Here is a 41482-nt window from a genome sequence, read left to right as displayed (position 1 = left end):
CCGGATCCGACTGGCAGGCGTGGAGGTCGACCACGGAAGAATCTCAGAGTGTCACCGAAGTCCTGAGACATGAACTGTCACCGATGTCCTGATACAGAACTGTCACCGATGTCTCGAGACATCACAGCTGAACCACGAAACCCCAGCTTTCATCAGAACGCACACCAAAGAAGGTGGTTGGTCTGATGAAAGGTGGGGTTTCGTACTTGCAAGGACCGGGCGCCGATCAGGCGATATCGGCAACGCTGACGTCGCCGCGGATATAGCCGCCCAGTTCGTCGCTCACACGTTCGGCGGCATCCCAGGAGATCTCACCGGCAGCCGCGGCGGCTGTGAGCTCCGCGCGCACCCCGGCCACGCGGTCTTCGCGCTCGTCCGCCTCTGCATCCGCCTCGCCATCCGTTCCGGCGCCCTCCGTGGCGATCGACTGCGGTGCGGCCGCGCCGACCTCTGCTTGGGTGTCCCGGACGACGGTCTGACCCAGAGCGGCGGCACCGACGGTCGAGCCGACCGCGAGTGCCGCAGACAGGAGAAGACGGGTCCCGATGTTCATGACCCAAGCTTCCCACGCGAATCTGAAGCCCCGGCAGTATCCGGCTGTGCGACAGCTGAGGATGTGACGCGGAAAGTCACTCGGACGCTGTGGGACCATCCTTCAGCAGCGCCACGAACTGCTCCTCGTCCAGCACCGCGACTCCCAACGACTCCGCCTTCGTGAGCTTCGACCCGGCGTTCGCACCGGCCACCAGGTAGTCGGTCTTCTTCGACACCGATCCGGACGACTTTCCTCCGGCCGCACGGATCGCCTCGGCGATGCCGTCGCGGGTGAAGAGTTCCAGCGATCCGGTCGCGACGATCGTGAGCCCGGCGAGGGTCTGCGCCTGCGCAGCCTCGCTGACCTCGTCCGCGACCTCGGGTTCGATTCCCTCCGCCGAGGCCCCCGCAGCTCCCGCTGCCGCCCCACCGGACGCAGCACCGGACGCCCCACCGGCCGCCGCACCCGTCACCGCGTCATCCATGACGACGCCCGCGGCCAGCCACCGATCGACGATCTCCACATGCCAGTCGACGTCGAACCACTCGTGCAGGCTCTGTGCGATCACCTCGCCCACGCCTTCGATCGCGGCGAGCTCGTCCACCGGTGCGGACCGGACCGCCTCCATCGATCCGAATGCCGCTGCGATCTCCCGCGCCGCCGCAGGACCCACGTGCCGGATCGACAGGGCGACGAGGATCCGCCACAGGGGTGACTGCTTCGCCCGCTCCAACTCCGCGAACAGCGTCTCCGTGTTCTTGCGCAGGCGTGAGGGGAACCTCACCTCACCCTTCTTCGCCTTCGTCTTGTACAGCTCCGGTCGAGTCCAGAAGTAGGGCACGAGCTCGATCCGCTTGTCCCCGTCCGCCCGCACCGTCTGCCACGTCTTCAGGCTGTCCAGGTCCTCCGGCGTCAGGTCGAAGAGGAACGCCTCGGAGGTGAGCGGTGCACGCATCTCGTCGCCCGTCCTCTGCGCGAGACCCGTGTCGGTGTCCCAGTCGAAGTTCCGCACGCCGTCGTACTCGCCGGGAGCCGTCAGGGCGTAGGCCGCCTTCTCCCCCAGCGCCTCGATGTCGAGTGCGGACCGCGACGCGAGGTAGATCACGCGGTTGACCAGCTGGTCGGGGCACGACCGCGCGTTGGGGCAGCGCCTGTCCTTGTCGCCGGCCTTCTGCTCATACAGCGTGGCGCCGCACGCCGGGCACTCCGTGGGCATGACGAAGGCGCGCTCGCTCCCGTCACGCTGGTCGACGACCGGCCCCAGCACCTCGGGGATCACATCTCCGGCCTTCCGGATGACGACGAGGTCTCCGATCAGCACGCCCTTGCGCTCGACCTCGTACCCGTTGTGGAGGGTAGCGCGCTCGACGGTGGAGCCCGCGACCAGCACCGGTTCCATCACCGCGAACGGGGTGACCCGCCCGGTGCGTCCCACCTGCACCTGGATGTCGAGCAGACGGGTTGTGACCTCTTCCGGCGGGTACTTGTATGCGATCGCCCAGCGCGGCGCCCGCGACGTGTACCCCAGCTGCTCCTGTGCGGCGATGTCGTCGACCTTGATGACGACGCCGTCGATCTCGTGCGAGACGGAGTGGCGGTTCTCCCCGTAGTACTCGATGAACTCCTCGACTTCTGCAGCGGACTCGCAGACCCGGTAGTACTCGCTGATCGGCAGGCCCCAGTCGCGCAGCGTCTCGTAGACCTCCGACTGGGCGGCTGGCTCCGGATGCGAATCGTCTGCGGGCGTCCACGCCGCGATGCCGTGGACCAGCATCCGCAGCGGTCTGCGCGCCGTCACGCGCGAGTCCTTCTGCCGCAGGGAGCCCGCCGCCGCGTTCCGCGGATTCGCGAACGGCTTCTGGCCGGATTCGACGAGTCCGGCGTTCAATTCCGCGAACCGCTCGATCGGGAAGAACACCTCGCCGCGGATCTCGACCTCCTGCGGCGGATGCTCCGTCGCGAGCTGCTGCGGCACATCCTCCAGGGTGCGCACGTTCGGGGTGATGTCCTCACCCGTCGTCCCGTCGCCGCGGGTCGCAGCGCGCACCAGGTGCCCATCGCGGTAGAGGAGGTTGACCGCCAGCCCGTCGATCTTGAGCTCCGTGAGCCAGCGCGTGCCTTCCGGCACAGCGTGCCTCTCCCGTGAGAACCACGTGCGCAGCTCGTCGATCGAGAACACGTTGTCCAGCGAGTACATCCGCACCAGGTGCTCGACCGCGTCAAATGTCGTCGTATCGACGGCCCCGCCCACGTGCTGCGTGGGCGAGTCCTCCTTCGCGAGCTCCGGATGGGCCTGCTCGATCTCCTCGAGCTCCGCCACCATCGCGTCGTAGTCCGCGTCCGGGACGGGAGAGGCGTTCTGCTGGTAGTACTGCTCCCGCAGCTCCTCGATGCGCGCAGTGAGCTCGTGGACGCGCTTCGCGAGGCCCGCGGTCTCCGTCACATCAGCCTCGGTGACCTGGTCCGCCACAGGGCCGGCCATCGCCGGCTCAGCCGCCGTGGCATCGGTGTTCGTCGACTCCGTGGTCATCGGTTCGTCTCCTCGCGCTGGGTCACTCCACCTGGTCCGCGAACGCCCGGGCGAGCGCTGCGGCCATCTGCACGTGCGTGCGGCTGCGCGCGGGACCGGCGATCTCCGGCAGCAGCGGGTAGGCGCCGATGGGCAGCTCCTCCCCCGTGAGGATACCGAAGCCGGCGAGCCCTGATCGGCCCATGCCGACCGCCGTCCACGGACGGGCGACAGTCTCGACCCAGCTGCTGACGGCCTCCGGCGCCGAGGCCGCAGTCTCCGGCACCCGCAGCCAGAGTCCCCTGCCCGCCTCGGTCCACTCGGCCAGCCGCTCCCAGCGATTCAGCTGTGCGGCTGCGGCCTCCGTCGCACGGGGCGCCGGGATCGCGAGGTGGTCGATGCCGGCATCGACGGCGAGCTGCGTGTGCGCCACGTCCTTGCCGCTGATCGTCACGGTGTCGGCATCCGGCAGCGACAGGATGGTGCCGGGGCCGGTGCGGGCGACCACGGAGCGCAGAGCGGCGAGGACGTGGGTGTCCGGCACGGCCGGCAGGGTGCGGAACCCGGACACCGTCGGGACGGTGCCGGTGAGGATCGCGTCAAGGTCGTCCTCGACCAGCCGGATCCGGATCCGGTCGAGCGGAGCAGCGCCCGCGGCCTCGGTCTCAGCCGGGACCTCGGGTGCGGCTGCTCCTCCGACGATGCGGTGGATGCGCTCGCGCAGGTCCAGCAGGCCCTGCGCGTACGACTGCACGACGTCCCTGCGGGCGCCCGCATCGCGCAGGACCGGGGACTCGTCGGGCAGGCCCAGGCGGCGCACCAGCGTCCAGGGACCCGGCACGGACACGAGCACGGGCAGGGCGGAGGCCTCCGCGTACTCGCCCAGGGCGTCGAGCGCACGACCGATCCGCGACTGCTCCCGACGAGCGTCCAGGGTGCTGGCCGCGGTGGCCGCGCGACCACCCAGCAGCCGCCATCCCGCCGGTCCGATGTCGACCGGGAGCTCCGGCAGCAGCTGCGCGGCCAGTCCCAGCGCGTCGGCGGCCCAGCGGGTGCCGCCCGCCGCCGGAGCGCTCATGAGAGGGAACGGCAGCAGGCCGGGAGCCTCCGCCGCGAGCGTCGCTCCGCGCGAGACCGCCTCCCGCGGATCCACGTCCGCCCAGACCCCCGTCGTCGCTGCGCGGGGGATCGATGCGCCATCAGTCATGTCGTCCTCTTCATCGTCACTGGAACGTCGTCGGGCGGGTGCGTCAACGGCCGCGCCCCTGCAGACGTGTCGACGGCAGTCCGTGGGGCGTGAAGCCCATGATCTTCGCATAGAAGCCGAACTCCGTGACGAGGGTGTCCGCGATGACCTCGTGCGTCGTGAACCCGTGTCCCTCGTCCTCGTAGAACCGTGCCGCGTAGGGTGTGCCGTTCTCTTCGAGCGCGTCGATGACCCGCTGGGTCTGGGAGGGGAGGACGACCGTGTCGCACTGACCTTGGAAGAGGGCCAGCGGCACGGTCAGCCGGTCCGCTCGGCTGAGCGGCGAGCGCTGATGGTGGAGGTCCTCCGACCCGGGCAGCGGTCCGATGAGGCTCTGGCTGTAGTGCGCCTCGAACCGTGCGGTCCCGCGTGCGAAGTCCAGGGCGTCTGCCACGCCGTAGCGGCTCACGCCGCATGCGAACACGTCCGAGGCCGTCACCGCACCCAGCACGGTCCAGCCTCCCGCAGAGCTACCGCTCACCGCGATCCGGTCACGGTCGGCGAGGCCGGCAGCAGCGAGACCGCGGGCGACCGTCACGACATCGTCGACGTCGTCGATGCCCCACCGGCCGTGGAGCGCGGACCTGTGGTGGCGGCCGAAGCCGGTCGATCCGGTGTGGTTGACGAGTGCGACGCCGATCCCGCGGGAGGTGAAGAACGCCCCGAACGACTGGGCCGACGGCATCGCCTGATCCGTGGGCCCGCCGTGGACGAAGACGACGTACGGCGGACGCTCGTCGTCCGGACCTTCCGTCTGCGGGTTGAACGGCGGATAGACGACCGTGTGGACGGCGTCGAACGACCACAGCTGCGGAGTGGAGAACCAGGGGCTGGTGTCCGTGACGTCGGCCTCGAGTGCGACGGGATGCAGCTCACCGGACGCCACATGGAACGTGTAGAGGCCGGTGACGCGGTCACCGGCGCCTCCGACCAGCAGGGCCGTCGCCGAGTCGTCATCGAAGTCCTGGATGCGCAGCCAGTCCAGGGGGCAACCGAGCTCGTGCTCGGCACCGGTGCGCGGGTCGGCCCACAGCAGCGTCGTACCCGCCGAGCGGCTCTCCGCCAGGATCCGCGTGCCGCGGGAGACGGGCAGGTACCACTGCGACCCCAGCTTCCACAGCGGTCCGCCGATCTCCCCTGTCAGCGTCACGGACTCTCCCATGACCGATGCCGGCGGATCGCTCACGAACTGCGTCTCGCGGAACTCGCGGACGGCGGGCCGCACGCGCACGGTGGACTCTGCAGGTGGGACGCCGGGCTCACCGCACGCGCGCCGATAGGCGGACGGCGCATCGACCGTCACGACGGTCCAGTGCCCTGACGAGTCCTCGCTGAAGGCCAGGTCTTTCCCGGACAGCCATTCGGGCTGCAGCACGGAGACCTCCGGGCCGTGCCAGATCCGGTGGGCGTCGCCGACCGGCTCGAGGGTCCCCGGGTCCAGGGCGGTTGCGAAGAGGCCGGTCTCGCCCCAGGGCATGTGGGGGCTGTCCCAGCCCACCCAGGCGAGCAGGGTCCGATCCGGCGAGAGCCTCGGCCATGCGAGGAAGTCGGCCGGAGCCTCGGCGAGGATCTGTGGTGCTGGGAGCGTGTCTGAGAGCGGGGCGTCGTCTGCCGCACCGGATTCGTCGTCCTCATCGCGGGCGAGGACGACGAGCGCCTGGGTCACGCGATCGTGCTGGGTCACGCGATCGTGCTGGGTCACGCGATCGCCCGGGGTCTCTGGAGAGTGGGGCTCCGGCTTGTGGGGCTCCGTCGTCTGGGGCTCTTGAGTCTGGGGCACCGGAGTGTGGGTCTCCTGCACCGCGAGGACGACGCCCTGGGACACCGTGAGGTCTCCGTATCTGACAGCACCGTCGGTGTCGGGTGTCAGGTGGATGCGGTCGAAGATCGGCCCGCGGGCGCCGGCCGATCGCACAGCGTCGAGCCCTCGGCCGCCGGCGCGGACGATCTGTGCGATCTGGTCCGCCGACAGGGTGCAGATGCGCTGGCTGTCGTTCTCGACGAAGACGAGCCTGCCCGACGTCGGCAGGATCGCCCACGCCCCACCGCCGTATTCGTTCACCCGCGAGGTGACGCTGATATCCAGGCCGGTGATCTGCACGCGTGCAGCGGTGTCGTCCCGCGGAGCCCAGAAGAGCGCCGGTGCACCGTACTGTTCGGGCACGGCCTGGGTGAACCACACGCCGGGCCTGCCGTCGACGGCGCCGAACCGGCCCCGGCCGATCGGCCGCTCGTCCACCGCAGCGGCGACGTCGATCGGTGAGTCCCAGGTGCCGTAGGGGGCCAAGCGCTTCATGTCCCAGTCATACTCGCGATCCGACGTCCTCGTGGAGGTCCGCTCACGCCCGTGCCCGGCTGCGGGCGCGATCGATCGTCGCCTGCCCCAGCACTCGCGACCCTCGGTAGACCACCATCGTCTGGCCAGGAGCGACCCCTTGCAGCGGCTCCTTCACCAGCACCCGCAGCACCTGGCCGGCCGGACGCGGTCGGGGTACGACCGGACCCAGCGGGTCGGCTTCCGCGGCGGGAGCATCCGTGCGCAGCTCGCCCAGCCAGACGCGTGCGGGCACAGGGTCCGCGTGCGCGCGGATCTGCACCTCGCAGTCGATGCCCGAGTCCTCTGTAGCGCCCATGTCCGATGGAGCAGGCCCCGCCCAGGAGGTGCGGATGCCCTCCATCTCGTCGACGGCGAGTGCCTCCCGGGGTCCCACGGTCACGGTGTTGCGTGCGGCGTCGACGCCCAGGACGTAGCGCGGCTGGCCGTCCGCAGCGGGCCGTTCGATGCCCAGCCCCTTGCGCTGGCCGACCGTGTAGGTCGTCGCGCCGTCGTGGTCGCCCAGCACATCGCCGGATTCGTCCTCGATGAGCCCCGGGCGCATCGGGATCTTGTCCGTGAGCCACGCCTTCGTGTCCCCGTCGGGGATGAAGCAGATGTCGTAGGAGTCCGGCTTGTTCGCGACGGGGAACCCGCGCTGCTCGGCCTCCGCCCGCACATCGGCCTTGGACGCGGAGGCGCCGATCGGGAACAGGCAGTGCTCCAGCTGTTCGGGGGTCAGGACACCCAGGACGTAGCTCTGGTCCTTGTTGAGGTCCACGCCGCGGTGCAGCTCCGTGGTGCCGTCGTCTGCCCGGCGGATCTCCGCATAGTGTCCGGTGGCGACTGCGTCGAAGCCCAGGGCGAGCGCGCGGTCCAGCAGTGCGGCGAACTTGATCCGCTCGTTGCAGCGCATGCAGGGGTTCGGTGTGCGGCCGTTCGCGTACTCGGCGATGAAGTCGTCGACGACGTCTTCCTTGAAGCGCTCGGAGAAGTCCCACACGTAGTACGGGATGTCGAGCATGCCCGCGACGATGTGGGCGTCGCGGGAGTCCTCGATGGTGCAGCAGCCCCGCGAACCGGTCCTCAGCGTGCCCGGCATCCGCGAGAGCGCGAGGTGGACGCCCACCACGTCGTGGCCGGCGTCGACGGCACGTGCGGCGGCGACCGCAGAGTCCACTCCTCCGGACATGGCAGCCAGAACCTTCACTGTGCACCTCCCGAATCAGCCCAGCGCGGCGATGCGGACACCATACCCGCCCGGCGTGAACGGTCCACAATCTCGGGCAGTGCGCGCAGGAGTGCGTCGACCTGTTCGCGGGTGGTGTCCGGTCCCAGCGAGAAGCGCTGGGTGGAGCGTGCCTGGTCCTCGTCGAAACCGCACGCCATGAGGACGTGGGACGGGCGTGAGACTCCCGCCTGGCAGGCGGACCCCGTCGAGGTCGCGAAGCCGGCGACGTCGAGCAGGAAGAGGAGCGAGTCTCCCTCGCACCCGGGGAAGACGACATGGAGGTTCGCCGGCAGGCGGCTGGGGCGGGGGTCCTCGTCGCCGGACCGGTCATCGTCGCCGGGGCGGTCATCGTCGCCGGGGCGGGAGTCGTCTCCCTCGAGTCCTGCGCCTGTGAGGATCGCATCGGGGATCTGCTCGCGGATGCCGTCGGCCAGTCTGTCCCTCAGGTCAGCGGTGCGGGAGACCGTGCCGTCCGTGACATGGGAGGCGGCGATCTCTGCGGCGGTCGCGAACGCCGTCGCACCGGCGACGTCGAGCGTGCCGGAGCGGACGCTGCGCTCCTGTCCGCCGCCGTGCAGGATCGGCACGGGCGAGATGCCGCGGGAGAGCACGAGCGCGCCCACCCCCACCGGACCCGCCACCTTGTGCGCGGAGAGGCTCATCGCGTCGACGCCCAATGCGGCGAAGTCCAGGGGGATCTGACCCAATGCCTGCACCGCGTCGGTGTGGACGGGTACCCCGTGCGGATGCGCGAGCGCGACGATCTCCTCGATCGGCTGCACCGTCCCGATCTCGTTGTTCGCGAGCATGACGGAGATCAGGCTCACCGATTCCGGGTCCTCGTCGATCGCCGCCCTCAGTGCCTCGAGATCGACGCGCCCCTGGCGGTCGACCGGCAGCCAGACCACGTCGACGCCGTGGGACTCGAGGTGCTCAGCGGGTTCGAGGATCGCGTGGTGCTCGATCGTGGAGACCAGCAGTCGAGGCCGGTGGGCCCCACCCGCGTTCCGTGCGGCGTGGATGCCCTTGAGCGCGAGGTTGTCCGCCTCCGTCCCCCCGGAGGTGAGGACCACCTCTGCGGGTTCTGCACCGACGGCTGCGGCGATGCGCGCCCGGGCGGACTCCATCCGCATGCGCGCAGACTGACCCTCCGCGTGCAGTGAGGACGGGTTTCCCACGGCACGCAGCTCCCGTGTGTATGCCGCGAGGACCTCCTCATCCAGTGGGGAGGTCGCGGCGAAATCGAAATAGGCTCGCACTGCACAGGAGTGTAACGAAAACGCCTGTGTGCCGGACCCAGTGCCGCCGGGCGGTGGTCGGGACCGGTGGCCGAGGGGCGAGGGCCGCGACCCCGGGCGGCCGCCGTAGAATGTTCGCGTGATTCCGGAACTCACGTACTTCCTCATCGGCTACTCGCTGCTGCTCGCAGTCGTGTCGCTGATCCTCGCCCTGCGCAATCGCGCCGCCGGGCGGTGGACCCTCGTCGGCACAGCACTGCTCCTGGCGATGCTCCTCATCCAGACCGTCGTATCGGTGCTGATGTGGGGACAGTCGCCCAGCACGGACGGGATCCTGTTCTTCGGCTATCTGCTCACGGCGCTGCTGCTCGTCCCACTCGCGGGGGCATGGGCGTACGCGGAGCTCACACGCTGGGGCCCTGCGGTGCTCGCCGCTGCCGGAGGTACGGTCGCGGTCATGATCGAGCGGATGAACCAGATCTGGATGTGAGCCTCGGCGCACATCCGCACGAGGAAGGCCCACGCCATTCGGGCCGGGACACAGAGCGCACGACACAGAGTGCAGCGCCACGACACAGAGTGCAGGGCACAGGACGCGGAGGACTGACAGGATGCACATGACGGACGGGCGGGACGCGGAGCACGAGGCCCCGCGCTCAGCACGAGAGGCACGAGCCGCCGAACGTGCCGACCGCCGTGCCGCCCGCGCCGCGCGATCGCCGTACTCCGCGATCCACACCGGCCCCGGCCGATTCCTCACCGCGGTCTACGGGATACTCGCCTTCGCCGCGATCGGCCGCGTCTCCTACCAGCTGCTGCTGAAGTTCGACGAGGCACCGTTCGCGTACACGCTGTCCGCGCTGTCCGCCGCCGTCTACATCCTCGCCACCGTCTGCCTGGTCATCGGCAGCCGCGCGTCGCACCACATCGCCGTCGCCGCCTGCGTCTTCGAGGGCATCGGCGTCCTGGTCATCGGAACGCTGAGCTTCACGCACCCCGAATACTTCGCACACGACAGCGTGTGGTCCGCATTCGGCGTGGGCTACGGGTTCGTTCCGCTCGTCCTGCCCTTCATCGGCCTGTGGTGGCTGCGACGGGTCCAGCGCAGCGTCGAGGCCCAGAGGGGCTGACGACGGGGCTGCTCACTCCGATGATTGCGCTGAGGTCGTTCCCATCCGTGAGTCACAGTCGATCCCGACCGTGAGCCACGGCCTGCCACGTCCAAGAGCCGCGCTCACTCCGCGGCGTCGTCCCCGCCTTCGTCGCTTCCTGCCTCGTCGTCTCCGCCACCGCCGGAAGTCTCCGACGAGAGCATGTACCAGCCGGGTGAGTAGACCGATGCGGTGTCGCCCTCAGTGGTGATGAGCATCGGCTGGGCGACATCGATCGTGATGACGTCGCCTTCCGAATCACTCGTCATGACGGCTTCGATCTCATCGCCCAGGTCGACGAAGTAGGACTCCGGAACGTTCACCGTGATCGTGCAGCGGGACTCCGCGAAGCTCACTCCGCCGCCCTCCGTCGCGAGTGCGTAGTCCTCCAGCGGCAGGTCCTCGTACGGCGCGCACTCGACGCCCACATCGGAGAAGCCGGTGTCCTCAGCGCCCAGCTCCCCCACGTAGTCGCGGAAGTCCTTGAAGCCGGCTTCCTCGAAGTTCGGTGCCCCCTCAGGGACATCGCCCGTCGTCAGGTACTCGCTCGCCTGGGTGACGACTGCGTCCGCCGCCTCCATGTGCGCATCCGGTGCGAGCTCGACTGCTCCCTGCTGATCGGCGAGGATCGTCGGCTGCGCCTCTGCGGGGACGAACACCGACTCCGCGACCTTCCAGTCCGCGTCGGCCGAATCCCGCGTCGCGAGCATCGCCTCGACGTCATCGGACTCCTCGCCCTCAGGAGTCGCGAACGCCATGAACCACATGGGGTACTCACCGAACATGGGCCCACCCGCGACCACGTCCGTGTAGCTCGATGCGCCGAGCGTCGTGCCGGTCTGCTCGGCGATGAGCATCTCCGCCCGCGTCCTCTCGAGCAGCGGTCCTGTCTGCAGCGGCTCCAGCGCGCCCGGCTCCTCGCCCAGCGCCTGGTCCAGGCTCTCCGCATAGTTCGTGAGGAAGCTGCCGGCGTCGCCGGAGCGCACGGCGGGGCGCTCGTACGGGGTCAGCTCCGGACGTGAGGGCTGAGGGATGTCCGCGCAGGCGCTCAGTGCCAGACCGGTCACCAGGCCACCGGCGACGACGGTCGCCATCCGCCTCACTCCGCGCCGACGCAGGAATCGGCCCACGGAACGTGATCCGGCCATGTCGCGCTCAGTCACACCGCACCTCCAGTCGTACCGCGAGCCGCAGAGCCCGTACCGGGACCGGCGCTCGGAACCGCGGCAGTACCCGCGCGCTCGGCCTTCGTCCCAGCACGGCCCGGACGCTGTCCGGATCGTGCACCGGAACGCGGCCTGGGTCGCGGCCGGAAGCGGCCGAACCACCAGCGCAGCAGGTAGAACGCGCCGACTCCCAGGAGGGCGACCGCGCCGGCGAAGCCTGCGATCGAGAGTCCGAGTACCTCGTGCACATCCATCGACAATGTCACCTGGGCGTCCGCGAGGCTCCCGTCCTCTGCAGCGGGAGTGACGACGATCACCTGCGGTGCGGCCTCGAGATCGAAGGTGTGGCTCACGGTCGTGCCGGTGTCCGTGTGCGTCCACCAATCGCGGGAGTCCGGTGGATTGACGGGTGCCGGATCCCCGGCCACGGTCCGGTGGATCGCGGTCTCAGGGAATTCGACGTCCGTGATCTCCTCATGGGCGACGCCCGTGAGGTAGTCATCGGCGTCCACACCGTTCGCAGTGCCGATGAACAGCTCCTGGTCCGATTCGACCGTGAGCGTCGCATCGGTCTTGTCGAACGGCACGATCGCCTGGTCGAGCACGAGTGCATACGCTTCGTCCCCCACTGCGAAGGGTTCCGTCTCAGTCACTTCGCCCGTGCCGACGACGGACAGCGCGGATGCGGACAGCGCCCCGACGACGAGTCCGCCCGCAGTGCAGAGCAGGCCGATGGCCACACGGATCATCGCAGACGCCTCAGAACAGTGCCCGCATCAGCCGGCCACGGGCCTTGACGACCCGGGAGTCCTCAGCGCCCACCACCTCGAACAGATCGAGCAGGCGCAGGCGCAGGCGCTCCTTGTCATCGGGAGCGGCTGTCGGCAGCAGGCCCAGCAGACGGGAGAACGCCGCCTCCGGGTCACCCTGGGCCACTTCGACGTCGGCCGCCTGCAGCGCGGCATCGATGTCCTTGGGAGCGTCGGACGCCGCCGCGAGGACAGTGGCGGGGTCCAGGTCCTTCGTCCGCTTGAGCATCGCCACGCGCACCAGGCCGAGCTTGGCCTCCGCGTCCGCCGGTGCCTCTGCGAGCGCAGCGCGGTAGATCGCCTCCGCACCGTCGAAGTCGCCGGATTCGAGCGCGGAGAGTGCTTCGGGGTGTGCAGGGCCCGGTTCCGGCGCTTCAGCACCGTCGAGCGGGACAGCCGTCTTCGTCATGCCCTGCTGGCCCGCGACCTCGATGACCTGGTCGAACACCTGACGGATCTGCTGCTCCGGCTGGGCGCCCTGGAACAGCGGCGCGGGCTGGCCCTTGAGGAGCGCGACGACCGTGGGGATCGACTGCACCTGGAAGGCCTGCTGGATGCGCGGGTTCGCGTCGACGTCGATCTTCGCGAGCACCACCTGGCCGCCGTACGATTCGACGACGCGTTCGAGGATGGGGCTCAGCTGCTTGCACGGTTCGCACCATTCGGCCCAGAGGTCGATGATGACCGGCACCTCGTTCGACAGTGCGACGAGATCCTCGAACTGCGCTTCGTCGATGTCGAAGACGAGCCCCGGCACTCCCACTGCGTTCGGTGGAAGCGACCCGCCTGCAGGCGCTGCGCCTGCTCCGGCGGCCGGATCCCCGGAAGGTGCGTTCCGCGACCGGACAGCCGAGAGGTCGAGGCCCTGCTGGCCCGGCTGACTCTGCTGGCCCGAGTGTTCCGGGTGTCCTGCGTGTGCAGTGTTGTCGTGCGGTGACTGTGTCACGTGTGTCTCTCCTCTGAGCTGGTCGTGAGGTGGACGTGTCGTCGTGCGGCTGCTGGTCGTGCGGCTGCTGGTCTGCGGCGTTCCCGCCGTCAGTCGCTGCCCACCGTCGCACCGGTGAAGACCTCGTTCACGCCCACCAGTCGGATCGGATCCTCTTCGCCGGCGGGGACCACCCATGTCGCGACGACCATACTGGTCTGCGTGAGGTCCTCGGTCGTCTCCGTCGCACCGATCACGTCCGCGGCGGGCGAGGGGATGGTGAGCGTGCCGGTGGTCGATTCGGTGCTGTCCGGCGAGATCGTGGATTCGGCTTCGACCACTCCGGTGACCACGGCGCTGCCATCCGCCGCCTCCATCGCGGTGAGCTGCGAATCGTCACCGGCATAGGAGAAGGAGACGTCCGCGCCTCCGGACTCCAGCTCCTCCCTCTGCGACGCCTGATTCGAGCGCACCCGGCTTGAGAATGCGTCTTCCTCGAACGCCTCAGCGTTCTCCGCGTCCTCGCCCTGCGACAGGAGGTCGGCGTAGGCCGCCGGCACTTCGTTCGGGGGCAGTCGGTGGCCGCCCGCCTCCGGGTCGAGGAGTGCGGAGCCTTCACGGGGGTCCGCGATCTCCGGGATCTCCGCACCCGGCTGGAGCACCGTCTGCGACCACACCGTGTAATCGGCGCGGGCATCGGACTGGGTCAGGACCAGAAGCTGCGTCTGCTCGATCTCCGTGTCCTGGACGATCGCGGACGTGGCGCGGGGCCACGCATCGGTCGCCGCTGTGAAGTTGATGACCACTTCGCCATCCGCGATGCCCGGGGGCAGTTCGAAGTCCTCGGAGGCGTCCTTGACGTCGTACGCGGCGGTCCGCTGCTCGAGGAACGGCCCTGATGCGCGCTCTTCGAGTGCCTCCGCATCCAGCTCCTCATCCGCTCCGGACACTGTGGTCCGCGCATCGTCGAGGATGGAGGCGATCTGGTCGTCCGTCACCGCGGGTCCCGCTTCGGTGGGTGCCGGTTCCGGGTCCGGCTGCGGCAGTTCCGCGGGACCGCAGCCTGCCAGTGCGATGACGGGGACGATCGCGAAGGCGGAGCCCGTCTCCGCGAGCTTGCGGCGACGCTGCTGTCGCGCAGTCCGACGCTCCTTGTCGCGCTTGGCGCTGCGGAGTGACATGAAGCCCACCCCCAGGCCGATCAGCACGATCACGCCGCCGCCGATCATGAGGGGGACGGCCCACGGGGTCGCCGTGTCGTTCGGCCACGTGATCGAGACCTCTGCGGCAGCGGGCTGCTCTCCGTCCGTGCCGATGACGAATGCCGTGCGGCCGGCGTCCTCGTCGAAGTCCCAGGACACAGTGCCCTCGCCTGATTCCGTGGCCTCCCACAGGTCCGCACCGCCCGGGGCGGGGACCGTGGCGAGCTCTTCGGGGTCCGGTTCTGCGGCCTCGTCAGCGGCGGCCTCGTCAGCGGGAGCATCGGTCGGGCCGGCCTCGGGAGCGCCTTCGCCGCCGGTCAGGGTGCGCGCCTCGAGCGAGTTCTCCTCCGCCAGCCCCACGATCCGCGTGACGTCCGATGCGCCCACCCAGAAGTCCGCGTTCTCCTTCGTGGTCCGGGAGATCGTGATCTCCTGGTCCGGTTCGGTCGCGGTCGCGGTGAGCGTCGCGGGGGTGTCATAGAGGTTGAGCACGCCGGGTTCGACTACGGCGACGGGACCGGGCCCGTCGAGCTGCACGGAGGCAGTCCTCGTGTCGTCGGGTGCCCACACCGTCTTCTGCAGGACACCGAATGTCCCCGTGATCAGCCCGATCACGATGATCACGGCAGGCAGCACGTAGCGCACGCTGGTCCCTTCGTCGGCGGCGGAAGCTCGGTCAGAGTCTTCCCTGAAACATACCGAGTCTAGCGAACCGCATGGACGCGGGATTCGAACCGTGCGGTCAGGAACCTTTCGCGGTCCGATCAGGACGTGGCGTCGACCACGGTCTCGCGCTGAGCACCTGCGGCAACGGCTTAGGATCAGAGCATGGCTGCAGAGAGAATCGTCTGGATCGACTGCGAGATGACCGGTCTGGACCTGGACGTCGACGAACTCGTCGAAGTCGCCGTGATCATCACGGACTTCGACCTCAACCCACTGGACGACGGCATCGACATCGTCATCCGCCCCTCCGAGCGGGCGCTTGAGAACATGGGCGACTTCGTCACGAAGATGCACACGACCTCGGGGCTCATCACGGAGCTGGACGGCGGCACGACGGTGGAGGACGCGCAGGCGCAGGTGCTCGCCTACATCCGCACGCACGTCCCGACTGCCGGGAAGGCGCCGCTGGGCGGCAACTCCGTCGGCACAGACAAGGCGTTCCTGGTCAAGCAGATGCCGGAGGTCGTCGACCACCTGCACTACCGGATCCTCGACGTCTCCTCCATCAAGGAGCTGGCCCGCCGGTGGCACCCCCGCGCGTACTTCCAGTCGCCGGAGAAGACGGGCGGCCACCGCGCGCTGGGCGACATCCAGGACTCGATCCGGGAGCTCGCCTACTACAGGCGAGCGGTCTTCCGGGAGAAGGAGCCGACGTCCGCCGAGGCCCGGGCCATCGCCGCCGAGGTCGTCGCCGCCTATGCGCCCGACACGGGTGACGCTGGCAATCCGGGCGACACCGGTGACGCGGCAGAGAAGGACTGACCCACTCGCGGAGGGTTGAGCCGCTCGAGCCGTCAGCTCTTCGCGTCGCTCCCGTGGCCGAACAGCTTGGACGGGAGGACGCCGGAGCCCAGCACGAGCTTCACGACGACCTTCGCGTCATCCGCGAGCGCGGACAGCGCGTCGTCGGTGAGCACATCCCAGGCAGAGGCGACAGCAGCGTCCGTGCGCGTCTCGGCGTCCTCCTTGAGGGCTGCGCCGGCGTCCGTCAGGTGAGCATCGTCACCGGAGGAGGTGAGCAGTCCGCGCGTCTGCAGGGCTTCCGCCGTCTCGCGCCATTCCTCCTCCGACCATCCTCGGGTCTTCCGCATGGACCAGGGGTAGAAGGAGCGGCCTGTCGCGCTGTCGAGCACGATCGCCTCGAGGCCGCTGAGACCGACCGTCACGAGTGCCGCGATGTGCGCATCGCCCCGGTGCTCCCGCAGGAGGGTGATCGCCGCCCACAGGTCGACTGCGGACTGCAGGGTCGGATCCGCGGCACGGGCGCCTGTGAGTGCAGGGACGTGAGCCGCGAAGAGTGGCCGTCCGCTCAGCGACTGCGCGTCCAGGACGGGCCGCAGGCGCTCGAGGATCTTCGTCGCCAGCGAGTCGAAGCCCGCGCGGTCCATGCCAGAGGCGGTGGCGGCGTCGGATGCGAGGATCTGGGCGCTCATCGCCTCGACGCCGGCGATCCGAGCTGCGGTGATGTCCGCGGGCCGGAGGGATTCCCACACGGCGGGGACGTGGGTGCTGACGTAGGCCGGGGCGTAGTTGAAGAACGTCGCGACGACCAGTTCCGCTGAAGGAGTGCCGAGAGATGCGGATCTCTGTGCGAGGTAGTGTGCCTCGGCGGGGACGCCCGCACTCGTGAGCGCCTCCGTCATGGTGGGTGCGAAGTACGAGGCGGAGTGGAGCGTGTCCAGGCGCTTCGTGGCTGAACGGATGAGTGAGGTGCGTGTCATGATTCGACCCTAGCGGCACCGTGTGACCCACGTCATGCGCTGACCGCTTGCTGGACAGGTGCATCACCCGCCGGCCGCGCAGCAGGACAGCGGCCACGCAGCAGATCAGCAGGACAGAATCCACCCGACCCGGCGCGGACCACCCGCCCGAGCAGGAGCACCACAGCATGCAGAGAGCCACGATCTCCGTCTCCGAGGGACGCTTCCCCGAAGCTCGTTTCGGCAGCCGCCGCATCATGGAGCCGTCCATCGGTTACGCGATCGCCCGTCTCAGGGCACAGGCACGGGAGCTCGGCACCGGGATCCTCGTCGAGGTCGACGACAGGGGCACGCGCCTCTCCCTCACGATCGACGCGGAGGGGCGACTGCACACACCGTCCGAAGAGTGGGCGCAGGCAGGCGCACCGGCGGAGGAGCGGTCGGATGCGTCTGCCTCCACGCAGGCCCTCCCCGATGCGCCGGACGCACACGCCGCAGCCCGGCGGCCAGGTCCCTCGTCACGTCTCGCGTCGGGTGCCACGTCACGTTCCGCGTCAGCACCCGCGTCGGGCGTCGCATCAGATGTCGCGTCGGGGCCGGCCCCGGGTGTCGCGCGCGAAAGGATCGGCCACGGGGATGCACCCCAGGATCAGCGCCGGACGTTCACCCAGGACTGGCGCCCCGCACCGGCGATGACAGCCACGGAAGACCGAGGGCGACCCGGCATCCGGGACCCGCGCAGCGGCTCGCACGGAGCCAGCCGGCCCGAAAGCGCAACATCCGAACAGGATCCGCATGGATTCCGTTCGACTCTTGAGCACTCGAACCACGCACTCGCTCTCGCACCACACCCCGCGCCGAATCCCACACAGACCACGAATCCCACTCAGACACGGTCCGGCACGGAGGCGCCCACACGGTCCAGCTCAGCGACATCGATGCAGCCGAGCTCCGAGACCGTCGCTCAGCCCAGCTCGGAGACGCCGGCGCAGCCCGGTGCGCAGACACCGGTGGAGCCCGGTGCGCAGCCGCGGCTCGCCTGCACAGGAATCATCGCGACGCTCGTCGTGGCGGCACTCGCACTCTGCGGCGCGGGCCTCTTCCTCTTCTGATCGCGTTCACCCGGCCTGCGCAGTCGCGAAGTCGGCCCCCTGCCCAGCTGCAGACCCAGCTCAACCGCAGGTCCAGCCCCGTCGCCGCCGCAGCATCGGCCCCTCCACTACTGCAGGGCCAGCCCAACCGCAGGTCCAGCTCCGCATCCCCCGCTGCATCAACCCCGTCAACGATGCAAAGCAGGCCACCCGCCCTTGCGCCTCACTCAGAGCGCCGAATGAGTGCAAACCGGCCCACGAAGTGCTCAGATTGGGCCGGTTTGCACTCATTCGAGGGGCGTGCGGACATGCGGGAGCGGGGAGAGGATGAAAAGCGGACATGCGGGAGCGGGGAGGGAGGGAAATGAAAGTACGGTCACGCGACCCCCAATAACCCGACACACGACCCTCCAGACAACAAAAATGTCGGGACATCGAATGAACGATGTCCCGACACTTCACAATGGGGTCACTGCGTAGCACGTTCAGCAACTTTCCCCGTCGGACGACAACGCTGGTTGAGCGCTGGAATCGGGGAGTCTACGGAGGTGCGAGGCGGGCATCGACGCTGCCAGTGCAGACGGATCGAGGGCCGCTGGTGCGGAGGATCGGGTCGGCTCAAACTTTTCTGACTCCTGCCGAGGTCGATCGACTCGTCGCGGACTACGACGCAGGTCTGAGCGTTCGTGGATTGGCGAAGAAGTACGGCATTCATCGAGGCACTGTGTCCGCGCACCTGCGGCGACGTAACGTTGCGCTGCATCGTCCGGGACTCGGTGTGGACGACCGGGCCGAAGCTGTTCGTCTGTTCCGGGCTGGGGTATCGATGCGGGCGATCGCTCGAAGGCTCGGGGTGGGCCGGAGCCCGGTTCGGGCGGCTCTGGACGAGGCAGGCGTGCTCGTGAGCGAGCAGCACACGTCCGAGGCCGTCAGCGAACCGGGCGGTCAAGATGCTGGCCTGGAGGCTGTCTCATAGCGTCCAGGTGCCCTTCACCTGTCCTGGTCACACGAATTCGCCCCCGCCATCTGAGGCGGGGGCGAAATCTTATGATCGGCCGGTTTGTCAGTCCTGCTGTGTGTCATCGCAGCCCAGACGCTGGGCGTCTACGGTTGCGAACTCGTACATCATGTCTCTGATGCAGTCATCAAGGACGGGGCCGCTGAGGATGCCGCTCGCGACGTGGATGGTGACTCCGGCTTGGTCGAGCGCGTCGAAGGTGCGCATGTTGGCCAGGGGTGTGCGGCCCAGGCGCGAGAGGTCGGAGACGACCACGTCGGTGACCTCGCCGTTGGCGGCCGCGTCGAGCAGTTTCGCGAGGCCGGGTCCTGGGTGGCCGGTGTCGGTGATGACGCCGGACTCGGTCAGGTCTCGTTCACGCAGGTACTCGCGGCAGTCGGCTTCCTGCCAGGTGGTCTGCTCACGGTTGCCGCTCGCGCTGCGCAGGTAGATGACGGCGCTCATGATGCACCTCCGGCCATCACCGGGGCCGACGCAAAGACCTGCGTCTGCTCTTCCTTGGCCTGGCGGCGCACGGCGCGGCGCTCGGCGTGCTCATGGATGCGAACGCGGGCGAGCAGGATGAGGCTGATGGGGCCGATCCAGAGCATCTTCAATGCCGACCAGAACGCGACGAGCATGAAGATGTTGAGCCATCCGGGGCCGCCGTCGCGGACGATGATGGCCAGCAGGCTCGCCAGGTAGAGGTACGGGATCGCCAGCAGCATCGCCGGCACACCCCACTTGAGCCCGTTCCTCGTGCGCACTCTGTCGAGCACCAGGTTGGTGGGCATCCATCGGCGCATGAAGTAGCGGATGTGGATGCTGGCGATCCAGATGAGTCGGAACATGACGGCCTCCAAGCACGTGACTGTGGTGAGGCAGTACGTGTGGAGTGTCCCGAAGGACGGCCCGCGAAGGGCCTACATGATGAGGGGCTTCTGCCTCCGTACCCCTATTTTACGGCGAACCTGCGACAGACGGAACCCCTTGCCTGGCTGTGGGGCGTGCACCTTGCCGGTGACCGTTTCGGAGAAAGGGGCAGGGATCATGGCGAGGCTTGTGGAGAAGATGACCGGTGAGCGGCAGGCACGGATGGCGTTGTCGATGATCGCCGAGCCGAACGACCCGGCCACCGGGCGGGTGCTGAACCAGGTCGGCGGCATCGAGACCCTGCGCATGATCGAGGACGACCAGGCGACGGTGCCGGGCATGAACCGCGCCGACGCGATCGCCTGGCGCGAGCGCATGCAGGCCGGCATCGCGCCCGGCCTGGCCCGACGGGTGGCGCAGCTTCAGGGCGGCAGTATCGGCACCCTGATCCCCTCCGATGCGCACTGGCCGGTGAGCCTGAACGATCTGGGCGACCGGACCCCGTATCTGTTCTGGACCCGCGGTTCAACCTCGTTCCTGGGCGGCGCGGTCGAGGATCGAGTCGCCATCTCCGGTGCCAGAGCAGCCTCCCCCTACGGCACGACCGTCGCGGCGGAACTGGCTGGGGAGCTGGCGAACCAGGAGCGGGTGATCGTCGCCGGCGGCTCCTACGGCATCGAGGGCGCCGCACACCAGGCTGCCCTTGCGGCAGGTGGCAGCACGGTCGCGGTGCTGGCTAGTGGGCTGGATCGCCCGTATCCGGCCGGGCACGCCGAGATGCTGGACCGTATCGGCGATCTCGGTCTCCTCGTCAGCGAGGTGCCGCCGGGGGAGGTACCGACCCGGTACCGGTTCATGGCGCGCATTCGTCTGCTCGCTGCACTCTCGGGCACGACGGTCATTCCCGAAGCGGGGCCTCGTTCGATGTCGCTGCTCGTCCCGACCGAGGCACGCGACCTCGGCCGCGCCGTCGGCGCCGTGCCCGGCCCAGTCACCAGCGCTGCCAGCGCCGGAACGAACGGGCTGATCAAACGCGGGGTCGCCGACGTGGTGACCAACGCGCAGGAAGTGACCGCGCTGCTCGACAAGCCCGAAGGCCCCGGCCGGCACCGCCCCGACATTGGGCACCAGCTCGATACTCCGGCACCCGCCACGTCCGCACCTGCGGGGCCTCACCTGTAGCCCGCCTCACGATGCGGACGGGCCCCTGGCCCAGCTCAGATGGAGACGGCTCGATGAAGGCTGGTCTGCACCGTGCAGATGGGAAGGAATCAGTCTGATGAGCAACACCGATGGGGAACGTCCCGAGTGGCTGGACGAGCCGTGCCCGGCCTGGTGTCACGGCGATCACTCCGGCCAGGAGTTCCAAACGGATCGCAAGCACCTGAGCGACCAGGTGCTCATGCCGGTCATCACGCAAGGACGCGCCCCCAGTTGGCGGCATATCCCCGGTGATGTCGTCGTGGCAGACGATCTGACGATCGCGATCTACCAGCGCGTCGGCGACCGCGAGACCTGGCTGGTGATCGCGAACGACACCCAGAACGTCGAGGTCTCGTTGGAGAGCGCCGCCCGCCTCAGCGCAGAGCTCGCTGCACTCCTCGACGAGGTGACCGCGACACCGGCCTAACACCGCGACCGCACCAGAGGGCTCTGTGCCACCCGTTCATCGGGCAGCACGGAGCCCTCGCCGTACCTTCGTCACCGTAAGCACCGGTCCGCGGCCTGTTGCGCCGTCTACCGTCGAGGCTGTGGCGCTTACTACGCTTGGGGCATGAACTTCACACCGCTGCATCGCGCGCTCGGATTGCCGCCGTGTCCTCTGACGGACGAGATCCTGAGCGATGCGGTGACGTCGGGAGTGACGGAGACTGACGACCTGGATTGGAAGTCCGAGCTCCCTCCTATCAAAGGGCTTTCCCAGACGGACGTGCCCAAAGACATCGCGGCGATGGCGAACAGCGGCGGCGGGATGATCGTCTACGGTGTCGAGGAACACGGGAAGGCGGCGACCGGCCGCAGTGATGCGGGCGAGTTCACTGAGGGGCACGAGCGCGCCTATCGGAGCGTCGCCGTTACCGCGATCTCTCCGCCCGTGTTCGGCTTGGAGGTACATCGGCTCGGCACCGAGTGCCGGGCCGTCGCTGTGGTCATCCCGGCAAGCGTCGACGGGCCGCACCTGATCTACAAGAACGACTTCTTCGGTGCTCCTATCCGTAACGATGCCGACACCGCATGGATGAAGGAACGGCAGATCGAGGCCATGTATCGAGCGCGGTTCAATGAACGACGCCGGGCCACCGAGGCCGTGGACTCGCTATTCGCCGAGGCTGCGGAAGGTCGAGATACGGTGGAGCGTGCCTGGCTGATCGCGGTCGCTCATCCGCGCGTTCCTGGAGCTCTCACACGTTTGACCCGTGACGAGGCACGCGAAGTGTTCAACGACGCCCGGACGATCACACTGTCGTTCTCGAAGAACACCGGCATCCACCCTCTGGACAACGTCGAATATCTTAACCCGCGTCCTGGGTTGCGCCGATGGGTCGCCCCGAACGTCGCGACCGGCGATCGGTCGATCTGGAAAGAATCCTGGGTCAGTGTCCATCACGACGGGTCCGTGTCTCTGGCAACCGCCGTCGGCGGCCATCGCATGAGCTCCGACGAGTACTGGGAAGGCTGGCAGGTTGAGGGGCGTGGCGTCGAGTGCGCGGTGGCCGACTTCATGGCCCTCATCCGCGCAGCAGCCCGGTCCTTGCATCTCGACGAATACGACGTGCGGGTCGGCGTCGAGTGGAGCGGCGAACAGCCGTTGAGCATCCTGACTGTCGACGGCTCCGGTTTCCCCTACGACGGAGTCTCAACCCCGCTTCGGGCGTTCACGTCGGCGCGCTCGACCGTGACGGCATCGGCCTCTGATGCCGAGTTCCACCGCCAGACACGTGAGTTGGCAGAGGACTGCGTGAACCAAGGCGGCATCACCTATCTCCACGTCATCGAGCCACTGCCAGAGGACGAGAACTAGAGCGAAGGCCCTTGCCGGTCGAGACCGACCGGGGAACGGCGAGCGGGGTCTTGCGCCTCCTCACGTGGCGGGGCGAGGCGACGCAGAGCCGCGGCGGCGCGGGAACGGTCGATCTTCTGCGACGCAGCCTCCGGCACCGGCCCCAGCGGGGCGTCGTCGCTGATGTTGTAGCGGTCGCGGTAGGCCGCCACCGTGCGAGCCAGACGCCGCCACCGTGCCGCGCCGCGCTCATCCGCCGGCGTTTTACCCAGTGCGTTGGTCCAGGGGTCCTTCTCGTGGAGGGCGGTGTCGAGGATCGCATCGGCACGCGCCTCGATCAGCTCCCGGCGTTCGGCCAGAGCTTGGCGCATCTCGCTGGTCATCGGGCCGGTGGCGTGCGGGATGAGCCCGACGATCAGCCTGGGGGCCTTCCGGGTGCGCCCCGACCCTGCCGGCTGGGCGGTGGCGCGGGCGAGACGGTAGTGCATGACCTTGGCGACATCCTCGGCGTCGTCGAACCCGCGGGCGGCGACTAGGCGCGGGAACAGGGTGTCGAGGTCGTGGTGGTTGGCCTCGGCTCGGCGCAGCTCGGCGGTTAGCGCTCCGAACGCCTCCGACCCCAGCGCGGCCTCGGCCTGGTCGTCGGTGAGGCCGCTGATGCAGATGAGGGTGGCCCAGCGGTCGTGCTGGGCGGCCGCGGCGATGGTCTCGTACTCCGCGGCGAGCTGCGCGATCGAACCCCACTGGTCCTGCTCCGCGGTGATGGTCTCGTGCGCGGAGACCTCGGCGCCGGAGTGCTGCAACACCCCGAACAACACCGACCGGCCCGTCGCCTCCTCGTTGTCCGCCGGATGCGGAGCCGAATGGGTCGGGTCGGGCCGGTCAAGAACCACATAGGCCCGGTTCGAGGCCTTGCCGCGGGTCATGGCGACGTAGAAGTTCTCCCGCGTCGTAGTCGGCTCCACCAGCACATGCGCGGTATCGACGGTGATGCCCTGGGCACGGTGCGCGGTGACCGCGTAGCCGAGGTGCCTCATACACACCTACCGCTCAACGAGAGTAGGAAGGTGGGGCCGGACGATGGGCCACGACAAGCAAGCACAGGAGGGGCCGCAGGCGGCGGAACCGCGACGGGCGGTGGTGTACGTCCGCATCAGTGACGACCCCGAGGGCACCGAACGCGGGGTCGAGCGGCAGGAAGCGGATTGCCGGGCTTATGCGGCTTCCCGGGGTTCGGTGGTGGTGGCGGTGTTCCGGGAGAATGACACGTCGGCGTTCAAGCAGCGCACGATCACTCTGCCTTCGGGTGAGCGGGTGCGGCGGGTGATCCGTCCGGAGTTCCGCGCGATGCTGAAGTATCTGCATGAGGGGCGGGCGCAGGTGATGGTCGCGTACGACCTGGACCGTGCGGTGCGCGACCCGCGCGACCTGGAAGACCTGATCGATGCGAAGGTGCTCGGCGGGTTCACCGTCCGCTCGGTGACGGGCTCACTGAGGTTGGATACCGATTCCGATGTCGCGATGGCGCGGGTGTTGGTGGCGATGGCGAACAAGTCGTCGTCCGACACGGCCCGCCGGGTCGCACGGGCGGCGAAGCAGCAAGCCGCCGAGGGCGCGTGGCATGGTGGGCGGGTGCCGTTCGGCTACCGCGCCGAGGAGGGCGCGTTGGTGATCGACCCGGTGACCGGGCCGATGGTGGTCGAGGCGATGCAGCGGATTTTGGCCGGTGAGTCGCTGTACCGGATTCGTAAGGACTGGAACCAGCGCGGCGTGCTGACCACGCACGGGTGCGCCTGGTCGGATCGGACGTTGAAGCTGATGTTGCGCAACCCCGCGACCAAGGGCATCCGCGAGTACCGGCCGATGCTCCCGGACGGTTCCCGCGTGAAGACGTCGCTGATGCAGGCGAGGGCGGCGTGGCCCGCGATCGTCGATGCCGAGACCTGGCAGCAGGTCTCCGATGTGCTCGATGCGAGGAAGGCGGCGCGGAACTTCCATCAGCCTGGCAGCGGGGCCGCGAAGCGGACGTATCCGTTCTCGGGGCTGATCCGCTGCTCGGACTGCGCCCGGGTGATGATGCACCGCGGCAACGTCTACCAGTGCGTCCAGACCCTGCCGGGCGGGTGCAACCGGTCGATCCGCTCCGCCGAGATCACCAAGGTGGTGGAAGAGGCGGTGCTCGCGACGTTCGAGCACATCACCCTCCACCCGACCACCCGCACCCAGACCAGCACTGACCTGGCTTCTCGGGTGGGGCTCGCCGCGAGACTTGACGCGGACCGGGAACGGTTGGCGCAGCTCGATGACGACCATTACGACGGGTTGATCGACAAGGTGATGTGGGTGCGGCAGCGCGCCAGGATCGCCGAGCGGATCGAGGTCACGCGCCGCGAGTACGCCGCCGCGCTGCCCGAGCATGCCGGGCCGTCCATCGATGTGACGACCGTCGCCGCCGAATGGGAGGGGCGTACGCCGATGTGGCAGCACCAGGCGACCAGCCTGATCCTGGAATCGGTGCTCGTGCACGCCCATCCCGCCGACATGATGACCGCCGTCCCCAAGCGCCGCAACGAGACCGTCGAGGCGTTCCATGCCCGGCGCGACGCGCACCGCGCCGACGTCCTCGCCCGCCGGGTCGAGTTCATCTGGCGCGCCTAACCATCACCGCGAGCGGCCTCGCCCCGGCGTGCGGGGCGAGGCAGGCCGCACAGGTCGCGCAGTTCAGCCAGCACCGTAGGGTCGTCTACGAGTGTGGTCAGGCCCTGGGCCTGGCGCGACGCGGCTGCCAGGCGTGCCCCCAACGGCTCAGGAGCAGACGGATCAGTGACAGGGGTCGCGGGGTGCTGGTGAAGAGAAATCATACAGACCAGGTGCGAAGCACTGACCACAACATCTAGTATTCATTGCCGAGTTGAGGTACTATATGCGGACTTATCCACAGGGCAACGGTCAGCATGAACCGCATAGTGGGGTACTCCGCGGTGGTGCAGAATCGACACCACCGTCAACCGCCCGACTCACCGGCACGCGGTACCGCTGACGGTGGCGGCACCGTAAGAGACCGGGATCGGTAAAACCCCAGGTCGCACGGTAGGGCCATATTGGCACCCCCGTCACCGGGTCAGAGTTGACGGGGGTGCAAAATTTGCACCACCGTGAGACTGCCTCGACGGGGGTGGAAATTTTCCACTTCCGTGATCGGCTCCGGAAAGTTTCCGGGGCCGTTCGGTCTTCCTGACGGTGTGGGAAATTTTCCCTCACCGTGAACCCCACCCCAACGGCCCGCACCTCGAGCAAGTGCCAGGGGCCGGTATCGCATGGTCATGCCTCCGTGATCGCGTCTGAAGGAAGAGTGCTGTCACCAGGTAGGTGCGCATCGTTTCCCACGCGCATGCTGAGGCCCGGTCCGTGCGGGCGTGCGTTGCGTGGTCCGTGTTTGCGGTACTCGATGGGGGTGACGCCCATGTAGCGGCGGAACATCGCGGAGGCGTGGCCGCGACTGTGCCATCCGACTTGGCGGTAGAGCACGCTGATCGGCAGTGTCGTCTCGCGGATGAGGCGGGCCATCTGCTGCGCGCGCAGGATCGAGAGGTAGATCAGGGGGCGGACTCCGTAGGTGGTCGCGAACACGCGGCCGAACTGTTCGGGTGAGAGGTTCGCGTGCGATGCGAGCATGCGGAGAGTCCATGGCTGGGAGCAGTCGGCGCGCATGAGCGCGGCTGCCCGGTCGATCTCGGGTCGTAGCGGGAGAAATGTCCGCCACCGCGGCGACGCCAGCCTGGACACCTGCTCCCGTCTGGTCGGCGACGGCCCGTCCGGCGCGACCGGCCGTAGATATGGAGTGATCGTCGCGAGCACAGTGAGCAGGAGCGCGTGGACGCGGTAGTAGGCGGATGCCGGGCAGTCGGTGGTGGCAGTGAGTTCATCGAGGATCGGCCCGAGGTTCCCGGCTTCGGCCTCGCCGATGCGCAGCACCTGCGCTGCGGTCGGGTACTGGTCGGCCAGATCGCGTGCGGCATCACGATCCGGGAGCGCGCCCAGGTGCTGCCAGAACAGGTGTCCGATGAGGTAGTCCGTATCGATGTAGAGCGTGGTCATCGTCGCTGCTCCTTCGGGTTCGTATCCGAACCTCGCGTGCGGGGCGACGAGCACGGCTTTCCCGATGCTGAGCGGAGCGGGTGGCACGTCTCCTGCGGGCAGAACCGAGCCGTCACGGATCACGACCACGCGCACGCAGTCGTAGGCGTCCGGGGCGATTTCACGCCGTGTGGTGATGGTGCGCGCGATGACCGCGACCGGCTCCACCGGACGGCGATGTCTGCTCGGGCTGAGCTGCTGACCTGTCATGCGCCATCACCTCATTCACCCTGCCGCGCCTGCTACTCGATAGCCGGGGGTGTCGGGGCGTAGAACGCGTTGACCGCGTCCAGGTAGCGGGCCACGGTATCGAGCTCTGCGGTGCTGAACTGACCGCTGACGGCATCGAACTCGCTGTCGAGAGTGCCGTACAGGGTCTGGAGCGGGGCAATCGCGGCATCGATGAGTTCGATGCGGGTCTTGCGCCGATCGCTCGGATCAGGGGCGCGGCGCACGTAACCGGCCTGCTCCAGCCGGTCGATGACTTTGGTGACGGTGCTCGTCGGCATCCCGGTCGCGGTGCTGATCTGTCGGGGCGTGCGGATGTCGTCGCGCAGCACCATCAAGTGCAGCGTTTGCAGGTCGGTCACGCGCAGGCCGTGCTGACGGGCGACGAGTTCGTTGCCGAGGATCGCGTGCACGATCTGGTGCTGCAACGCGGCCCGCACCCGCTTCACCGAATCGTCATGCATACAGCTCTCCTTGCTAGCATATTCCCGAACAAGGATTACTTCTTTTCGGGAATATCCTGTCAGTGTATTTCAAGACGTGGTGAAGCGGGAGGGTTGGATGAGGATTCTGGTGCCAGGGGCGACCGGCATGGTCGGCGGGCATGTGATCGAACAGGCGCTGGCGCGCGGGCATGAGGTCATCGCGGCCGCGCGCACGTCCGAGCGGATCACGCTCCGCCACCCGCGTCTGACGCCCGCCCAGGTCGACATCCTCGATCCGGAGGCTGTCGATCCGCTCCTGGAGGGCGTGGATGCGGTGGTGAGCACGGTCGGGATCGGCACATCGAAGACGCCGACCGCGCTCTACTCCGCAGGAACCCGCAATCTGCTCGCGGCCATGGAGCGTCATGGCGTGGAGCGCATCGTGGTCATCTCCTCCGAGGCGGCCGAGCACTGGGCGCATCAGGGGCCGCTCAAGCTCTGGATCGTGCTCCCGCTGCTGCAGAAGTTCCTCGGTGCGACCTACGACGACATGCGCCGCATGGACATCGCCCTATGGGAGAGCCGCGCACAGTGGACCACGATCCGCGCCCCCTACATCCGCCCCACCGCCGCGAAAGAGCACTACCGGACGAGCACCGAACGGGCACTGCCGCGCGGTTGGTCGATCACCGCCCCCGATATGGCCACCGCCCTGCTCGATGTCGCCGAACGTGACGATCTGGGTCGCCAGCACGTCTACGTCGCGAACTGACCCTCCGCCCTCCGCGCCGGCACCGAACCCGCGCCCCCCGTTCGATTTAGTATGGAAACCATATAGTATGAGTGTCATACGACCGAGAGGGAGGATCATGAACTTCGACGAGCCGCACCCGGGCTACTTCACGCACCTGGCCTGGAACATCGATCTGCGCTTGACTGGGCCGAGTGTCAAGCCGAGCCGGAAGCGCTACGACTACCGGCACCGTCTCGTGACGCTCGCCGCCGGACTGCGGGAACAGGACGGGGTGCAGGCCGCGCACGCGCTGGAAGTCACGGCGATCCCGCCGATCAAGGGCGGCCCGCGCTACGATCTGGCGCTGCTGGTGCGCTCCGATGAGCCGCTGCAGGACGAGCTGGTCGAACGCACTTCAGTGCTGGGTCTACCCGCACCCGAGCTGGCGATGACGGCACGCAACGGAGGCCGATTCGGTGACACCGAAGGCCAAGATGGGGAGATCCTGCTCAACCATTTCGTCGGCGAAGCCAGCTCCAACGATGCGGTCGACGCGTGGAAGTCGGTCGCGCACTGGTACCTCGACAAGCTCGACGTGGACAACTCGACCCTGCTCGAATACACCCCGGATGCGCCGTTCCTCATCATGAACTACGCCGTGATCCCGGGGAAGGTGTTCCTGTTCCTCGCGGGCATGCTCCTGCGCCCCTCCTTCTACAGCGTCGTGCGGGGGCGGCTCCATGACGTCGGCATCACCCCGTATCCGCTGTTCGCGAAACGAGTCACCTCATGATCCCTGCGCCCCTGGGCAGTCAGGCGCTGCTGCTCGCGCTGCGACGCCTGCGCACCGACCTCGCCGCCCACGACCGAGCCGTCGCCGACGCCGCCGGGATCAAAGACAGCGACCTCACCGTGCTCGAAATCCTCAACCGGGAAGGCCCGCAAACCCCGAGCGTCCTGGCCCGCCGCACGAACACCCACCTGGCGACCATGACCGGCGTGCTGACCCGGCTCGAAAACGACGGTTGGATCGAACGCCACCCCGACGCGAAGGACCGCCGCTCCATCCGCATCCACGCCACCAGCATCGACCGCTTCAACACGCTCTACGCCGAAAGCATGGACCGCCTCGCCGCCGTCTTCGAGACCTGGCCCACCGAACACGCCCGCATCTTCCTCAGCGCTATCGCCGACATCAGCCAGGCCCTCGACCCCGCGACGAATTCCGATGCTGCGGGGCGGCACAAGAGCGGTGACGCTGGGAGGGAGAGCTGATGCGCATCGGGATCATCGGTGCCGGGATCGGCGGCCTAGTCACTGCGACGGCATTGCAGGCTGATGGTCACACCGTCACCGTCCACGAACGCCGTGCAGACTCCGGCGCAGTAGGGGCTGGACTGACGCTGTTCGGCAATGCGTTCGCCGCCTTGGATGCGATCAGACTCGGCGACCTGGTGCGTGACGTGAGTAGCAGCGCCGTGGGGAGACTGCGCTCAGGCCAACGGCAGCCCTCCGGCCGCTGGCTGATCTCGCTGCCTCCCTCCGACACTCCGAACGTGCGTAGCCTGCACCGCAGCGACCTGCACCGAGCACTCGCTGACCGCCTCCAGCCCGGTACTCTCCGTCTCAGCCAGACCGCACGGGTCGCGGACGACGGAGCACCCGTCGTGACGGTCGATGGACACGAGGAGCAGTACGACCTGGTGATCGCCGCAGACGGCATCCGCAGCGACGCCCGGAAGCGCTGGGGCCTGGACCCCGGGCTCCGGTACGCCGGATACACCGCCTGGCGCGGCGTCACCGCCTCTACGGGCCACCTCTCCGACGAAGCCGGTGAGACCTGGGGGCGAGGGTCGCGGTTCGGGATCGTGCCGCTGCCCGACGATCGGGTCTACTGGTTCGCGACCCGCACCGTCTCGCCCGGCGGAACCGACATCGACGCCGCCAGCTCTCTCCGTCGCTTCTTCGGTTCCTGGCATGCCCCGATCCGGGAACTGATCGACGCGACCCCGTCGCAGCACATCCTCCGGCACGACATCTACGATCTCGCCACCTTCCCGGCCGCCTTCGTGCAGGGCCGTGGTGTGCTGCTCGGCGACGCCGCTCACGCGATGACCCCCGACCTCGGCCAGGGAGCCGGACAAGCCATCGAGGATGCTGCCACCCTCGTGCTGCTCCTCCGCGACGCCACAGCACACGACCTCAACCATGTTCTGGCGAAATACGACCGTCTCCGCAGATCACGCACCCGTGGGCTCTGGCGCCAATCACGCCTCACCGGCCGCGTCGCTCAGACCGCCGGACCAGTCGCGGTCCATCTCCGCGACGCAGGCCTGCGCGCTGTACCTTCCACACTGATGGCGAATGCAATGACCCGAATGCAGCGGTGGAAGCCACCGCAGCAAGAACTATGACTGGCCATGCGCAGACTCGAGGACCAGCGCCACCGACCTCACCGTAGAGCACGAACTCAATTAGCGGCGATCTCGAGTCGACAGTCAGGAACAGGGCGTCACCGCCCCAGGCTGAAGCCGTAAGCCAACACCCCAAGAACCCGTGCCCTTGGCTGACTTCACCGACGCAGCTTGCCTCGACCCAGCTGACCGACCCACCAGAGCCGCCACACATCTGACTCACCGCTCTGCCGTAACTACTGGATGCACGTATGCCACGGCGGGGCCGTGGTGCGCACCTCCCTCATGAGACGACTCATGAGGGAGGCAAACGTGAAGGGCGGCGTGATCCTGTTTCGCGGCAGCGGTGCTGCTGCGCGCCGGTACGTCGAGGCCGACCGTTCGCGCGCTGACGAGTACTACCTCGGCGCGGACGATGCCGTCGCCGAGTACACGGTGCTCGACGCCAGCGGCGAGGTCACCGCCACCCGTTCGCTTACTGCGGTCGAGTACGAGGGGTGGGTGGACTGGCATGACCCGCTCACGGGCGAGTCGATGGGCACCCCGCGCAATCCCGGCGAGGGCAGCAAGGGGTCGCCGTTGTTCGCGGAGATGACGATCAACGCCCCCAAGAGCCTGTCGGTCGCCGCCGCGCTCCACCCCGAGGTCTCCGACGCACTCGACGCCGCGCAACAGGATGCTCTCGCGGAGATCCGCCGTTGGCTCGGTCAGCATTCCGTGACGAGAGTCGGGCCACGTGACGCGCGGGAGGTGCTGTCTATCGAGCAGATGCAGGTGGTCGGTATCCGGCACAAGACTTCTCGTGCGGGTGATCCGCACAGGCATATCCATATGCAGATCGGCACGCGGGTGTGGGCTGCCGGGAAGTGGCGGGCGCTGGACACGGCGGCGTTGTTCAAGCAGCAGGGCGCGATCCGCGCGCTCGGCACCGCGGTGATCGCCGCGCACCCACACCTCGCGCGCACCCTCGCGAAGCATGGGCTGACCCTCGACCCGGTGAGCGGCGAAGTAGCGGAGTTGCAGCCCTTCAATGGCGTGATGTCAAAGCGGTCGGCGCAGATCAGGCGCAACCTTGACCGGCTCGAAGCCGACTGGGAAGCCGCACACCCCGGAGAGGCGCTTGGTCCGGTGATGACGGCACGGTTGCAGGGCATCGCGTGGACGCACCAGCGGCCCGGTAAGAAGCCCGCCGACTTGAAGAACGAGCAGTGGTGGCAGCAGGAGCTCCGAGACGCGGGATTCGACCCCACCGACCTCGAACGCCGCAGCGTGCGCCCCTCGGTGTTGCTGGATGACCTTGTGGTGCAGGAAGTTGCATCACGAGCGCTGGATCGGTGCGCTGCCGCATCGTCGGCGTGGACAAGGCACACGGTGCAGGAGCACGTCACCCGCATCACCACCGAACACGGCGTGCACGCAACCCCCGCCGAGCTACGGGAGTTCATCACCTTGGCGACCGGTCTTGCTGTCTCTGATTGCTTTTCTGTGCTGCCGCCGGACGCGGCGATGCCGGAGCACGTCGCGCACCTGACCAGCCTCACCGTGGTCGCCGCTGAGACTGCGCTGCGTGACCGACTCGCCGCCGCCACACCGGAGCAAGAGCCAGCACACCCGGACGTGACCAGAGCTGCACAAGCGATAGGGCTGGACGAGGGGCAAACGGTCGCTGCTGCCGCGGTCGCATCTTCTGATCCGTTGGTGATCGTGGAGGGTGCTGCGGGGAGCGGGAAGACGACGATGCTGCGCACCGCCATCGACATCGCCGCCGAGCACGGTCGGGCGTCGAGGGTGGTTGCGCCGACGCTGCGCGCTGCGCAAGTCGCGCACGACGAACTCGGCGTACCCGCCACATCGGTCACGGCGCTCGTGCACGCCCACGGATGGCGCTGGAACCATGACGGCGCATGGACACGCCTGCACCCCGGCGACACCGACCCCGACAGCGGACGAACCTACACCGGCCCGCCGCACGATGCAGTGCTGCGCCGGGGAGAGCGGGTGATCGTAGACGAGGCCGGGATGCTCGACCAAGACACCACCCACGCACTCCTCACCATCACCGCCGAGGCAGGAGCGACGGTCGCGCTCGTCGGCGACCGCGCACAGCTCCCCGCCGTAGGCCGGGGCGGGGTGCTCGACATGGCCTCGCAGATCAGGGGCCGTACCTACGACATGACCGAACTGCACAGGTTTGCCGACCCCGACTACGCGGCCCTCACCCTGACGATGCGTGACCGGGAGAACCCCGGCGACGCGTTCGACCGACTCGCCGCAATGGGACTCATCACCCTGCACGCGAACGAGGAGCAGGCCCGCGACCACATCACCAAGCACACGCGCGAGGGTGAGGCGATCACCGTCGCGACGAACGACGAAGCCACCGTCCTGAACGAGCGCATCCGTGCTGGACGCGTCGAGGGCGGCGAGGTCGATGACACGATCACGGCGACCGGCAGCGACGACCTACCTATCGGGGCCGGTGACCTGATCCAAACCCGCAAGAACGACAGTGACCTGGGCGTGGCGAATCGGCAGCAGTGGATCGTCCAGCACGTCGAGAACGATGGCACCGTCTATGCGCGAGAAGCCGTCAGCGGGCGCAGAAACGCGCGCATCGTCGCCCTCCCGTCTGAGTATGTGAGCGAGCACGCGCACCTGTCCTACGCAGCCACCGCCTACGGAGTCCAAGGCGCAACCGTCAACTTCTCGCGCACGTTCCTGACCGAGGCGACAAGCGCGGCAGGCGCCTACGTCGGCATGACCCGAGGCCGCGAGCAGAACCGGCTGCACGTCATCGCCGAGGACATGACCGACGCGAGAGCGCAGTTCGTCACAGCGATGGAAAGCGACCCCGCAGATCGTGGCCTCGACCACGCCACCGCACAAGCAGCCGAATCAGTGCGCGGAGTCGTCAAGAACGGCCCCATACGCCGCGTCACGGAAGAACTCGCCAGACTCGACCGTGAAGCTGAGCGCGCCGACCAGCAGGCCGAGCGGTGGGAGCAGACCGCGAATAGGCTCGACGCCCAGCGCGCCGCGCATCGTGCCGAGAACGACGAGAGCACCGCCGCGCTTCGCCGGGTCGAAGAGGAAGCCACACGAGTGCGTTCCGAGGTCGCCGCACCTCTCGTTAAGCAAGCTGAACGCGACGGCGTGGCGTACCTCGCCACCGTCCAAGCAGAGAACACGACGAACACACGCCTCGCAGCTGTCGGGCGGTTTGGGCGGCGTAAAGCTCGCGATGAGCACCGCGCCGCGAGCGAACAAGTGCATGCCGCGCGGACACGCCTCCGTGAAGTGTGGGAAGCTGAACCGCCACGAACTCCCGGCGCGCTATCCGAATGGGCCGCACACGTCGCCCAACAGGCAGCAGAGAGCGATCCCCGCGTGAGAGACGGCGACCAAGCAGTCGAGGCCGCCCGTTCCGAACGAGTTGCAACGGGTGAGCGTCACCGCAATGAGCACCTGACGCTTTTGGCGAGCGAATTCGGGGCCGAGAACGCGCGCGCTCACCAGTACGGGATGCGCGGCATCAATCCTCGACGCAATGCCCGTGATGCTCGCGCCCGTGCAGCGCACCTTCGTGCCGAGAGTGAGGAACTCCGCAACCTCCCCGCGATTGACGCCGCCGAGCTCATCGAGACCAAACGCGTGGAGCGGGAACTTGCGCAACAGCAAGCCGAACACCGTCAACGCCAACTCTCCTCGCCCGAACCGGTGTCGCGTCGAGGCCCAGATTCGCAACCTGAACGCGGGATCGGACTGTGAGCCACCCTCCTTCGGCGCGTGCGCCTGTGACCCCTGTCTGTTGCATATTCCGGTGAGGTCCTCGGACCGTTCCTACGCTTCGGTCGGGGCGAGGTCGGTGTCAGTGTGGATGCGTAGCGCGGCGATGAACTCTTGGTAGAGGGGGTCGCGGGTGAGGAGTTCGCGGTGGGTTCCTGCATCTCGCACACCACCGTTTTCGAGGACGATGATCTGGTCGGCATCGAGCACGGTGGATAGACGGTGCGCGATAGTGACGAGCGCGCCCTCTCGCGAAGCGGTGGCGATGACGTGCTGGATGGCCGCTTCGGTAGTCGCGTCGAGCTGGGCGGTTGCCTCGTCCAGCAGCAGCACATTCGGGCGGCGCACCAGCGCTCGTGCGACGGCGAGGCGCTGACGCTCCCCACCAGAGAGACTGGTCTCGGCAACGTCCGCGTTCAGCCCGCCATTCAGGGAGCGAATCTTCTGATCGAGGCGCACCGACGTCAGCGCCTCCCATGCTTCGTCGTCGGTGGCGTCGGGAGCGCGGAAGAGCACGTTGTCGCGAACAGTGCTGGGGATCACCGGGGTCTCCTGTTCGACGTAGGCGATGTGGGACCTGACATCATCAATGCTCAACCGGTCGTAGGGGACGCCGTTCAGTTCAAGCCGCCCCGCGGCAGGGTCGATGAAGCGGAGCAGCAGCGAGAAGACAGTGGTCTTTCCAGCACCGGACGGGCCTACGAGCGCGATATGCCCCTGCCGTGGGATGGCGAATGTTACGTCGCGCAGCGCGGGGGCTTCTGCGTCGGCATAGCCCGCTGTGACCGCACGGAGCGCGAGCACCGGGGCATCGGGGACGCTCAGGTGGGCAGATGCATCGGCGGGGCGAGCGTGCGTGTCTTCGAGTTCGAGGTGTTCGGTCTCACGGATGCGCGCGGCGGCGGCGAGGCCGCTCTGGAGGGTGGCGAATGCTCCGGCCAGTGAGGTGATCGGGTCGACGATGTTGAAGGCATACAGCAGGAACGCGACCAGACTGGACACGGCAAGCTCGCCGAGCGCGACGCGTCCCGCGCCGAGGCCGAGGATGACGATGATCGCCAGCTGCATCCCGCCGCCCGCGACCGTCCACGCCAGTGCCGAGAACCAGACCGAACGGATAGCGTGCCGGGCAGACTCTTCGGCTTTCGTGTTCACGCGTGCGATCTCGCGGTGCTCAGCGCGGCTGGACTTCACCGTACGCAGGGCTCGCACCCCGCCCTCCAATGTCGCACCAAGCTCTCCGATGGCATCCTGGGCACGCTTGTCGGCTCTACCGATCTGCGGGACGAGCACACCGAACAAAGCGCCGACCACGACCAGCGCGAGGAGCGTGGTCAACAGGAGAGGCCAATCGAGGAGCGCCATCAACACGATGGTTCCGACCAATGACACCAGGCCGTTGATGAGTTGCACGAGACTGTTCGTCGTCGCCTCTCGCAAGAGCAGCGTGTCGCTGGTCACGCGGGTGACGAGTTCGCCGGTGCGGAAGCGCTGAATCTGTTCCAGCTTCGCAAGGAAGAACCGGCTGACCAGGCCACGGCGAGCATCCAGCACAATACGTTCCGAGAGCCTGCCCAGCAGCACGCTCTGCGCAAGATTCGCGATGATCCCGACGATCAAGATCAGTACCAGCACCGAGACTGGTCCGGCAAGATCGAGATCAGTGCCGAGCGAGTCGAGCACCCACTTGGTTACCATCGGTGTCGCAAGCGTGATCGCCGTCGCGAACAACCCCAGTAGCACGCCGATGATGAGGGTTCGCAGATGCGGACGCGAGTACGACCACAACAGCGCGATACCTTCTCGGAACGGGACCGCAGGGCTGCCCGACTTTGTGTCGTCGATATCGTCAATCGGAGATTCAGAGGCGTTCATCATGTCTTTCGTGATCGTCTTCGGTGCGCGTTATCGGAAAGCCCGGCTGATGGCGCTGCCGGTCTGGAACAGGCGAAGCCAGACCATGAGTTTCTGCATCGGGCGCAACGGCACGCCGACAAGACGCCGCCATCCCGTGTGCCTGGTCCATGAGGTGGTGATGGTGACCTGCGTGCCACCGGTCGTCGGTGCAAGCGTGAACTCGTTAAGGATCGGGCGGCTCTGCGGTGCATCGGGATAGACGAACCTCCACGCCACCCGGTGAGGGCATTCTGCGGTGACAAGTTCGATCAAGCGACGACGGAAAGGCGGCCTGATCTTCACAGGCTTCCCGTCAGGGCGCGCCTCGGGTGCTCGGCCCTCCCAGACAGACCCGGGGCGTACTTCTCGGGTGGCGCTTTCGATCTGGCCAACGCTGACCTCCCACTCGGGCACGCGCACAGGGTCGGCAAGGAAGTCCCACACCTCGTCGGCTGACGCGGGAACGAACGTCTCCTGAGAACCGGAAGCCCGGCTCTTCGACAGGCTCGGCTCAGATACTGCCGCCACACCATCCGCAACACTCCGGTCGAGGCGTTCCAAGACTTCCTGTGGTGTGGCATCCAGCCGGTGCAAAATGTCCGCGATCAGACCGCTCGGCTCGGCGACGAGTTCCCGGAGCACTGCCGCCGCACTGCCGTCCCGGCTCTTCCCGCCTGCACGCCCGATCAGGTCAGCGGCGCGCTGCTTCAACTCGTACCCGTCAGTCTCGTGGAACACGATCCGTCCAGGATCGGGCAGCGTCGCCCGTACGCCCAGGGACGCCAGCTGCGCGTCATGCTGCTCGCGCACGGCCCGGCGCGCATCGTCGATGCCGATCCCCATCTCCCGGAGCACACGGCCCGCGAGCTGGTCCGACAGCACGAGCGCGAGGAAGAGGTGCTCGATGTCCGCCTCCCGGAGCCCCTGCCGCGACGCCTCCTCCAACGCCGTCAAAGACAGCACCTGACTCGTCTGTGCGGCCTGAACGAACTTACTCATGACTTCCTCCTGGCCATAGGGATCGAGGGATCGACCCTCTTGGAATGTTTCTTGTGCGCGGCCTGACGGCTCACCCCGAGCGCATCGGCGATCTCTTGCCACGTCATCCCCGCCCGCAGCGCTGCCTCGACTTGCCGCAACTCCAGCGTGTCCGTAAGCACCCGCAACGACGCGACCGCTCGCAGCCCCGCTCTCGGGTCAGTGGTGTCCGCCGCGACCTCGGCGACCTGTGAAGACTCCATACTGTCAACCTACGTTGCACAAGCAAGTCTGTCAACCTGAGTTGCAAGACGTGGATGCAGGACATCGCCAGCACGGAAGAAGCGGTAACGCGGAACCGACCCATCCCTCGCCGAAGGTCGTGCCTGTAGCGTCGGCAGCGCAACGACAACCAAACAGCCATCGCTGGGTCAGGATCAACGCGAATAATCGCACCACGGCCGAGCCATATCGGAGGCAGCACGTCTACTCAAGCGGTGCAGCGACAAGGGAGACTCACTGGCACGGGAGCACTTCTATAGACTGATACTGCGCATACGCGCACGATCACAGGTGAGTGCGTTTGGGGCACCTCGGCTAGCCGAGGTCGACGTGCTCGGCCACGTAGTCCGCCGGCAGCACGATCGACCCGAACCGGCGGCCGGGCTTGCGGATCGTGATCGACCCGTCCTCACGCACATCGGTGATGCGCCAGGTCTCACCGTTGCGCACCCAATCCCGGCCTGTGCCGGTGCGCAGGCGCCGCTCGTTACGGCGGGTGATGATCGTGTCCCCGACCCCCGCCAGGGTGCCCTCAGCCAAGGTGGCCTCGCGGGCCGGGGTGATGCGGCCTTCGAGGATCAGGTCGGCGCGGGCCCGGGCGTTGAGTGCGGTCACATCCTCCCGTGTCTCGGCGATCAGCACCGACACCCGCCCGGTGTCCCGGTCGGCCCGCCACGCGGCGTAGGCGGCGTCGATCATCTCCTCGCCGTCCCCGTCGGTGATGCGGTGATTGCCCAGGTAGGTGTCGATCACGCTGGTGCGACCGTGCCGCAGGTCCAGGGAGGCGGTCTTCTCCCAGTCGTGGATGAACCGATGCACGTCCACCAGCTCGGGCGCATCATGGTGGCGGTCGGCCACGAGCATCCCGAACGTCCCACCGGCATCGACGGATTGCAGTTGCCCGTAGTCGCCGACCAGCAGCACCTTCGCGCCCGCCTCCGCCGCCAGGGCGGTGATGCGATCCAGCGAGAGGGTGCCGGCCAGGCTCGCTTCGTCGATGATGACCAACTTGCCCGCCTTGAATGTGTCGCCGCGCGTGAGGTGGTTCTGCCACCACTTCGCCGTGTTCTCCGTGGCGATCCCGAGATCATCGCCGAGCACCTGCGCCGCCACCGCGGACGGTGCCAACCCGACCACAGAGCCGAATCCGTGCTGTTTCTCCCACGCCCGCCGCAGGGCGTTCATCGCCGTGGTCTTCTCCACTTGGTGCGAATGACGCACCTGTCAAGTGGAGGTGTCGAGATGACGATGAGTGTGTTGGGGAGGCCGCGAACGGGCGAGACTGCCGCTGTTGCGGATCAGGTTTTGGTCTATCTGCGGATCAGTGAGGATCGGACTGGCGAGGAGGCCGGAGTCGAACGCCAGCGAGATGACTGCCTGGCGCTGTGCGGTCGCCTCGGGTTGGATGTGGCTGCTGAGGACGTGTTCATGGATAACGACACGTCCGCGTATCTGAACAAGAAGCGTCCCGAGTTTGAGAAGTTGCTGGCTCGGGTGCGACAGGGTCCGTCGCGGGTTGTGGTGTGGCATGTGGATCGCCTCTACCGCCGTCCGCGCGAGCTGGAAGATCTGATCGACTTGGTGGAGTCGCATCCGATCCGCATCGAAGCGGTGATGGGTGGGGCGTTCGATCTGAACACGCACGAGGGCCGGCTGATGGCCCGGCAGCTCGTCGCGATGGCCGCGTACGAGTCCGGGCACAAGGCTGATCGCATCCGCCGCGTGAATCGGCAGAAGGCTGAGCGGGGCGATTGGCATGGGGCGGCGAAGTTCGGGTACGGCACCGGCGGGGTGCTGATCCCGGAGCAGGCGACAGTGATCCGTGAGATGGCCGACCGGTTCCTCGCGGGCCAGTCGTTGCGGTCGATCACGGCCTGGCTGAACAAGGAGTCCGGGTTCCCCGCACCGCAGGCGCACACGGGCAAGACGCTCGGGGTGTGGCATGCGACGACGGTGAAGTCGATCCTGGTGTCCGCTCGTATCTCCGGGCAGCGGGCGTATGAGCCGGCGCGGAAGGCAGGGGATGCTCCGGCGGGCAGGGAGATTCTGGGGCCGGGGAACTGGGAGGCGATCATCACGCCGGAGGAGACGACGCGTATCCGGGCGATGCTGTCTCACCCGGACCGCCGGGTTGGAGCGTCCTCGATCAATCTGCTGTCCGCGATCGCGACGTGTGGGAAGTGCGGGTCGGGGTTGGTGTCGGGAAAGAACCGTCGCGGCCCGTCGGATGCGAAGCGCCGCTACTACCGGTGCATGCCGGTGCCCGGTCACCCCGAACGCGGCGGCTTGTCCGTCAGCGCTTCCGGACTGGAAGCCGTCGTGAGCGAGGCGGTCATCGCACGCCTGGCGGCGACCACGCTGCCCTCCGATGAGGGCAGGACCGGTGGTGCGGTGGCAGAGGCGATGGAGCGAATCATAGCCGCGCGGCACCGGATGGAAGACCTCGCCCGCGACTACGGGGCCGGGCTACTGGCCCGCAGCGAGTACCACGCGGGGCGTGTCGCAGCGCAGAACGCCGTCAGAGACGCGGAAACCTCTCTCGGCACCCTGAACCGTGGTGACGCTCTCAAGGGGCTCCCTATCGGCGATGAGGCCGCTCTGCGGCAGGATTGGGAGGAGGAGTGGACGATCGGGCAGAAGCGGGCGATCCTGTCCGCGCTGATCGACACGCTCGTCGTGCGTCCCGATCCGAAGAGCGGGTCGCGGTTCCGTCCCCAGCGGGTGCAGATGACCTTCAAAGCCTGACCCGGCGGCGTGGGGCACGGAGCCAAGATCAGGCGGGGTGCGAGACGAGGGTGCGCAGCCTGTCGAGCGCCACGGGGTCAGTGACCGCGAAGGACACCCCGGAGGCCTCGCACGCCTGCCGTGTCCATTCCTGCACGTCGAAACCTCCCAGCAGCGCAGACGATCGTGGCGTCGTGGACTCCCCCGGTGCGGAAGTTTCGGGTTGCGGTGCCGGGAGGTGCGGGGCGGTCACGGCAGCTCCCCGGTAGTCAGGTCTAAGCCGGCGTAGAACTCCTCCTCGGCCTGTCGACGGGCTTGAACGTCGGCGAACATGAACTCCACGAAGTCCTCGTTGCGGTCGGCGATGATGATGTCCTCGACCGGTGCGGCAGGGTCCTCGCCGGGCCAGACAGTCTGCCGAGTGGGTCGGTCGCGGTCCAGCCGAGTGCCGCACGCGGCGACCCATTCGCGTAGCCGCCCGCGCGCTTCGGCGAAATCACGATGCCATCCCAACGGCGCGGACCCGTTCTGCTCGGGATCGTAGGCGCACAGCCAGTGCAGGTGCAGGGCGGAGAGCTCCCAGACGAGTTCGGGGTGGTGGTGCCAGAACGGCGGGATCACGCTCGCGGGGAGCCCGTAGGTGTGGCGCAACCAGTTGACCCACTTGTTCAGTTCCAGCCATTCGGCTTCGGCGGCGTCCGCGGTGAGGAGGTTCCAGTTGACCGGGTGAGGGGGCTCGGAGATCAGCGGCCCCTCAAAGCTCTCCTCCTGCTCCTCCGCGGCCTCATCGTCAATGGGCTTGGGGCCAGGTTCGGGCTGGTCCGTAGTGTCGGTCATGATGATCGCCTCACATCGCCAGCGCGGTCGTGGTGGATCCCGTCGAGCGCGGGGCGGTGAACTCCGCCGGCACCTCACGGCTGCAAGTGATCTGCTCGGCCGTCGCGTCGCGGGTCGCGGTGTTCTCGTCGCGGCTGTGGCGGCGGCCGACCTTCCAGACCTCGAACTCGTGCCCGGTGATCGTCTTGCCGTCTTTCTCGTAAAGGGGTATCCATCTTGATGCCGATGGACGGGGCCGGTCTGCCGGGTAGGGTCGGGTGACGTAAGGGCCCCCGCGCTGCGTCAACAGCCGGGGGCATGGACTACACCGTCAAGGGGTGTATGTCGT

At 67.9% G+C, this 41482-nt stretch carries 36 protein-coding genes and 2 pseudogenes; 15 read left to right on the top strand and 23 right to left on the bottom strand.

Features of this window, described 5'->3' with window-relative positions; translation table 11 throughout:
- Positions 1-226: 226 nt before the first annotated feature.
- From BSP109_RS14025 to BSP109_RS14000, 6 genes are all read right to left on the bottom strand, one after another.
- Positions 227-553 carry a hypothetical protein gene (locus tag BSP109_RS14025; protein WP_101601438.1) on the bottom strand — a complete coding sequence of 109 codons (327 nt, stop codon included), beginning with the start codon at positions 551-553 and terminating at the stop codon, positions 227-229.
- A gap of 76 nt (positions 554-629) precedes the next feature.
- Positions 630-3017, bottom strand: a complete 2388-nt coding sequence (ligA, locus tag BSP109_RS14020; protein WP_101601446.1) for an NAD-dependent DNA ligase LigA — start codon at positions 3015-3017, stop codon at positions 630-632.
- A 70-nt stretch (positions 3018-3087) separates the two neighbouring features.
- Positions 3088-4251: a hypothetical protein gene (locus BSP109_RS14015; RefSeq protein WP_101601436.1), complete on the bottom strand. Its 1164-nt coding sequence runs from the start codon at positions 4249-4251 to the stop codon at positions 3088-3090.
- A gap of 43 nt (positions 4252-4294) precedes the next feature.
- Positions 4295-6586 carry a S9 family peptidase gene (locus BSP109_RS14010; RefSeq protein ID WP_101601435.1) on the bottom strand — a complete coding sequence of 764 codons (2292 nt, stop codon included), beginning with the start codon at positions 6584-6586 and terminating at the stop codon, positions 4295-4297.
- Between the two features lie 43 nt (positions 6587-6629).
- Positions 6630-7814, bottom strand: a complete 1185-nt coding sequence (gene mnmA / locus BSP109_RS14005; protein WP_087007791.1) for a tRNA 2-thiouridine(34) synthase MnmA — start codon at positions 7812-7814, stop codon at positions 6630-6632.
- Positions 7811-9094, bottom strand: coding sequence for a cysteine desulfurase family protein (locus BSP109_RS14000; RefSeq protein WP_087007789.1), 1284 nt, complete (start codon positions 9092-9094; stop codon positions 7811-7813). The genes mnmA and BSP109_RS14000 overlap by 4 nt, the downstream gene beginning before the upstream one ends.
- Positions 9095-9212: 118 nt before the next feature.
- On the opposite strand from BSP109_RS14000, the gene BSP109_RS13995 reads away from it, so the two are divergent.
- Both BSP109_RS13995 and BSP109_RS13990 read left to right on the top strand, forming a co-directional pair.
- Positions 9213-9563 carry a hypothetical protein gene (locus tag BSP109_RS13995; protein WP_101601433.1) on the top strand — a complete coding sequence of 117 codons (351 nt, stop codon included), beginning with the start codon at positions 9213-9215 and terminating at the stop codon, positions 9561-9563.
- Positions 9564-9690: 127 nt separating this feature from the next.
- Positions 9691-10203, top strand: a complete 513-nt coding sequence (locus BSP109_RS13990) for a hypothetical protein (RefSeq protein ID WP_257944703.1) — start codon at positions 9691-9693, stop codon at positions 10201-10203.
- Positions 10204-10307: 104 nt separating this feature from the next.
- Here BSP109_RS13990 and BSP109_RS13985 read toward each other — a convergent pair whose 3' ends face one another.
- From BSP109_RS13985 to BSP109_RS13970, 4 genes are all read right to left on the bottom strand, one after another.
- Positions 10308-11387, bottom strand: a complete 1080-nt coding sequence (locus tag BSP109_RS13985; protein ID WP_146001170.1) for a hypothetical protein — start codon at positions 11385-11387, stop codon at positions 10308-10310.
- Positions 11384-12139, bottom strand: a complete 756-nt coding sequence (locus tag BSP109_RS13980) for a hypothetical protein (RefSeq protein ID WP_146001169.1) — start codon at positions 12137-12139, stop codon at positions 11384-11386. Before BSP109_RS13980 ends, BSP109_RS13985 begins: the two co-directional genes overlap by 4 nt.
- A gap of 10 nt (positions 12140-12149) precedes the next feature.
- On the bottom strand, positions 12150-13145 hold the full coding sequence (locus tag BSP109_RS13975) for a tetratricopeptide repeat protein (RefSeq protein ID WP_101601429.1): 996 nt from the start codon (positions 13143-13145) through the stop codon (positions 12150-12152).
- A gap of 89 nt (positions 13146-13234) precedes the next feature.
- Positions 13235-14971 carry a hypothetical protein gene (locus tag BSP109_RS13970; RefSeq protein WP_257944702.1) on the bottom strand — a complete coding sequence of 579 codons (1737 nt, stop codon included), beginning with the start codon at positions 14969-14971 and terminating at the stop codon, positions 13235-13237.
- A gap of 219 nt (positions 14972-15190) precedes the next feature.
- On the opposite strand from BSP109_RS13970, the gene orn reads away from it, so the two are divergent.
- A complete protein-coding gene (orn, locus tag BSP109_RS13965; protein ID WP_373404780.1) occupies positions 15191-15814 on the top strand; it encodes an oligoribonuclease in 624 nt (207 codons plus the stop codon).
- A gap of 32 nt (positions 15815-15846) precedes the next feature.
- Here the strand turns inward: orn and BSP109_RS13960 are convergent, their stop codons facing one another.
- Positions 15847-16773, bottom strand: coding sequence for a hypothetical protein (locus BSP109_RS13960; RefSeq protein WP_101601427.1), 927 nt, complete (start codon positions 16771-16773; stop codon positions 15847-15849).
- A 167-nt stretch (positions 16774-16940) separates the two neighbouring features.
- Between BSP109_RS13960 and BSP109_RS13955 the strand changes: the two genes are divergently transcribed.
- Together BSP109_RS13955 and BSP109_RS18025 are read left to right on the top strand one after the other, a co-directional pair.
- The gene (locus BSP109_RS13955; RefSeq protein ID WP_101601425.1) at positions 16941-17864 is read left to right on the top strand and encodes a hypothetical protein; all 924 of its coding nucleotides are present in this window, start codon (positions 16941-16943) and stop codon (positions 17862-17864) included.
- A 424-nt stretch (positions 17865-18288) separates the two neighbouring features.
- Complete coding sequence (locus BSP109_RS18025) at positions 18289-18819, top strand: helix-turn-helix domain-containing protein (protein WP_374700173.1); 531 nt, start codon at positions 18289-18291, stop codon at positions 18817-18819.
- Between the two features lie 87 nt (positions 18820-18906).
- Here BSP109_RS18025 and BSP109_RS13945 read toward each other — a convergent pair whose 3' ends face one another.
- Both BSP109_RS13945 and BSP109_RS13940 read right to left on the bottom strand, forming a co-directional pair.
- Positions 18907-19305, bottom strand: a complete 399-nt coding sequence (locus BSP109_RS13945; protein ID WP_101601424.1) for a recombinase family protein — start codon at positions 19303-19305, stop codon at positions 18907-18909.
- A complete protein-coding gene (locus BSP109_RS13940; RefSeq protein WP_308297918.1) occupies positions 19302-19703 on the bottom strand; it encodes a sulfate permease in 402 nt (133 codons plus the stop codon). Before BSP109_RS13940 ends, BSP109_RS13945 begins: the two co-directional genes overlap by 4 nt.
- A gap of 157 nt (positions 19704-19860) precedes the next feature.
- Here BSP109_RS13940 and BSP109_RS13935 point away from each other — a divergent pair, with 157 nt between their 5' ends.
- From BSP109_RS13935 to BSP109_RS13925, 3 genes are all read left to right on the top strand, one after another.
- The gene (locus BSP109_RS13935; protein ID WP_257944701.1) at positions 19861-20895 is read left to right on the top strand and encodes a DNA-protecting protein DprA; all 1035 of its coding nucleotides are present in this window, start codon (positions 19861-19863) and stop codon (positions 20893-20895) included.
- A 97-nt stretch (positions 20896-20992) separates the two neighbouring features.
- Positions 20993-21343 (top strand): hypothetical protein, encoded by a 351-nt coding sequence (locus tag BSP109_RS13930; protein ID WP_101601419.1) that lies wholly within the window; start codon positions 20993-20995, stop codon positions 21341-21343.
- A gap of 144 nt (positions 21344-21487) precedes the next feature.
- Entirely contained in the window at positions 21488-22735 is a 1248-nt protein-coding gene (locus BSP109_RS13925) for a helix-turn-helix domain-containing protein (protein WP_101601417.1), read from the top strand.
- Here the strand turns inward: BSP109_RS13925 and BSP109_RS13920 are convergent.
- Positions 22732-23742, bottom strand: a pseudogene (locus tag BSP109_RS13920) (C-terminal helicase domain-containing protein); the annotation flags it as partial. The gene BSP109_RS13925 and the pseudogene BSP109_RS13920 overlap by 4 nt on opposite strands.
- 52 nt (positions 23743-23794) lie before the next feature.
- On the opposite strand from BSP109_RS13920, the gene BSP109_RS13915 reads away from it, so the two are divergent.
- Complete coding sequence (locus BSP109_RS13915) at positions 23795-25372, top strand: recombinase family protein (protein ID WP_101601416.1); 1578 nt, start codon at positions 23795-23797, stop codon at positions 25370-25372.
- Between the two features lie 663 nt (positions 25373-26035).
- On the opposite strand, the gene BSP109_RS13910 is transcribed toward BSP109_RS13915, so the two are convergent.
- Together BSP109_RS13910 and BSP109_RS13905 are read right to left on the bottom strand one after the other, a co-directional pair.
- Positions 26036-27061: an AraC family transcriptional regulator gene (locus tag BSP109_RS13910; protein WP_101601414.1), complete on the bottom strand. Its 1026-nt coding sequence runs from the start codon at positions 27059-27061 to the stop codon at positions 26036-26038.
- Positions 27062-27093: 32 nt separating this feature from the next.
- Complete coding sequence (locus BSP109_RS13905; RefSeq protein ID WP_101601412.1) at positions 27094-27543, bottom strand: MarR family winged helix-turn-helix transcriptional regulator; 450 nt, start codon at positions 27541-27543, stop codon at positions 27094-27096.
- Between the two features lie 97 nt (positions 27544-27640).
- On the opposite strand from BSP109_RS13905, the gene BSP109_RS13900 reads away from it, so the two are divergent.
- From BSP109_RS13900 to mobF, 5 genes are all read left to right on the top strand, one after another.
- Positions 27641-28276, top strand: coding sequence for an NAD(P)-dependent oxidoreductase (locus BSP109_RS13900; protein WP_101601411.1), 636 nt, complete (start codon positions 27641-27643; stop codon positions 28274-28276).
- A 97-nt stretch (positions 28277-28373) separates the two neighbouring features.
- Positions 28374-29030, top strand: a complete 657-nt coding sequence (locus tag BSP109_RS13895; RefSeq protein ID WP_101601409.1) for a hypothetical protein — start codon at positions 28374-28376, stop codon at positions 29028-29030.
- Positions 29027-29512, top strand: coding sequence for a MarR family winged helix-turn-helix transcriptional regulator (locus BSP109_RS13890; protein ID WP_101601407.1), 486 nt, complete (start codon positions 29027-29029; stop codon positions 29510-29512). The genes BSP109_RS13895 and BSP109_RS13890 overlap by 4 nt, the downstream gene beginning before the upstream one ends.
- A complete protein-coding gene (locus BSP109_RS13885) occupies positions 29512-30651 on the top strand; it encodes an FAD-dependent monooxygenase (RefSeq protein WP_101601405.1) in 1140 nt (379 codons plus the stop codon). Before BSP109_RS13890 ends, BSP109_RS13885 begins: the two co-directional genes overlap by 1 nt.
- A gap of 297 nt (positions 30652-30948) precedes the next feature.
- Entirely contained in the window at positions 30949-34419 is a 3471-nt protein-coding gene (gene mobF, locus BSP109_RS13880) for a MobF family relaxase (protein WP_067191773.1), read from the top strand.
- Between the two features lie 72 nt (positions 34420-34491).
- Here the strand turns inward: mobF and BSP109_RS13875 are convergent, their stop codons facing one another.
- From BSP109_RS13875 to BSP109_RS13860, 4 genes and pseudogenes are all read right to left on the bottom strand, one after another.
- Entirely contained in the window at positions 34492-36315 is a 1824-nt protein-coding gene (locus BSP109_RS13875; protein WP_257944700.1) for an ABC transporter ATP-binding protein, read from the bottom strand.
- Between the two features lie 27 nt (positions 36316-36342).
- On the bottom strand, positions 36343-37332 hold the full coding sequence (locus tag BSP109_RS13870; protein WP_101601404.1) for an SRPBCC domain-containing protein: 990 nt from the start codon (positions 37330-37332) through the stop codon (positions 36343-36345).
- Positions 37329-37574, bottom strand: coding sequence for a hypothetical protein (locus BSP109_RS13865; protein ID WP_067191769.1), 246 nt, complete (start codon positions 37572-37574; stop codon positions 37329-37331). Before BSP109_RS13865 ends, BSP109_RS13870 begins: the two co-directional genes overlap by 4 nt.
- 337 nt (positions 37575-37911) lie before the next feature.
- Positions 37912-38790, bottom strand: a pseudogene (locus BSP109_RS13860) (ATP-dependent RecD-like DNA helicase); the annotation flags it as partial.
- Positions 38791-38805: 15 nt separating this feature from the next.
- Here BSP109_RS13860 and BSP109_RS13855 point away from each other — a divergent pair.
- Positions 38806-40338: a recombinase family protein gene (locus BSP109_RS13855; RefSeq protein WP_101601402.1), complete on the top strand. Its 1533-nt coding sequence runs from the start codon at positions 38806-38808 to the stop codon at positions 40336-40338.
- Between the two features lie 28 nt (positions 40339-40366).
- Here the strand turns inward: BSP109_RS13855 and BSP109_RS17015 are convergent, their stop codons facing one another.
- The 3 genes from BSP109_RS17015 to BSP109_RS17010 are packed head-to-tail and all read right to left on the bottom strand — an operon-like array spanning position 40367 to position 41440.
- On the bottom strand, positions 40367-40570 hold the full coding sequence (locus BSP109_RS17015; RefSeq protein WP_146001168.1) for a hypothetical protein: 204 nt from the start codon (positions 40568-40570) through the stop codon (positions 40367-40369).
- Positions 40567-41154, bottom strand: a complete 588-nt coding sequence (locus BSP109_RS13850; RefSeq protein WP_101601400.1) for a hypothetical protein — start codon at positions 41152-41154, stop codon at positions 40567-40569. Before BSP109_RS13850 ends, BSP109_RS17015 begins: the two co-directional genes overlap by 4 nt.
- A gap of 10 nt (positions 41155-41164) precedes the next feature.
- Positions 41165-41440, bottom strand: coding sequence for a hypothetical protein (locus BSP109_RS17010; protein ID WP_146001167.1), 276 nt, complete (start codon positions 41438-41440; stop codon positions 41165-41167).
- Positions 41441-41482: the final 42 nt, after the last annotated feature.

This window comes from Brevibacterium sp. Mu109 (assembly GCF_900169375.1).
Taxonomy (GTDB): Bacteria; Actinomycetota; Actinomycetes; order Actinomycetales; family Brevibacteriaceae; genus Brevibacterium; species Brevibacterium yomogidense_A.
This window is presented reverse-complemented; position numbering and strand designations above follow the sequence as displayed.

What these genes read in the sequence shown, in the direction of transcription:
- BSP109_RS13925 (WP_101601417.1), top strand. Translation starts at nt 21,488, where the DNA reads ATGAACTTCACACCGCTGCATCGCGCGCTCGGATTGCCGCCGTGTCCT.
- BSP109_RS13915 (WP_101601416.1), top strand. Translation starts at nt 23,795, where the DNA reads ATGGGCCACGACAAGCAAGCACAGGAGGGGCCGCAGGCGGCGGAACCG.
- BSP109_RS13855 (WP_101601402.1), top strand. Translation starts at nt 38,806, where the DNA reads ATGACGCACCTGTCAAGTGGAGGTGTCGAGATGACGATGAGTGTGTTG.
- BSP109_RS13875 (WP_257944700.1), bottom strand. Translation starts at nt 36,315, where the DNA reads ATGATGAACGCCTCTGAATCTCCGATTGACGATATCGACGACACAAAG.
- BSP109_RS13850 (WP_101601400.1), bottom strand. Translation starts at nt 41,154, where the DNA reads ATGACCGACACTACGGACCAGCCCGAACCTGGCCCCAAGCCCATTGAC.
- BSP109_RS13990 (WP_257944703.1), top strand. Translation starts at nt 9,691, where the DNA reads ATGACGGACGGGCGGGACGCGGAGCACGAGGCCCCGCGCTCAGCACGA.
- BSP109_RS14025 (WP_101601438.1), bottom strand. Translation starts at nt 553, where the DNA reads ATGAACATCGGGACCCGTCTTCTCCTGTCTGCGGCACTCGCGGTCGGC.
- BSP109_RS13955 (WP_101601425.1), top strand. Translation starts at nt 16,941, where the DNA reads ATGCAGAGAGCCACGATCTCCGTCTCCGAGGGACGCTTCCCCGAAGCT.
- BSP109_RS13895 (WP_101601409.1), top strand. Translation starts at nt 28,374, where the DNA reads ATGAACTTCGACGAGCCGCACCCGGGCTACTTCACGCACCTGGCCTGG.
- BSP109_RS13900 (WP_101601411.1), top strand. Translation starts at nt 27,641, where the DNA reads ATGAGGATTCTGGTGCCAGGGGCGACCGGCATGGTCGGCGGGCATGTG.
- BSP109_RS13980 (WP_146001169.1), bottom strand. Translation starts at nt 12,139, where the DNA reads ATGATCCGTGTGGCCATCGGCCTGCTCTGCACTGCGGGCGGACTCGTC.
- BSP109_RS14015 (WP_101601436.1), bottom strand. Translation starts at nt 4,251, where the DNA reads ATGACTGATGGCGCATCGATCCCCCGCGCAGCGACGACGGGGGTCTGG.
- BSP109_RS18025 (WP_374700173.1), top strand. Translation starts at nt 18,289, where the DNA reads ATGTCCCGACACTTCACAATGGGGTCACTGCGTAGCACGTTCAGCAAC.
- BSP109_RS13905 (WP_101601412.1), bottom strand. Translation starts at nt 27,543, where the DNA reads ATGCATGACGATTCGGTGAAGCGGGTGCGGGCCGCGTTGCAGCACCAG.
- orn (WP_373404780.1), top strand. Translation starts at nt 15,191, where the DNA reads ATGACCGGTCTGGACCTGGACGTCGACGAACTCGTCGAAGTCGCCGTG.
- BSP109_RS13960 (WP_101601427.1), bottom strand. Translation starts at nt 16,773, where the DNA reads ATGACACGCACCTCACTCATCCGTTCAGCCACGAAGCGCCTGGACACG.
- BSP109_RS13890 (WP_101601407.1), top strand. Translation starts at nt 29,027, where the DNA reads ATGATCCCTGCGCCCCTGGGCAGTCAGGCGCTGCTGCTCGCGCTGCGA.
- BSP109_RS13885 (WP_101601405.1), top strand. Translation starts at nt 29,512, where the DNA reads ATGCGCATCGGGATCATCGGTGCCGGGATCGGCGGCCTAGTCACTGCG.
- BSP109_RS13930 (WP_101601419.1), top strand. Translation starts at nt 20,993, where the DNA reads ATGAGCAACACCGATGGGGAACGTCCCGAGTGGCTGGACGAGCCGTGC.
- BSP109_RS13865 (WP_067191769.1), bottom strand. Translation starts at nt 37,574, where the DNA reads ATGGAGTCTTCACAGGTCGCCGAGGTCGCGGCGGACACCACTGACCCG.
- BSP109_RS13945 (WP_101601424.1), bottom strand. Translation starts at nt 19,305, where the DNA reads ATGAGCGCCGTCATCTACCTGCGCAGCGCGAGCGGCAACCGTGAGCAG.
- ligA (WP_101601446.1), bottom strand. Translation starts at nt 3,017, where the DNA reads ATGGCCGGCCCTGTGGCGGACCAGGTCACCGAGGCTGATGTGACGGAG.
- BSP109_RS14010 (WP_101601435.1), bottom strand. Translation starts at nt 6,586, where the DNA reads ATGAAGCGCTTGGCCCCCTACGGCACCTGGGACTCACCGATCGACGTC.
- BSP109_RS13910 (WP_101601414.1), bottom strand. Translation starts at nt 27,061, where the DNA reads ATGACAGGTCAGCAGCTCAGCCCGAGCAGACATCGCCGTCCGGTGGAG.
- mobF (WP_067191773.1), top strand. Translation starts at nt 30,949, where the DNA reads ATGAGGGAGGCAAACGTGAAGGGCGGCGTGATCCTGTTTCGCGGCAGC.
- BSP109_RS13870 (WP_101601404.1), bottom strand. Translation starts at nt 37,332, where the DNA reads ATGAGTAAGTTCGTTCAGGCCGCACAGACGAGTCAGGTGCTGTCTTTG.